Origin of the sequence: Lactobacillus sp. B4015, assembly GCF_026536055.1 — a bacterium.
In the GTDB taxonomy this organism is placed as follows: Bacteria; Bacillota; Bacilli; order Lactobacillales; family Lactobacillaceae; genus Lactobacillus; species Lactobacillus panisapium.
The window spans coordinates 57,672-115,342 of the sequence record NZ_JAFNOY010000003.1; the positions used below are offsets into that span (position 1 = coordinate 57,672).

Here is a 57,671-nt window from a genome sequence, read left to right on the forward strand (position 1 = left end):
ATACTGGACGCCTAACAATGACAATGATTCGGGTGCGCCAACAGCCGATGATATTGCTCAGTTGCAGAGCTTGGCTGAAGCCTATATTAAAGAGTATAGGATAGGCCTACCTGACCCTTCATGTACTCTAACTGAACAGCAAGTTGGCAAGATTGAGCAGGCTAACCTGTACGACTATGTTGGGGTTGATTACGAAAACATAGGCGTCAGGGTTACAGCCAGAGTTACTAACACAACATTTGACTCTTTAGGCCATAAGTATATTTCAAAAACAATTGGTAGCTTGCCGGTTAATTATGAACATGTGTTATTACAGACGGCCAATAGCAATGCCAATGCTAAATTTGGACGGGCAAACAGCAAGTTCCAAGCCCAAAGTGATTTGATCACTGCTATACACAAGGCACTTAAACAAGAGGGTGCTGACCGATTAAGTGCTGAAAAAAATATTGCTAAAGAAATTGGTGTTATTACAGATGACTTTAACGGTTTGAAAGGCCGAGCAGATGAATTCGACAAAGATTTAGTTGACATCAACCATCAGTTTAATGACGTGCAAAGCTGGATAGAATCAGGCGGCTCTGCAATATTGCAATTTGTAGACGCATCTGGCACTCAAACGTACAAAAATCCAGTTGAAATTCGTGCACTCAATAGTGATGGCTCTTATATGCGCTTTAACAGTAACGGGTTGGAATATGTCAATAGTTCTGGCTATGCAGATGCTGCGATTGACAGCCGTGGTAATGTAATAGCCTCACATCTAACAGCTGATACTATTCAAGCTTTAAATGTTAGGGCATTTCAATTGGAGGGTGCGCTTTACTGCAAGACGGCAGACGGAAGTATGGCCGTTTATGTAGGTACAGATAGTCCAGGACAGCTTTACCCACAAAATGGTGGACATGCTATCTGGGTTAAATCTGACAATTACATTTCAATGCTTTCATCTGGACAAGTAGAAATCAGTGACGGCAGTCATGTGACTAGTATTGGTCCTAATTCTGGTGTCATTGGCGATAGCACCATTATTACAGAGTCTAACTTAAGAGCATATGCTGGACCATATTACACGACCGAGTCAGAGGTGCGCTCAATAGTTCGAGACATGGTGCCGTCTAAATATAGAAATTAGGTGAAGAAATGAGTGATGAAGTAGTTAATATTCTAGCCGGTAACATTGCTAATCAAGCGATAACCATAGCAAAACAACAAAGCGAGATCAATCAATTGAAAAGTCTTTTGGTTAAAGCAAATGAAAATTTGGAAAAAAATAAGGAAGTGATAGCTGATGAGCATACCAATTCTAACGCTCGCAACGGACAAAAATAGCACTACTGTTGATGCTGACAGAATTACTATTAGGCAAAGCGAAGCGGGTTTGGTAATTAACGCTAATATCATTGATGCTGATAATAACGCTTATAATCTAACCAATTGCAAAGTCTTTTTTGGCGAAAATAAAGATGGCGGCAAGATGGTAGACGATGAGGATGTTGAAATTGTCGACAGAATCGGTGGGCAGATTAAGTACAAACTTAACACGGCGGTTTATCAGGAGTCTGGAGATGCTTGGTTTGAAATTACTGACAATACTAACAAATTGATTGACACTACAACTAATTTTCATATTGATGTCATCAAACAGGCCAATTTGCCAGTTGAAAATGAAAACTACTGGTCCCGAGCGGAAAACATGCTAATCCACGTTCAGGCTTTCGTGCAAAAAGTTGAAAACGATTTTAATTCAAATATTGCCAATAACGATAGTCAATTAAACGATTTGGTTAAAAAGTTTAACCAGCAGCTAGAAAATTACGAAAAAGAATTAGCTGATTATGATAGTAAATATCAAAAACTGTCTAATGATTGGGCGGATGAGTTAGGCAAAATTAAGGCTAACGCAAATGATCAGCTTAGTTCATTAAAATCAGATTACGATGCGCAAAAGAAAGCCATCCAATCCGCTGCGGATAATCAACTGTCTGCTAATAAAACAGCCAGTGATAAAGCAATTGCTCAAATTGAGACTGACAAACAAGCTGCAATTAAGCAGGCTAATACCGATTTTCAAAACAAATTAGCAAGTATTCAATCTAATTACAACACTTGGAAAGCCAATGCAATTGATGACTTTCAAAGTCAGATTAATAAGCTTGCTAGCGAACTGAAAAACGATGAGGATGCTCAAGCTAAATTACAGCAAGCCATTGATTCTGCAAATAAGGCTATTGCCAATATCAACAATGTTGATTTTACTAAATTTGCACATTTAAGCGATTTAGAAAACTATTATGATAAAGAAACCATGGACCAAAAGCTTGCTCAAGCTGGTAAGTTAAAGCAAATTAGTGTTAACGGTGGTGATCCAATTAACCCGGACGCAGACGGTGTAGCTAAGCTAAATATACCGCAGCCTGATTTATCAGATTTAGAAACTAAGACAGATGCTAAAACTGCACATGATACTCTAACCGCTGATATTGCTAAACGGGTTTTGTCTATCAATGACGTCATGGCTGATAAAGATGGTAAGGTGGTATTGCCTGACTTTAATCATCCAACAAAGATTTTTAAAGATGCTAAAGTTGATCCGAACACACTAACCACTACAGGTATTTATGAGCTGAAAAACTCTGACATGCAGATTAGCTTAGACAGCTTACCGGGCTTCACACAGACTAATGCGACATATGGTTACATTTTGGTTGTTAATAACGCCGCTCTTGATAACACATTTCAGGTAATCATTTGCCGGCAAATGCAGGATTTTGTTTTAGATTATAGATACATTAATAAGACTTATAATGACTATCCTAAATTCAATCGGTTGATTAATACACAAGATTTAAGTAATGTGCAAAATCAGATGATTGAAATGAAACAGTCGATGATGAGATCATGGACTGGCACATTAACGCAGTATCAGGCATTAACGAACTATGACCCAATGACAATCTACTTTATCTTAAGCGACTACGAGGTGGTGGTTAAATGACATTAAGTAATATTTTTTTCGGCAAGAAAGTAGTTCAACAAGCATATCTCAACAATGCGCTAATTTACCAGTCGAAAGGTTGGGAGACATTGCCAAGCACTTGCAGTGAAGTGTGGACGAAAGAATTGGGTATGGTAGATGCAGACACAATTAATCAATGTATGATTGATACAAATAACAATATTTATGTGCTAACACATTACAAAGTTTTTAAATTAAATTCCGAGGGCACTTTAATCTGGTCCAAAAAATTTGCCGATATTCAGCGAATTGCAATTGATACTGATAATGATGTCTATATAACCTTTGCAGATACTAATTATTCATATATAGCTAACTTAGATAATAATGGAAATATTGAAAATAAATTTAAAGCGAGTGGCTATTTATGCAATGTAATAACTAATTTTACCGTAGATGATAATTATTTTTATTTATCAGGTAATTATAATAATGATACTAATCGTTGGTTTTATGAGATTGATAAACAAGGAAAATTAATTAAACAAGCTTCTTTAAATCTAGACAGATCAACTTTAGTTGCAAACGATTCATTTTTATACGCAGGATTGGGAAATCAATTAATAAAAATAGATAAAAGCAATATATCCAACTATTCCCCCTTATGCACAACACCATCTAGTTATACCGTTGGTAACGTTGTCTTAGATGGAATTGGAAATGCTATTTTTACCGATATATATGGATCAGTCTATAAATATGATTTTAAAAATAATGTAGTAACTAAATACAGTCGAAAAATAGTAGATTCTAATCCCACTATTGCCTTAGATTATCAAAAAAATCTCTACTTTATTTCAGACGAATCAAATGGTGCAGGTAATATATTGGGTTTAATAAAATATAGTTCTGATGGTACTTTGATTTTTGATACACAAATTTTAACTAATCAAAATAAGTCAATGTTCCACGGTAAATTAGATGTCGATAATAATGGCAACATTTATTATTTATATAATAAATATAATAGTGACTTAAATTATAGTTTAACGGTCAAAAAACTAATTAATATCGAAAAGAAAGGAAATTAAACAATGGCTGAATGGCAAGACGATTTAAAACAACAAGAAAAATTAGTGGATGAAACAGGCTACTTCAAGCAGATCGTTTACGTTTCAAATGATCAATTTGACTGTTTACCTATTCCGATTCCGGCAAAACTAAATGCTGATTTTGCATATCCTTTTATTGCAAAAGAACCAACCGGTATGAACAATCCAAAATATGATTGGACAAAACACGTGTGGGTTGACCAGGATGCTGCAAATACCAGCGTCCGCTTAACGAATGCTGAAAAAGCAATTCAAACGGCTCAAGAGCAGGCTACATCAGCAACTAATGAAAATAAGGACTTAAAGAATAGTTTAGATGATATTGCTAAAAGCCAAACTGAGCAATCAAAACAGATGGCACAGATGTTGCAATTGTTAGCGCCTGCTGTTGTTAAAAATGGAGGTAACACTAATGCTTAATATCTTTAAAAATTTAGCAACACAATTTTATAATGCAGGTTGGTATGACAAAACAATTATTGCATCTTTTGTTCAAGTAGGAGCACTAACAGCTGATGATTATCAAGAGATTACGGGTGAAAAATATGCTACGCCGAATGCTTAATAATGTTAGCAATAACTTCGAACAAGCGTTAGCCAGTGTGGCTGTTATTGCAATTGGTGCATCCCTCTGGATTGATCGCAATTATTTTTTCTGGCCACCTGAACTGACTAGTACCATGAATGATCAAAGAATAGACATTACAATTTTAATATTGGGTATAGGTCTATTGATTTCAGCTTTGATTGATAATAAAAGTAAATTTTGGCAGCATCTACTATTAATCTTATGTGGCGCTGCTATTTTTATGCTCGCATTAACGCAATTATGGCATGCATTTTTAGGTGGACAAATGCGGATGGCACATCCAGTTATTGGCGATTTCGTTATTTTTTGTTTAATCGTGAGAGCAGCATATAAAAGTTAGGAGGGTGATCACTTGCATGATTTAATCAATTTGCTACAAGTGATCGGCGGCTTTGTTGGTGCATTTGCAACAGCACTAGCCGTTACCCACAAATCTAATAAAGCAGATTACGAAGCAATTATTAAGGAACTGACAGCAGAAAGGGATGAGTTTAAAAAGGATTACTACAAGCAAAAAGAAAAAACAGAAAAGCTAGAAGAAGAATTGAGAAAGCGCCAATAGGCGTTATTTTTTTGGAGGAAATTAAAAAATGAGCGTTAAAGAAATTTTTGATATGATCTATGCATTACTAATTGTTGTTGCAATCATTGCTTACAGCGTAGTTAGACTATATAGTTTAAAACATGAAATCAAAAATAAGTGGATTGCACAGATTCCTGATTTAGCGGCCGGTTTTGTTCATGAAGCTGAAACTACTGGTGGCAATGGTACCGCTAAGATGGATATTGTAGTAACTAGCGTATGCAATATTTTGCGAAACTCTGGTATAAAAATCACTCCTGATATTGAATCGGCAATTAAGGCGTTCGCAGAAAAAGAAGTGGCCAAAATGAATGCTGCTAAACCAGCTTCTAACAATTCAGATGAAGCTCAATCCGTTGATGATTTTGATGAGTCAAAAGTGATCGACAACGTTAAAGGCTCTGATACCAATGCTTAACGTGATTGACGTTTCAAATAACAACGGTGGTCTTAATGTGGCCAATGTTAAAGCGGATGGCGTTATTGCTAAGGCAACGGAAAATAACAACTTCACTGATGGATTAATGCCAGTGTTTATGAGTCAGGCTAAAAACTCTGGAAAACTGACAGGGCTCTACCACTTTGCTCGGCCAGGTAGCTGGCAGGTACAAGCCGATTATTTTCTAAGGTCAGCTAAACCATATCTTAAACATTCAATTATTGTGTTAGATTATGAAAGTACTGTTGTAACCTATGGTGGTGTACAATGGGCACTTGATTGGCTTGATTATGTTTATAAACAGACCGGTATTAAACCAATGATCTATTTAGGATTGGCTGATGAAAACTATTACAATTGGTCGTCGGTGGCTAAAAAATACAGTGTCTGGATAGCACAGTATAACGACATGGCTCCACATTATGGTTTTAAACCACGTGATTTATACGGAATTGTGCGTCATTGGAATAAAATGGCCATGTTTCAATACACGGCAAATGGCCGTCTAAATGGTTACAACGGCCCACTGGATTTAGATATTTACTATGGCAGTAAAAATGACTGGGATAAGCACAAAAACAACGACAAAGGAGTTGACAACAAGTTAATGGATTGGAAAATCAAAGTACCTGTTACTGCGTATGGCGGTTTCTTGGTAACAAAAAAGAAAGGCGCTACATTATGGGCAGGACCTAACAATGATAAGAAATTAGGCATGTTAAATTACAATAAAACTATCGAAATTATGGGTTATGAAAAAGGGTTTTATAAAACCAAAAAAGGTTATATTGACCCTCGAACTGGGGTTGTTAAACGCAATCCTTTATTAGACAACCCTGATATTCATTCCGTAATTGAAGTTACTGGCAATGCTAAAGGCCACGCCGAAGCAGATGGTCCAGTAACTGGACGCAAATTCGCCAAGGGTTCACGTTATAAAGCCTATAAATTACGCAAGGGTTATTTGCTAATTGGAGCAGGCAATGATAAATGGATTAATGGTGACAAAGTAAAAATTATTTTGTAAAACAATATATTATTAACTATCTTTTTTCTATCGAATAAAGCCACTCTAGGAAAAACTAGGGTGGCTATTTTTTTGTGCTATAATAAATGCAAACTAGTGTTTGCAGAGGGATAAAAATGCGCAAAAAATACAATCAAAAAGAGTTTGATCAGATCCTTGATGATTTTTTTAAAACTTATCAAGACCGGGGGATGAAAAAATGGCAGGGTCTAATGCTAAGCGACCACACTGCAGCTATTAATAGAGATAAGCAGCAGAGAGCAGTGGTATATTCTAAAAAGCCGACTATGTCAAAAGAGCAGGCAAGTGAGCTATTAATAACGGCTTACTCTAATCATAAGCAAGTTTCTGTTCAATTAAAAGAATTAGACATTGATAATCGTGTCCAACCGGACATAATTGGACATGTGCAAGGTTATTTTCTCGATAAGATCGTGATTTCAGGATCTAAGATAGAATTAAGCAATATCAATCACGTTGAGCTGATATAATTATCTGTGGGAGTAATTTTCCCAACTTCCTTTTTTTAGCTATGACACAAAAACCTAGATTAATTTCTAGGCTTTTTGTTTATCCTGCTTATACGCGTTAATTTATAAATTTGTAATAGGCCATTAAAATGATAGAATAACTAATGGCAAAGTTTTCCAATGACTTCAAAATATTTAACAATTTTGGGGACACAAAAGGGACAAAAATATCGATTTTTTACGAATTTAAACGAATTTAAGCGAAGCAAAAATACCTGAAAGAGTTGATGTTGAGCAAAAAAATCAGATATACATGGAGATGATTTTATTAAATGATTTATTTTGACAATAGTGCAACGACTAAAATTGATCCGTCTGTTTTAAGTACCTATGATCAAGTCGCGCAAACTATTTGGGGCAATCCGTCAAGTTTGCACAAATTAGGTGACCGGGCGTTTCAATTATTAGAAAGCTCCCGAAAACAAATCGCTAGTTTATTAGGAACACAAACCGAGGAAATCTTTTTTACTTCTGGTGGAACTGAATCTAATAATTTGGCGATTAAAGGGACGGCTTTTCAGAAAAGAAAATTTGGCAAACACTTGATAACTTCTAGTGTTGAACATGCGTCTGTCACAAATGCTTTTAATACTTTGGAGTACCTCGGCTTTCGGGTTACGCACTTGCCAGTTGATAAACAAGGGCGAGTTAATGTCAACGACCTTCGCAATGCAATTGATTCAGATACTACCTTAGTTTCAATAATGGGTGTTAATAATGAAATTGGCACCATTCAGCCAATTGATGAGATTAGCGATCTGTTAAGCAATTATCCGACTATCAATTTTCATGTAGATAATGTTCAGGCATTAGGCAAAAATATTTGGTCACGTGTATTCACCCCGCGGGTCGATTTTTCCAGTCTTTCGGCGCATAAATTCCACGGACCACGCGGCATTGGCGTTTTCTATAAAAGAGAAGGTAAGATGCTTGCACCCCTTCACGATGGTGGAGGGCAAGAAAAAGGCATGCGTTCAGGAACCGAAAATTTACCGGCAATTGCGGCAATGGCGAAAGCGATGCGTTTAGTCTTAACTGATGAAAAAACTAAGGCTGATAAAGAAGCAGCAATTAAAGCTAAAATTGTTGATTATCTGCAAAAAAAGCCAGGAATTAAAATATTTTCACCAGTTAACGATAATTTTGCTCCGCACATTTTATGCTTTTCACTAGAAGGCATTCGGGGCGAAACACTTGTCCATACTTTGGAAGAACATGATATTTATACTTCCACAACCTCTGCTTGTGCTTCAACCAAGGTAGATGAGGCAAGTACTCTTATTGCTATGCATATTGATGATAAAATCGCGACTAGTGCCATTAGGCTGAGCTTTGACGAAACAAATACACTTGAAGAAGCGGATGAATTTATCGCGGTTTTTGACCAGATTTACCGTCACTTTGCTCGAATTAATCATTTAGGAGAATAATTTTTAATGAAATATACTGAAGTTATGGTTCGCTATGGTGAACTTTCAACTAAGGGAAAAAATCGCAAAGATTTTATTGGTCGTTTGGCTGGTAATGTTACCAAAGTATTGCGCGACTATCCGCAAGTTGAGATTCACCCTAAACATGACAGAATGCACATCGTATTGAATGGTGCACCATTTGAAGAAATAGACCAACATTTGAAAAAAGTGTTTGGCATCCAGACATATTCACCGACAATTAAGGTTGATAAAACGCTTGAGGCAATTGAAGAAACTGCTCTTGCCTTGATGAAAGAAATTTACCAAAAAGGCATGACATTTAAAGTCAATACCAAGCGTAGTGATCATCATTTTGCTTATGATACCAATGAATTAAATTTAATGATTGGTGATTATCTTTTTGACCATATGTCTGATTTAAAAGTTGAAATGAAACATCCTGATCTTGTTTTACGTATAGAGGTTCGCCAGGACGCAGTCTATCTTTCAAACCAATTATTGCGCGGTGCAGGCGGAATGCCTGTTGGAACAGGTGGGCGTGCTGTTATGATGCTTTCTGGTGGGATTGATTCTCCTGTCGCATCGTATCTTGCCTTAAAACGTGGCGTTGATATTGAAATGGTCCACTTTTACAGTCCGCCTTATACGACAGAGAAGGCTTTGAATAAGGCCAAGGAGTTAACAGGAATTTTGGCTAATTATGCCGGACGAATTAACTTTATTGCTGTTCCGTTTGCGGAAATTCAAGAAATAATTAAAGAAAAAATTCCTGAAGGTTACTTAATGACGGTTCAGCGCCGCTTTATGTTGCGACTGGCTGACCAAATTCGGGCAAAAAGAAAAGACCTAGCAATTTTCAACGGTGAATCTGTTGGTCAAGTTGCTTCGCAAACGCTTGAATCAATGACGGCCATTAATGATGTAACAACGACTCCCGTATTGCGTCCCGTTGCTACGATGGATAAAACAGAGATTATTAGTTTAGCTGAAAAAATTGGAACATTTGACTTATCAATTCAACCATTTGAAGACTGTTGTACAATTTTTGCTCCACCACGTCCTAAAACTAAGCCTAGACTTGATAAGGCACGGGAATATGAAGCTCGGCTTGATGTTGATGGCTTAATTCAGCGTGCGCTTGCTGGTATTAAAGTAACGCCAATTTATCCTGACGAAAAGTTCTTGGCTGATAAAGCCGAAGAAGATACTGCACTACTTTAAAAAACATGTTATAATGCTAGCAAAGCAAAAATCAAGAGGTATTAACCTTATAAATAGAGAAAGGCCCAATGTTGGTGAAAGGCCGAATGAAGGTTAATTGGTAGCTTGATTAAGCTGGTTAGCTGAACTATTAGTAGGCTAATCCGGTAAGTTCACCGTTATCACTTTCAAGAGAAGCAAGTTTTAACTTGCTTAACCTTAGGTGGTACCGCGGTTAATTTAGATCGTCCTAGACAATTTGTCTAGGATTTTTTTATTGGGAGAAAAATTATGTCAGATTTAGCACCTAAATATGATCCCCATGAGGTTGAAGAAGGCCGGTATCAAGAATGGCTTGATCAAGATCTTTTTAAACCTTCTGGAGATAAAAAAGCTCACCCTTATTCAATTGTTATTCCTCCACCCAATGTTACTGGTAAGCTGCATTTGGGTCATGCTTGGGATACAGCGATTCAAGACACTTTAATAAGATATAAACGAATGCAAGGTTATGACACACTCTATTTGCCCGGAATGGATCATGCCGGAATTGCTACACAGGCTAAAGTTGAGGCAAAACTGCGTAAGCAGGGCAAAGACCGTCATCAGATGGGCAGAGAAGCTTTCGTTAAGCAAGTTTGGGACTGGAAAGATGAATACGCCAATATTATTAAGAGTCAATGGGCAAAGATGGGCTTGTCACTTGACTATTCTCGCGAACGGTTCACTTTAGATGAAGGCTTGTCCAAAGCGGTTCGGCGGGTTTTCGTTCAACTATACAACGAAGGATTAATTTATCGTGGTGAATATATCATTAATTGGGATCCAGAGCTGCAAACGGCACTGAGTGATATTGAAGTTATTCACCAAGACGATAAAGGTGCTTTTTATCACATTAAATATCCATTTGCCGATGGTTCTGGGTTTGTTGAAATTGCAACTACTCGTCCAGAAACCATGTTTGGTGATACTGCTGTTGCGGTAGCTCATGGAGATGAACGATACAAAGATATTGTTGGTAAAGAATTGATTTTGCCACTTGTTGGCCGTCATATTCCGATTATTGAAGATCAACATGTTGATCCGGAATTTGGAACTGGTTTAGTAAAGATTACACCAGCTCACGATCCGAATGACTTTGCCGTAGGCAATCGTCACAATTTGAAGCGAATTAATGTCATGAATGATGACGGTACGATGAACGAAAATGCTGGTAAATACGAAGGCATGGATCGTTTCGAATGTCGTGAAGCAGTTGTCAAAGATTTAAAAGATCAAGGCTATTTAATTAAAGTTAAGCCAATTGTTCACTCTGTTGGTCACTCAGAGCGTTCTGGTGTTCAAGTTGAGCCGCGTCTGTCTACTCAATGGTTCGTTAAAATGAAGCCGTTAGCAGAAAAGGCATTGCAAAATCAGGAAACTGAAAATAAAGTGACATTTATACCTGAAAGATTTGAGCAGGCTTTTAAACAATGGATGGAGAATGTTCATGATTGGGTAATTTCGCGCCAGTTATGGTGGGGGCACCAAATTCCAGCTTGGTATAACAAAAAAACTGGTGAAATATACGTTGGCGAGCATGAACCAAAGGATAGCGAAAATTGGGAGCAAGACCCAGATGTTCTAGATACTTGGTTTTCAAGCGCATTATGGCCATTTTCAACGATGGGCTGGCCTGATGAAAATTCTGCTGATTACCAACGCTATTTCCCGACAAATACTCTAGTCACTGGTTACGATATTTTGCCTTTCTGGGTTTCACGTATGATTTTCCAAAGTCTTCATTTTACCAAGAAACGTCCGTTTAAAGATGTTGTTCTCCACGGCTTAATTCGTGATGAACAAGGCAGAAAGATGAGTAAATCGCTCGGTAACGGTGTTGATCCGATGGATGTTGTTGATCAATACGGCGCAGATGCCCTAAGATGGTTTTTACTTAATGGAACTGCTCCAGGCCAAGATACACGTTATAACCCTAAGAAGCTTGCTTCGGCATGGAATTTTATTAATAAAATTTGGAATGCCGCACGGTTTGTAATTATGAACTTGCCAGCAAATGCCAAGCCAGCTCATATCCCAGATACTGCCAATTTTGACCTGGCAGACAGTTGGATTTTCGACCGCTTAAATCACACTGTTAGTGAAGTTATTCGGTTGTTTGATGAGTATAAATTTGGTGAGGCTGGTCGAGAATTATACAACTTTATCTGGAATGACTTTTGTGACTGGTATATTGAAATCTCAAAAGTTGCTTTAAACAGTGAAAATGAAGAACTGAAGACAAGAAAGCAAGCTAACCTCGTTTGGATTCTTGACCAAACTTTGCGACTTTTGCACCCAATTATGCCGTTTGTTACTGAAAAACTTTGGCTGTCAATGCCGCATGATGGTCAGTCAATCATGACTGCTAAATATCCAGAAGTACACTCAGAATTTGCTAATGAAAAAGCAGATCATGATATGGCTTTCTTAATTGAAGTGATCAAGGCTGTTCGGAACATCCGTACTGAAGTTAATGCCCCATTATCATCACCAATTGACATCATGATTCAACTTGAAGATGCCAAAAACGAACAAATTCTGACTGATAATGAAGAGTACGTTAAGAACTTTTTGCACCCGAAGAAGTTGACTATTGCAACTGAACTTGCTGCACCAAAATTAGCTAAGACAGCAGTTATTTCAGGAGCACAAATCTTTGTTCCATTAGCTGATTTGGTTAACATTGACGATGAAATCAAGCGAATGGAAAAAGAAGAAAAAGATCTGGTTAGTGAAGTTGAGCGTTCAACCAAGAAGCTGAGCAATCAAGGCTTTGTTGCCCATGCTCCTGAAGCTGTTATCGACAAAGAAAAAGCTAAAAAAGCTGATTATGAAAGCCAACTTGACAGTGTTCGCCAGAGAATTGAAGAATTGAAAAAGAGTGAATAATGTGAATTTTACCAATACTCAAGATGTGATTAGTTATTTATATTCGCTACCGAAGTTTCATGAAAAAGCAGATTTATCATACATTAAAAGAACTTTGGCTGCTTTACACAATCCTCAGGATAAAGTAAAAACCGTTCATGTCACGGGCACTAATGGTAAGGGTTCAACTTGTTATTATTTAAGTAATTTGTTGCAAAAGGCTGGTCAAAAGACCGGCCTTTTTGTTTCACCCTATGTTTTCGAATTTAATGAACGAATTCAGTTAAATGGACAAAACATCAGTGATGACCGTCTCATTGATTTGGCTAATCAGATTGAAAAAGTTCTTAGCAAGATTCGTCAAACTGAACCTGACTTTGCATTAGCGACTTTTGAATATGAAGTGGCGATGGCTTTTTTTTATTTTGCTGAGGAAAAATGTGACTTTGCCGTGATGGAAGTGGGCATCGGTGGTGAACATGACAAAACTAATGTGATTACCCCAGAAGTAAGTATCATCACAACAGTAGGGCTTGATCACGAACAAATTATTGGCCCAACACTTGAGGATATTGCCCGCGAAAAAAGTGGCATTATCAAGAAAAATCGGCCGGTAGTTTTAGGCAATATTCCCGAAGAAGTATTACCAATTATTTTAGCTAAGGCCAATGACGAAAATGCCCCTGTGAAGCTCTGGAACAAGAATTTTAGAATGGAAACTGAGAAAAATAAGGACATGATATATCGTGACAGAAACAGCACCTTATCTTTTACCGCCCGTCCTAGAGTAGAAGAAATTGATATTTCCGTGGCTGTTCAGGCTTTTAAGTTATTAAATTTGAAGTTAACTGATCTTCAAATTGAAAGAGCAATTAATGAAACTGTTATTCCAGGTCGCTATCAAATTTTGGCGACCAAGCCGCTAATTATTCTTGATGGTGCTCATAACATTCAAGCGATGAAAAATCTGTTAACTTTTGCTCACGAGCAGCAGCAAAAACGGCATGGAATAATTAGAATTTTGATCATGATGATGAAAGATAAAGATTTAACAGAAGTTTTTGCTCTATTTAAACCTACTGACCGCGTCATGCTTACAACAATTGACTATCCACGGGCGGCTAAAGAAGCCGATTTTCCACCAGAAGTTCGGGAAAAATACGAATACCATTCGGATTGGCAAAAAACCTATACCCAGATGAGACAAGCTAGCCAGGCAAATGATATACTGCTAGTAACAGGTTCGTTTTATTTGGTGGGCAACATCCTGCAAATGGAGGAAAAGAATGAGGATAGAAAACAGCACTGACGAAATTAATGGTGTGCTTTTTGATATGGATGGCTTACTGGTTAATTCAGAAGAATTATACTGGCAGGCGAATATTCAAGCGTCTCATGAAGCCAATTTATCAACTCCAGATGATATGTACTTAAAGTTGGTTGGTTCAACTAATAATGATATGCAAAATTTTTATAATGAGTATTTTGAAAGTAATGCTCAACGTGATCAGTTTATTAAAAGAACTGATGAACTGGTGTGGCAATGGACTGACCAGGGAAAGCTGAAGCTGCGTCCGGGAGTGCAAGAAACTTTAGATTTTTTGTATGAGCGTGACATACCAATGGCTATTGTCACTAGTAATACAGAGAATGTGGTAGAGCATAACTTATGGGTGACGGGAACGCGAAATTATTTTCAGTTTCACTTAAATTATGATGACGTTTTAAAAAATAACGTTAGACCCAAACCAGCACCGGATATTTACTTGTTGGCTGCCAAAAAAATAGGGGTTGCAAAAACTAATTTGTTGGCATTTGAAGATTCTTCACCAGGGCTGCAATCAGCGGTAAATGCTGGAATCAAATGTATGATGGTTCCAGAACTAATACCGGCTAACAAAAAGGATCATGAAATTGCCACGTGCATTTGTAAAGACTTTTTTGCAGTTTTAAAGCAATTTCAGTAATTTTCTACGTATTTAATAGTGAAAGGAATGATTTAATGAAAATTATGAAGTCCAAGCACTATTTAATTAATACGGATATGGAATTGTTGAGCACTTTATTTGGTCAATTAAAGGAAGAGGGAATTACTAAATTTGAACAACTAATCCAAAAAATAAAAGGATTAGGGTTAAATGATTTTAATGATTTATTTAAATATTTATCGGGCGCAAATTGTCCTGAGAACATAGCTATTATAAGTGAAGATTTGCTTGAAAGATTGCGAATGGCGTCATTTGATCGTGATGATGTGTTGACTTCTAGTAATGAGGTAGGCATGTATCTGACTAATAAATTAGCCAATCGCAAACAAGAGGAACTGTGGGCTTTTTATATTGATAACAGCAATCATATTATTGCTGAAAAATGTCTGTTTAGGGGAACTTTGGATAAATCTGTTGCACATCCACGTGAGATTTTCCGCTGGGCAGTAATATATCCTTGTGCAGGTATATTCGTAGTTCACAATCATCCCAGTGGTAACTTGATTCCTTCACAAAGTGATTTGAAATTAACAAAAATGTTGCAAAAAGCATCAGAGATGATGCATGTTGATTTTTTAGATCATTTTATTATAGGAAAAGGGCGTTATTTGAGTATGCGCGAACACCAATTGTTTTAAGTTCGTCTTAAAGTTACACCGCAAATCTTTTTTAAATTGCACTTTATGCTATAATTATTCAAGATTTAGAGACTGCAGGAATAAGGAGAGATTTTCGTGTTTGGATTAGGAGCAAAAAACATTGGCATTGATTTAGGAACAGCCAATACACTTGTCTATATGGAAGGCAAAGGTATAGTTTTAAGAGAGCCTTCCGTTGTTGCCAAAAATACACAAACTAATAAAGTAATTGCTGTCGGCTCAGAAGCAAGAGAAATGATTGGTAGAACACCGTCATCGATTGTTGCAATTCGACCAATGAAAGACGGTGTGATTGCGGATTATGATACAACGGCTTCGATGCTCAAGTACTTTATTGAAAAAACAGTTGGTAACGCGAAGCCTTCAGTAATGATTTGCGTTCCTTCAGGAGTAACTGAAGTAGAAAAGCGTGCTGTCATCGACGCTGCTCGTGTTGCTGGTGCACGTGAAGCCTATGTAATTGAAGAACCCTTTGCCGCAGCTATTGGTGCTGGTCTTCCAGTGATGGACCCAACAGGCTCAATGGTTGTTGATATTGGTGGAGGAACAACTGATGTTGCTACTATTTCGTTAGGTGGGATAGTTTCTTCAACTTCAATCCGTCAGGCAGGTGATAAATTTAATGCTGCTATTGTGAATTACATTCATTCAAACTTTAACCTGCTTATTGGTGAGCGTACAGCAGAAGATATTAAAATCCAGATTGGCTCGGCTTCGGTTGACAAGGCAAAAGATATTGAGACCGTAAATATTCGTGGTCGTGACTTAGTTACAGGCTTGCCAAAATCCGTTGATGTAAAGGCTGTTAATGTTTCTGAGGCAATTCAAGATGTTGTCCAAGATATTATTGTTGCAATTAAAGAGACGCTTGAGCAAACATCACCAGAAATTGCTGCTGATGTAATTGATCACGGTATAGTTTTAACCGGTGGAGGAGCATTGCTTAAGAATTTACCAGATGTAATCTCAGAAGCTACTAAAGTTCCTGTCTTTATTGCTCAAGATCCGCTTGATTGTGTTGCAATCGGTACCGGCAAGTCTCTTAAAAATATTGAAGTAATGCGTAGAAGTCGCAAATAATATTACAAGTCGGCCGTTTATGCCGACTTTTCTTTAGGGATCGATTCCAAATGAAGAAGTTTCTACAAAACAAAAAATTATTATCAGTTTGTATTGCCATTATTGTGATTTTTTCGATTATTGGTGGATCTGTAAGCTTGCGAAACAAAAGAAACACACCATTAGTTGTTCAAAGTTTTGGCAATGATATTGTTGCTGTAGGAGCAAGGATTGTTGACTTACCAATTGGACTTGTCTCTGGCAGTTTTAACACGGTTCATGACTTACTAAATACACAAAATGAAAATAATTATCTGAAAAGCCGGGTAACGGAGTTAGAACAAACGAAGACACGGAATGCTAGTCTAGAGGCTGAAAATCGTCAATTAAAAGAAGCGTTAAAAGTGAAAAAGACTCTAACAGACTTTGATATTGTTAATGCCTCCGTTATTTCTCGTTCACCTGATAGCTGGACCGACCTACTTGTGATTAATAAAGGTGCAACTGCCGGCCTTAAGAAAAATATGGCGGTTATGTCTGGTGGCGGAGTTATCGGTCGAATTATTGAAGTCAGTGCAGCTTCGGCCAAAGTTGAGTTAATTACTGCAACTGACAAGTCTGCTAATCGTTTCGCCGTCGAGGCGGAAGCAACCAATGGCAAAAAGGTTCATGGTATAATCACTGTTATTGGTAATAAGACTTTAGCTTTCACACAAGCAATTGATAGTCAGAAGCTAAAACAGGGAACCAAAATTTATACCAGCGGAATGGGTGGCAATTCCCCGAAGGGGTTATTGGTTGGTAAAGTAGCAACTACAACCCATGATACTTTTGGCTTATCAGATCTAATTAGAATAAATCCAGCTGGAGAATTAAACGATCCGTCGGTTGTTACCGTTATTAAAAGGACGGTGACGGATTAATGCGTTCTTTACAAAAATATACGTTGGCTCTAGGTTTAATTTTGGCTTTAGCTTTAAATGGGAGTCTATCATTATACTTACATCCATTTTTTAACTTAGGCGCGAATCAATTGATGCCTATAGGCATGATGCTGATTGCTCTGTTTGATGATACCAATTCCTACGAACTCTGGTTAGCTGCAGGAGCGGGTATAGTTAGTGATATTTATTTTTATGGTGTTTTAGGACTTTATTCAGTTTGCTTGCCTTGCGTATGCTTGTTGTTGCAAAAAAGTGCTCGGTTCTTTCCAGAAGTTTTTTGGGTAAGGTTAATAGCGGTCTTACTGAGTACAGTTTTAATTAACAGCTATAACTGGTTAGTTTTAAACTTAATGGGTATCAGCAACATTTCCGTTTCTGCATTACTGGGCAGTTTTTTGCCAACTATTGGTTGGTCATTTGTATTCATATTGATTACCTACAGAGTTTGGGGTATGCTAGCTAATAATTTTCCTTTTATGGTAAAACTTGAAAATTATCAAAATTAAAAACGTGAGAAATTATTTCTCACGTTTTTTATTCGAAATATCCTAAGGACATTAAAGCGTTAACTAAAACAGCCGCTAAGGTTATAATTGCCATTAGCCATGCCATAAAGATAGTCAATTTTTCAAATCCTGATTTTTTCTTTTTATGTTTCCGTGTCATCACTAGACCTCCCGTTTGAACAATATTTTATTCTACTTAATGGTTTTTTTCAAACAGCTATTAAGCTAAAATGGAAATTAAGTAATAGTAGAGGACAAAAATATGTTTTTAATTTTTTTATTACCACTTATTGGGATTTTTTTGGCAGTTTTACTAAATAGGCTTTTTCCAAAAGCACAATTTCATGGGTATGATATTCTCCCATTCTTCTTAGTGATTGCCTGCCACTTAATTGTGGTTCAGCAAAAACGATCCGAATTTTTACCATATGGATTTTTGCTGTTTTTTATATTTATAATAATAATTGCAATATCTGAGGCCGTTAAAAATAAAAACATTTCTTTGGGCAAAATTTTTCGTGAAATTTGGGACTTTCTCACTATGAACACGATATTCTGGTACATTGGACTATTATTTATGATGATTTAATGGGCTGACGTGACACTAATAAAATGAACTTAAAGGGTCGAAATCTCGCATGAGATTTCGATCTTTTTTTGCTTTTAAACATGGATAAATAAAAAATGTAAATTTTATACTAAAAAGTGGTAGGAAGTGGTGAAATGTGGTAAATTATTAATTGGAAGGGGGCTAGACCATGTTCATGGGTGAATACCATCACAATCTTGACAATAAAGGGCGGTTAATTATTCCCGCTCGTTTGCGTACTCAGATTGGTGACAAGATGATTTTTACTCGTGGAATGGAAGGCTGCATTTTTGGCTATACTACTGAAGCATGGCAAAAAATTGAGGCTAAGTTAGCACAACTTCCGTTGACTAAGAGAAATGCGCGTAGTTTTACGCGTTTGTTCTACTCTGGTGCAATGGAATGCGAATTCGATAAGCAAGGACGTGTTAATCTGACCACAACACTGAAGAAACACGCATCTTTGATTAAAGAATGTGTCATTGTTGGCGTTTCAGACCGGATTGAAATTTGGTCAAAAGAACGTTGGGAAGAATTTAGCGACCAAGCTAATGAAAACTATGATGACATCGCAGAAGATTTGGACGATATCGAGCTTTAATATGACTATAGAATTCAAACACACCAGTGTACTCTTACATGAAACAATCGAAAATTTAAAACCCCATGATGGTGGTCTTTACGTAGACGCGACTTTCGGTGGTGGCGGACATGCAAAATATTTGCTAAGCAAAATTGAGCGAGGAACACTAATTGGTTTCGATCAAGATGAATATGCAATAAAGTCAGCACAGTTAAACTTTGTAGATTTGTTAAATCCTGATAGTGAACCTAAGTTAAAACTTGTACACGACAATTTTAGTCATTTGAAGAAGAACCTAGTAGATCTTGGTTATCAAAATGACATTGACGGTATATACTATGATTTAGGGGTTTCATCTCCTCAATTTGATCAAGCAGGACGTGGCTTTTCATACCGTTTCGATGCTAGATTAGATATGAGAATGGATCAAAGCCAAGCACTTGATGCATATCAATTAGTTAACAATTCGAGTCAAAAAGAATTAGCTAATATTTTGTATAAGTTTGGGGATGAAAAATATTCCCGCCAAATTTCTCGCAAAATCGTCGAAAGAAGACAAAAGAAACCAATAGAAACAACTTTTGAATTGGTAGAGGTTATTAAAGAAGCAATACCTGCGTTTGCACGCCGGACTGGAGGCCATCCTGCAAAGAAAACATTTCAAGCTTTAAGAGTGGCAGTTAACCACGAACTTGATGTTTTGCAGGAATCACTTGAAGAAGCCATTGAGCTTTTGAAGCCAAACGGTAGAATTAGTGTGATAACTTTTCAGTCTGACGAAGACAAAATCGTAAAAAACATTTTTAAGAAATACTCAGAAGTTGAAGTTCCGAGAGGAATGCCGATGGTACCAGATAGTATGAAGCCAACACTTCGCTTGGTTAATCGTAAACCAATCATTGCTTCAGACGAAGAGTTAAAAAACAATAACCGCTCACACAGTGCAAAGTTGCGGGTTGCGGAAAAATTGTGAAGAGGAAAATAGTAATGGCTGATAGTTTAGCAAGAAAAGTAGAATTTAATCCTAATAAACAACAAAAGCCTGAGCAACGAAAACGGCAGGTCTTAGATCATAGTCGCATTGCTTGGAATGGCCTAGAAAAATCTTTGCTTGTTCTAGGAACCATTATTACACTGGGATTAATGACCCTATTAGTTTCTTCAAGCATTTCTGCCACTTCAGCACAACATGAATTAACCAGTGTGCAACGTGCAGTTGCAAAAGGGCAAAATCAAGTTAGTGACTTACATCAAGAATTAGGTGAGTTAACCTCAAGCGCAAGAATGAATAAAATTGCCAAGAATAAAGGGTTGACTCTAATTGAAAAAAATATTAGGACTATTCGCTAATGAAAAAGCACAATAGTAATTTAATTTTGCAAAAATCCAAAGCTCACAAATACCGTTTTACAGTAGGTAGATTCCTCCAGGTAACCGTAGCTTTGGTTTTTCTTGTATTTATAGGCAGATTTTTGTATATTGGAATCTCCAAGACTGTTAGTGGAGAAGATTTAACTAAAAAGACAGAACAGCTTTATATGCGTAATCAAGTTCTGAAGGCAACTAGGGGAACGATTTATGATCGAAATGGTTTAGCGGTTGCACAGGACTCGCATCTATATACTGTTTATGCCATCTTGGATAAGTCTTCGATCAATTATAAAAATAAGCCTGAATACGTTGTCAATAAAGAAGAAACGGCTGCCAAGTTAGCTAAGGTGCTGCCATTATCAAGTAGTCAAATACTGCATTATTTGAATCCTGCTCATCCTGTTTTTCAAGTTCAGTTTGGGACTGCGGGAATTGGTTTAACCAAAAGGCAAAAGGATCAAATTGAAAAAATGAAGCTTCCGGGAATTAAATTCTTCGAAACGCAATCGCGCCTATATCCTAACGGTAATTTTGCTTCTCATGTGATCGGGGTAGCAAGCCCCGAATATGATAAGAAGAAGCAAACCCAGAATTTAGTTGGTACAATGGGGCTTGAGGCTTGGTATAACGATCAGCTTTCCGGTAAGGATGGTTATCAAATATCATCAGTTGATGCTTCTAATTTTCAAACACCGAATAGCGTTCAAAACTTTCAATCACCTAAAAATGGTAATAATCTTTACCTAACTATTGATTCTCAACTTCAAGAATATCTTGAAAGCCGCTTGTCATATGTTCAAAATAATTTTTCCCCAGTTTCAATGACGGCTGTGGTCGAAGACATAAAAACGGGTAAAATTTTGGCTGCTTCACAAAGACCAACTTTTAATCCACAAACAAAAAAGGGAATTGAAAATTCTTATCGTAACATTTTAGTGCAAGATACTTATGAACCGGGTTCTGTTTTCAAGGTATTAACGCTATCTGCGGCGGTTAATAGTGGCAGTTATCATCCAAATCAATACTATAATTCAGGGTCAGTCACGGTTAGCGGTTCTGTAATTCACGACTGGCAACCGCATGGCTGGGGTAGTATTCCGTTTTCTCAAGCCTTCCCACGGTCCAGTAACACCGGATTTGTCCATATCGAGCAACAAATGGGCGCAAAAACTTGGCGTAAGTATCTGAATAAATTTCATATCGGTCAAAAAACGGATGTAACATTACCAGGGGAACAACCAGGGTTACTTGCGTTTAAATCGCCAATTGACCAAGCGGTTACTAGTTTTGGCCAAGGTGTTAACGTCAATGTGATGCAAATGATGCAGGCATTCAGTAGTTTGGCTAATGACGGTCAAATGGTTAAGCCTCAATTCGTTGACAAAATTACTAATGCCGAAGGTAAGACAATTTCTGGTTATCAAGTAAAAAAAGTTGGTCAACCGGTTTATTCAAAAGAAACGGCTCAAGTCGTCTTAGCAAATATGCGACGGGTGTTAGATAAACAAATTGGTACTGGATCTGTTTATCGTATTAAGGGTGAAAGCATTGCCGTTAAAACTGGTACGGCACAAATTGCTAATCTTAAAGGTGGTGGCTACCTCAAGGGCGATAATAATTATACTTTTTCAGTTGTCGGTGTGACGCCAGCTAAACATCCGCGGTATTGTATCTATATTACTGTAAAGCAGCCACGTAAAATGACTAAACCAGCTGAAGTAATCCTGTCATCAATTTTTAAGCCAGTGATGAACCGGGTCATTTTAATGTCGAAAAATGAGGTCGATGATTCAACGATTGTTAAAATACCTGACTTCACAGGAATGACTTATTCTGAGGCACAAAAAAAGGCTCGTCAACTGGGCTTAAGGCTTGCCAAGATAGGTAGTGGTGATAAAATAACTGAACAGTCAATTAAACATAACCAGAAGCAAGAAGCCGGAAAGCGAATGTTTGTCATGACTTCCGGCAAGATTACTTGTCCAAATATGAAAAACTGGACAATTGACGATTTGCACCAGTTTGCTGACTTGACTGGCGCAAAAATTACAATTCAGGGAACTGGCGTCGTGAAAGAGCAAAGCCGTTCGGTGAATTCAACCATAAAGTCGGGAACAAAAATCAAAGTTAAATTAAAGGAGTAGCACTTTTTATGCTAGTAATCAGCATCATTGCATTAGTTAGTTCATTAGTCTTAACCGGTATTTTTTTACCGTGGATGATTATTTTTATGCGGAGCCATCATGAAGGACAAGAAATTCGAGATGAAGGTCCAAAGTGGCACGAAAAAAAATCAGGAACGCCAACGATGGGTGGTGTTGTTTTTGTTCTTTCGACGGTTATTTCCACCGTATGGGTTGCCTGCTGGCAAAATCAATTAAATAAATTAATCTGGATTTTATTAATCAGTTTATTAGGATACGGTATTATTGGCTTTTTAGACGATGGTATTAAGCTATTTTATAAACGCAATCTTGGATTAAAAGCCTGGCAAAAATTTGCACTACAGATTTTGATTGCAGTCATTATTATTGGTATTGCAGCAACAGATCATTTTAGTTTTGGTCTATATATTCCCTTTATTGGCACTGTCACTAGCGTTGTTCTATTCACAATTTTTGAAATTTTCTGGCTGGTTGGCTTTTCAAACGCAGTTAACTTGTCAGATGGGCTAGATGGGCTAGCAACAGGGTTATCAATCATTGCATATGCGACATATGCCTATTTGGCTCTTAAGCAAGAGAATTTTGCGGTTCTCATTTTCTGTATGAGTGTTATCGGCGGTTTAATTTCATTTTTTATTTTTAACCATAAACCTGCTAAAATTTTTATGGGTGATGCCGGCTCCTTAGCACTTGGTGGCGGATTAGCTGCTGTTAGTTTATTCTTAAATAGACCGTGGTCATTGCTTTTGATTGGAATTGTTTTTGTTTGCGAAACGGCTAGTGTAATTCTTCAAGTTATTTCTTACCAGACTACAGGCAAAAGAATATTCAAAATGACGCCGATTCATCACCATTTTGAGATGCTTGGCTATTCCGAATGGAAAGTTGATATCATTTTTTGGATTATTGGTTTAATTGGTAGTATTTTATATTTAATAATTTGGGGTTAAAAAATAATGAGGCAAATAAAAAAATATGTCGATAAGAATATTTTAGTTTTAGGCCTAGGAAAAAGTGGTTTTGCAGTAAGTATGTTGTTGCTTAAACTTGGTGCAAAGCTGACTTTGAACGACCAGGCTGAACTTGCACAAAACGAGCATGCCCAAAAGCTCAAGGAATTAGGTGTACGCGTAATTGGTGGTCACCATCCAGTTGAACTATTAAGTGACGAGCATTTTGATTATTTAGTCAAAAATCCTGGTATTCCGTATGACAATCCAATGGTAAAAAAAGCTCTTGATTTGTCTATTCCAGTAATTACTGAACCAGAAATTGCCCTAAACGTGAGTGAGGCACCTTATGTTTGTGTTACCGGTTCAAATGGTAAGACTACGACAGTTATGCTGACGCAGCAAATACTTGAGCATCATTTAGCCCCGCAAAATCACCATGCTTATGCTGTTGGTAATATCGGAGTTCCAATTTCTCAGGTGGTCGAAAAAGCTACCAAGGATGACATTTTAGTTGTTGAAATGTCGAGTTTTCAATTATTGGGAGTGGCTGATATTGACCCTAAAGTTGCAGCAATCGTTGATATTTATCATAATGTCCACTTGGATTACCACAAGACATATGCGAATTATGTTAATGCCAAATTAAATGTTACGCGAACACAAACGTCCCAAGATTACTTTTTGGCTAACTTTGACCAAAAGGAAATTTTAGCAAAAGAAAAAGAAGCAACCAAGGCCAAGGTACTAACCTTTTCTGAGAATGATCAAGCAGCAGATTATTTTATCGCTGATGGTTATTTGCAGAGTCATGAAGGTAAGATTATGAAGACACAGGACATGAAACTCCCGGGAATTCATAATCAGCAAAATGCTCTTGTTGCCAGTGCAATTGCGCAGATGATGGGCGCAAATGATGACGATATTCGCAAGGTGCTAGCTACATTTACCGGAGCTAAGCACCGATTGCAATATGTTATGACATTAGACGATCGAAAAATATATAACGATTCAAAGTCAACTAATATCGAGGCTGCAACCGTGGCCATACCTTCCTTTAGTGAACCAGAAGTGCTGATTGCTGGCGGCCTTGATCGCGGATTTAATTTTGATTCATTGGTGCCGTTACTAAAAAAGCACGTCAAAGCAATTGTTCTGTATGGTGAGACGCGCTATTTACTGGCTGATGCAGCTAGAAAGGCCGGTATCAAGGAAATTGTTATTGAAAATTCACTTCAAGAAGCTGTCCCTAAGGCCTATGAGTTAACCAGTCCGGGTGATATTTTGCTATTTTCACCAGCCTGTGCTTCCTGGGATCAGTTTAGAACCTTTGAAGAACGTGGTGATTATTTTGTAAATTTTGTTAAGGAACTTAAAACGAAGTAAAATGAGGATTATTTTTACAGGTGGCGGTACAGGTGGCCACATTTATCCAATAATGGCATTAATTGAAAGATTAAAAGAAAGAAATATTGCAACAAATGATGAAATTCTATTTGTTGGGACTAAAAAGGGACTTGAAGCGAAGATTGTTCCTGCCGCGGGAGTTAACTTTCAGACAATTGAAATTCAAGGATTTAGTCGGAAACATTTATTAAGCAATTTTGCCACTGTTAGCCTATTTATGAAGGCTACTAAAAGGGCTAAGAAAATTATTACTGATTTTAAGCCTGACGTAGTTGTTGGGACCGGGGGCTATGTTAGTGGAGCAATAGTTTTTGCTGCAGCCAAGTTGCACGTTCCCACGATGATTCATGAATCTAATTCGGTTGTCGGTGTGGCAAATAAGTTTTTAGGTCATTATGTTGATAAAATATGTTATACCTTTGACGATGCTGCTAAACAATTTCGGGAAAAGAAAAAACTGGTTAAAACTGGTAATCCACGTTCGCAACAAGTTTTAGGTTTGGCTGCGTCGAAGGTAGATTTGCAGAGTAAGTGGGGCTTAAATCCTAAAACTCCCACCGTTCTAGTCTTTGGTGGCTCCCGTGGGGCGTTAACGATTAATCGAATTATGTTAAAATCGTTAACTAAATTGGAAAAGAAGCCCTATCAAATTATTTGGGTAACTGGAACTTATTATTATGATGAAATCCAGAAGAAACTAGCAGGCATTAATTACGGGAAAACAATTAAAATTCTTCCTTATGTCAAAGATATGCCAGCGTTGCTACCGAAAATGACGTGTGTCGTCTCAAGATCAGGTGCGACGAGTATTGCCGAAATTACAGCACTTGGTGTGCCGGCAATTTTAATTCCAAGCCCTAACGTGACTCATAATCATCAAATGATTAATGCTTTAGACCTTGAGAAAAGGGGTGCAGCAACAGTAATTGCCGAAAATGACCTAAACCCTAATAACTTTATCTCTTCAATCGACCATATTTTGCTTGATAGCAAATATGCTGATGAAATGAGTAATGCTTCTAAAAAGCTTGGCGTTCCTGACGCTTCTGACCAAGTAATAAAGGTAATGCAAGAAATTGCAAAATAATTAAGAGTGGAGGTGAGACAGTTGACAAAAAAGCGGATAACTAAGATTGATCCCAAGGAAAAGCTGTCACGCTATTTGGATTACCAATCTAAGCAAAAGAAAAGAAAAAACCAAACTAAAATCTCTGCCTCACTTTCTAAATTGCATGGTGAGCGTAAAAGCGCTCTTTTCAAACGGTTAGGCTTAATTGTGGGTATCTCTCTTTTGTTTATTATTGCTTTAGGCTATTATATTTCACCGCTTGCCAATATTAAGAGTGTCAAAATCCAAGGTGGAAATGATTTACCGATTAAGCAAGTTGTTAAAACTTCTGAAATTCGATCAAGTGACAAGGTTATTGATTATATACTCCATTTAAACGATGTTAATAATAAGTTAACTAAAAAATATACTGAGATTAAAAATGTTAATATTAGCGTAAATCATTTTAATCAACTGGTTTTACAGATCAATGAATATAAAACGATTGGTTATATTAAAAAAGAAAATGGATATTGTAAAATTTTATCCCACGGAAAGCTAGGCACGCAATTATTACCTTGGAATAAAGTAAGTCAAGATAAGCCAGTTTTTATTGGCTACAATCATGAGGTTTCTTTGAAAAACGATCTCAAACTATTTAATAGTTTGCCCAGCGATTTTCAAAGTCAGATCAAGCTTTTGAGCGGAAATACCCGTCGAAAATCGCAAGTGATTTTTTTGATGAAAGACGGAAATGTAATCATCGGCAACGTCTCGACTCTCAAAAGCAAATTAAAGTATTATAATGAAATAAAGACTAAAGTAGGAAAAAATAGTTTGATTGATTTGGAAGTAGGAGCATTTAGTCGCCCACTTACTCCAAATGAAAAGCGGACTTATGGCTTAACATAAGCTGAATTTATGCTTTTTTTATGTTAAACTTTTTAAAAGAGCATCGACGGGGGGTTAATTTTGGACAATACAAATCTTTTGGTGGGACTGGATATAGGTACTACCAGCGTAAAAGCAGTTGTTGCGGATTCAGGCAAAGTAATAGGTGCAGTGGCGGTTCCAAATAAAGGAATGCGTCATGGCAATATTGTTGATATTGATGAAACAGCGAATGCGATTAGACGTGCATTAAAAGAAATTGCAAATAAGACTAATGCAAAAATTTATCGTGTCGTAACTGGCATTCCAGTAGGAATGTTGCAGCTAGAAACGGCAAGCGATTTAATTAATGTTAGCGACAATGGTCAAGAAGTCGGCAATAACGATGTAAGACGAGTTGTTCAAACAGCAATTAAATCGGCAGTCAAAAGTGAAAGGGAACCAATTGCTTTCTTACCAAGTCGCTTTTTAATCGATGGCAGAACCGAAGTTGACGATCCTCGCAAAATGATTGCACATTCTTTGGCTGTGCAAGGTATTTTGCTAACTGCACCAGCGAGCCCATTGCACAATATCAAAAAAGCAGTCGAGCGTGCAGGCTATCAAAATAACTTCTTTATTCCAACCCCTCTTGCTATTGCTAGTGTTGCCCTTGATGAAAGTGAGCGCACATTTGGTTCAATTATTCTTGATTTAGGCGGTGGAGTTACCACTGCAACAGTTATTCACAATGGTCAGATCAAGTATGCAAATATTGACTTCGAAGGTGGTAGTGATATTACAAATGATATTTCTGCCGTTTTAAGTACATCTAAGAGCGATGCGGAGCAAATTAAGTTAGATTATGGCTACGCTGATCCAAATTTAGCGTCAGCTAAGAATAAATTTGCGGTTAACAGTGTTGGTTCTAACGGCCAACAAATGGTTGATGAAGTCTATCTAAGTGAAATTATTAATGCACGAATTTTGCAAATTGTCAGTCGAATTGAAAAAGGCTTAGTAAAGCATGATGCACTCAAACTTCCGGGTGGGATTGTGATTACTGGCGGCAATAGTTTGCTTCAGGGAATTGATAATATCATTGCTTCGAAACTGAATATTAAAACGCGAATATATCAACCTGATCAAATTGGGATGCGTAATCCAGTTTATTCGGCTGCTTATGGTATAGTAAACTATGCATATAAAATGTCTGATATTGACTTTTTGGTTATCAGTGCCATTTATGGTAAAAACGTATTGGGAGAACCAGAAGAGCACAACGAAAAAATTGCTAAAAATTCAAAAAGAGCAGTTGCTGGTAATGAAACCAAAGTAAAAGAAGAATATAATAGACATGAGTTGTTAAAGCGAGAGAAGAGATCGCAAAGCAAATCAAAAAATAATACGCAAAATAAAGATAAAAGCATTAAGAATTTCTTTAAAAAGTTCTTTGATTAAAGGTGGTTAATTAGATGGATTTCACATTCGATTCGGACGACAATAAAAATGCTGTCATCAAAGTGATTGGTGTCGGCGGTGCTGGTGGTAATGCTGTTAATCGAATGATCGATGACGGCGTACAAGGAGTTTCTTTTGTAGCTGCGAATACTGATGTTCAGGCTCTTAATAGTAATAAGGCAGAAACTAAAATTCAGCTTGGGCCGAAACTAACTCGTGGTTTAGGTGCAGGTTCACATCCTGAAGTAGGTCAAAAAGCAGCAGAAGAAAGCGAACAAACAATTGAAGATGCACTAAAAGGTGCAGATATGATTTTTATTACCGCAGGAATGGGTGGTGGTACTGGTACCGGTGCCGCACCTGTTGTGGCAAAAATTGCGCGTGAAACTGGTGCTTTAACTGTTGGTGTAGTCACACGACCATTCACATTTGAAGGCCCGAAGCGTTCAAAAAATGCGGCTGAGGGTATTTCGCAATTAAAGCAATATGTTGATACACTTGTTATTATTGCAAATAACCGGTTGCTTGAAATGGTTGACAAGAAGACGCCAATGATGGATGCCTTTAAAGAAGCTGATAATGTATTAAAGCAAGGTGTTCAAGGTATTTCTGATTTGATTACTTCAACTGATTACGTTAACCTTGACTTCGCTGACGTTAAGACAGTTATGGCTAATCAAGGTGCTGCTTTAATGGGAATTGGGCGCGCTAGTGGTGAAAATAGAACAGTTGAAGCTACTAAGTTGGCAATTTCTTCACCGCTTCTTGAAGTTTCAATTGATGGTGCTCGGCAAGTTCTATTGAACATTACTGGTGGACCTGATTTGACTCTATTTGAAGCACAAGATGCTTCAGAAATAGTTTCCAAGGCCGCTGGTGATGATGTCAACATTATCTTTGGTACTTCAATTAATCCTAATTTAGGAGACGAAGTTGTTGTGACTGTTATTGCAACAGGAATTAGTTCGCAGGCTGAAGAAGAGGCTTCAAAGCAGCTACCTGGCCGCAGTCATCAAGTTAAGGCTCAACCAAGCAAAGAGTCACGTTCGCAAATACCAGAACAAGGTACTGCAAAACCTGCTGCTGAAGAAGAAACGGCGGTTAACCAGCAAACACAGGTACAACCAGCACCTAAGCATAAGACTATGGTTGACCCTACAAGTGTTTGGGGCTTAAATAGTGATGACACCCAAGAAACTAGACGTTCGACACCAGCCAGTGTTGAATCTAGTGAAAGACAGACTTCTTTTGATGATGACGACCAAAGCAGTATTTCACAAATTGAAACGAGTGCTATTGACGACGATGATACAGATGATATCCCGTTTTTTAGACACCGTGGTGAAAACTAATAGGAGGCAATGTAATGGCTTTTAGTAAAATAGGTAAGTTTTTCGGTGTTTCTGATGACGAAGACGAGTTATTAGACGGCGAAGAATATGTTGATGACCAAGAAATAACCGATGAGGATAATATTCCAAATGGTGCGATTGATCATGATAAAGTGGTTTCCATCAAATCTGGAATCAATTCTGCTAAAAGCAAAATTGTTTTGTATGAACCCCGTGTTTATTCAGACGCAAAAGATGTTGCACAAAACTTGCTGAGTAATAAAGCAGTAATTATTAATTTCAGTCGAATGGAAGATGCCTCAGCGCGTCGAATCGTTGACTTTATTACTGGCACTGTTTATGCGTTAAATGGCGAGATTCAACGTATTGGTGACAAAATTTTCTTGGCAACCCCGCCGAAGTTTGTTACTAATGGTAAAATTAGCGATTTAGTAGATAAGAAAGATAATTTGAGTTAATGCTTACAGCAATTTATTACATCCTAAATACCATTAAGTGGATTATTTGGGTATACAGTATTGTTATGGTTATTGATGCAATTATGAGCTGGGTGCCGATGCTACGCGATTCATTTGTAGGTCGACTAATTGATCGTCTAGTTGACCCTTATGTAAATCTGTTCCGCAAAGGACCAATTCAAACTTTAACTAATTCGACTGGTTTGGATATATCGTTTTTAATTGGATTGTTAGTGCTTTATTTTATTCAAGATTACGTATTGGGCTGGATTGCTAATATTTTATTAAGGATCTTTTTATAATGAAGAAACGGCAAGCTAGCAAATTCTATCCATATTTTGATTCAGAAGAAAAATCGGTTATTGATAAAATGACCGGTTTTTTCAATAGCATTGTTTTTAAGCATCAACCTATTTTGACTGATTTTTTAAATCCTGGTGAACGAGATATTTTAAAAACAATTAGTGGTAACGACCTGTTTATTCAAGAATTTGGTGGATACCCTAATGCTGAGAAAAAACGGGTTTATATGGCTGAGGACTGGGTCAATTTAGCTCCTTGCGTCTATGAAATTACACCTTGCGAAATAGTGTATCCGCAAAAATTCGCGCACTTATCGCATAGTGCGATTTTAGGTAGCATAGCTAATTCTGGAATCGAAACTGATACTTTTGGTGATATCATTACTGACAATGCGGGTCATTGGCAAATCTTTGTAAAAAATGAGTTAGTTACTTTTTTTCAGGAAGAGATTAGCCGAATTGGCCGCTCGCAAGTTAAAATTCGGCCAATTGCTGCCAAAGATATTTTGCATGCTGAAGATGATAGTACTGACGCAACGATTATCGCTGCATCGTTAAGAATTGATGCAGTATTATCGGGCATTAGTAAACAGAGTCGTAAAATAATCAAAGATGCAATTACCGCGAATTTAGTGAAATTAAATTGGCATGGAGTGCGAGATTCTAATATAATAGTAAAAGAAACTGATATCATTAGTTTGCGACATTTTGGAAGATGCCAGGTAATGAATATCTCGTCTACGAGAAAAGGTAAATTTAAGGTGGTGCTGAAGCTGTGGCAGACAAGAAAAAACAGACAAAAAAATTAACCCCCATGGACATTCATGATCAAGAATTTAAAAAACGAGGCCTAAGTGGCTATGATCGGCATGAAGTTGATGCGTTTCTAGATCGGATTGTTGATGATTATGGAGATGCACTTGATGAAAGGGTTGATTTGAAAAATCAAATTACAAAACTAAATCATCAAGTTGAAAAATTACAAGCGGAAGTAACCAGGTTTCATAATAATGAATCAGCAGCCAAGGCTCAACTAGCTGATGCACATGTAAAAGCCCAAGAAATCATTAATACAGCTACGCAACAAGCTCATAATGAAACTGCTCAAGCTAAAGTTGATACTGAATACCAGAAGCAGCAATTAGATACAATCAAAGAAGATTATGATCGGGTTAAAAAAGAAGTTGCGGGTTATAGAAGTTACATTCAGGAACTTTTGCAACAAGCAATCAAAAATCTTGATGATGAGAAATGGCAAAAAGCCCTTGATAAATATTTTTCGACTGAACGTTTTTACCCACCAGATGGTGCTGAGCCTATCATGTTAACAGATGCAGAAGAAGTTGTTGATGAAGATGACGACGATGATCTCACTGTTGAGGTTGACAATGGCGGAGATGATGAAGTAAACTTTGTTGAAGACACCGCAGATGATCCTAAGCCAATGGCTGGAGATAGTCCGAATTCTGAAACGGTGAATTTACGAGAAAATGAAAATGCGCCAATAGTAGAACCTGGTGCGCAAATTATTTTTCCCGATAGTGATAAGAATCATAAATAATAAACAGGCAGTAAAACTTGAAAGCAAGTCAGCGAATTAGCGGTGGTGTAAGGCTAATATAAGAGCTCGATAGTTGATCAGCTGCTAACTAAATTGTTTATTCGGTAATTGCACGTTACGCAATCTATAAGTGGAGTTTAAAAGCTCAATTTAGGTGGTACCACGATGAATAAACCTCGCCCTAATTTTAGGACGAGGTTTTTTGACAGAAAGGAATTTAAATGAGAGTGAAAGATACGCTGAATTTAGGTAAAACTAAGTTCAAAATGCGCGGCAATCTTCCAGTTCGTGAAGCCGAGTGGCAAAAAGAATGGGATGAAAATAAATTATACGAGCAACGACTAAAATTAAATGAGGGTAAACCACGGTTTGATTTACATGATGGTCCTCCGTTTGCTAACGGCAACATCCACATGGGTCATGCTTTAAATAAGATTTCAAAGGATATTATTGTTCGCTTTAAAAATATGAGCGGTCACTATGCTCCTTATGTTCCTGGCTGGGATACGCACGGCTTGCCAATTGAGCAGCAATTAGCGAAACAGGGCGTTAACCGCAAAGAAATGAGTCGAGCAGATTACCGTCAATTATGTGAAGACTACGCTAAAAAAGAAATCAAAAAGCAAATGGCTGATTTTAAGCGCCTTGGTGTAATGGGCGATTGGGATCATCCTTATATAACGTTGCAGCCGGAATACGAAGCTGAAGAAATTCGTGTTTTTGGTAAGATGTATGAAAAGGGCTACATTTATAAGGGTAAAAAGCCAGTTTATTGGTCACCATCAAGTGAATCCACTTTAGCGGAAGCCGAAGTCGAATATCATGATGTTAAATCACCTTCAATTTTTGTTGCATTTCCGGTTAAAGACGGTAAAAATATTTTAGATCCAAAAGACACCTACTTCTTGATCTGGACAACCACGCCATGGACTATTCCTGCAAACCAAGGGATTACCGTTAATCCAAGCTTTGACTATTCCGTTGTAAAAGTAAATGACAAAAAATATGTTGTTGGAACTGACCGCTTAAAAGCAGTTGCCGAAACTCTAGGTTGGGATAATTATGAGGTAGTTCAGCATTTAGCAGGCTCAGATATGGACCATATGCTGGCAACTCATCCATTATATGGCCAGGATGTACTGCTGATGAACGCTATGCACGTTACCGCAGAAGATGGTACAGGCTTAGTTCATACAGCTTCGGGCTTTGGTGAAGATGACTATAATGTGGCCCAAAAGTATGGTTTGCCTGTCTTTAGTCCATTGGATAACAAAGGCTGCTTTACGTCTGAAGTACCAGATCCCGATTTAGTGGGCATGTTTTATGATGATGCAAATAAAGTAGTTGCAGAAAAATTGCGCAAATCCGGCAATTTGCTAAAATTGAGTTTCTTTACCCACTCATATCCACATGATTGGCGTACCAAGAAGCCCGTAATTTATCGTGCCACAACTCAATGGTTTGCTTCAATCGAAAAATGTCGTCAACAAATTCTTGATCAAATTGATAAAGTTAACTTCACACCTTCGTGGGGTAAAGTTCGTCTGCATAATATGATTAAGGACCGGGGAGACTGGGTAATTTCGCGTCAACGTGCTTGGGGTGTTCCGTTACCAATTTTCTACGCCGAAGATGATACGCCGATCGTAACGCCAGAAACAATTGAGCATATTGCGCAAATCTTTGCTAAAGAAGGCTCAAATGCCTGGTATAAGCACACTGCCAAAGAATTATTACCGGAAGGCTTTACCTCTGAGCATTCACCAAATGGTGAATTCAGAAAAGAAACTGACATTCTAGATGTTTGGTTTGATTCAGGGTCATCACACCAAGCTGTAATGGCTAAAAGACCAAACTTGCGTTTTCCTGCCGACTTATACCTTGAAGGTAGTGATCAATACCGGGGATGGTTTAACTCAAGTTTAATTACTTCAGTTGCTACTACAGGACAAGCGCCATACCGCAGTATTTTATCTCAAGGGTTCGTCCTTGATGATAAGGGACATAAAATGTCTAAGTCACTTGGTAACGTTATCGCACCAAATGATGTAATCAAACGGATGGGAGCCGAAATTATTCGACTCTGGGTTGCTTCTGTAGATGCAACTTCCGATGTTGCCGTTTCGCAGGATATTTTGCAGCAGACCTCAGAGAGCTACCGGAAGATTAGAAATACATTCCGTTATATGCTTGCCAATACGTCTGACTTTGATCCAGAAAAAGATCGAATTCCGTATGAAGAGTTGAACTCAGTTGATCAATATCTCGAAGTACTTTTGAACCAATTGGTAAAAACTTGCTTAGATAAATACGAGCAATATGATTTTAATACGGTCTATAAGAAGGTCTTTTCATTTATTTCAAATGATTTATCTGCGTTCTACTTGGATTTTGCTAAAGATGTTTTGTATATTGAAGGTCAAGACAGTCATGCTAGACGCTCAATGCAAACCGTTATTTACGATGCAGCAGTCAAATTAGCCAAAGTATTAACGCCAATCTTGCCTCACACGATGGAAGAAATTTGGTCATTTTTAAAAGAAAAAGAAGACTATGTCCAATTAGCTGACATGCCAGAAGTTTCCGAATATCAAAATGAGGCGGAACTACTAGCAGACTGGAAACAATTTATGAGTATGCGTGACGATGTTTTGAAGGCTTTAGAGCAAGCACGTGATAAGAAGTTGATTGGTAAGTCATTTGAAGCTGCAGTGACAATTTATCCTGATAAGGAAACTGAAGCTGTTTTAGCTAAACTTGATGCCAACTTCAGACAAATTCTAATTGTTTCTAAATTAACCATTGCAACTGACCCAGCACCGGCAAATGCCGAAAAATTGACTAATGGGTCATATATTGTTGAACGTGCTGAAGGCGAGGTTTGTCCACGTTGCCGGATGATCAGAACTGATATTGGTGAGGACAAAGATTTGCCACTAATTTGTGGACGTTGTGCTAAGATAGTCAAAAGTGATTATCCAGATATTGTCCAAGAAGGATTAGAGGAATAATGCGTTTAGGTACAGTAAAACAATTTGATCAAAACAGCAGTTTTGGTTTTATTGAAGATAGTGAGAACCATAAATCGTATTTTGTATTTTATACTGCAATTAAAGAAGAGGGCTATCGTCGTCTTCAAGTTGGGCAAAAAGTTAAATATCAACTTGCTCAAGGAAAAAATGGGCTTCAGTGCGTAAATGTTTACTTGGCCCAATCTACAGGAAAGTGAATAAATGGATTTAACAGAAACTGAAATTTCTTCAAAACAGATTTTCTCAGGTCGAATTGTTGACCTCTCGGTTAGAACAGTTAAATTACCTAATGGTGAAACTACTCTTAGAGAAGTGGTTAAGCATCAACCTGCAGCGGCAGCTATTGCCGTAAATGAAAAGCAAGAAATGCTTTTAGTTGAACAATGGCGGGAACCAATTAAGAAACTAACTTTAGAAATTCCTGCTGGTTTGGTTGACGAAACTGATGCGAGTCCTTTGGACGCGATGAAACGGGAACTGAATGAAGAGGGCGGCTACCATGCCGATTATTGGGAAAAAATCACAGATTTTTATTCGTCACCTGGTTTTACCAATGAGAAATTGTATTTATTTTATTGCGATACATTAACAAAATTGACTGATAAAAGGCCACTTGATTCTGATGAATTTTTAACTGGCCATTGGTTCAGTTTAGAAGAGTTGAAGAGACTTTCTGCACAGGGTAAAATTGTTGATGCAAAGACATTGTATGCAATGAGCGTATGGGAAAATATGCTTTTAACAGGTGCAAACGCAAAGGATTAAGATGACTGAAAAACGATCAGATTACCGTAAGAAAAATAAGCATAAAAAGAATAAGGGCTTTTTCAATACAATTAAATCGGCATTTGATGGCAATGATGAGGAAGTTGACGTTAACCCTGAATTTACTCGGTCTGAAAATGAGGGTGCGTCAAATGTTCAGCTGCCAAATAGGGAAAATACGCGCGAAAAGCGGCGAAAACAAGGCAATTTTAGCCAAAAAACTGCTAATTCGCATATTTCCCCGAATGACCGTGCACTTACTAGTGAACAAAAAGGTCTTAGACTAAAGAAAAAACTGAATCGAGCAATTTTTATTATGCTAGTTTTAATTATTTTGGTATTACTGGCGTTATTTCATCTATAAAATTAACGAGGGTAAAAATGAAGATAGCAATTATTGTCCCAATGGAAATTGAGGCAGAATATTATCATAAGTATTTTCACTCTGGTAGCAAAGAAATGTTCGGATCAACGTTATTCGAGCATTTTTGCGTTAACCATAATGATATTTATATTGGTTTGAGTGGAATAGGTAAAGTTCAGGCTGCGATGAACCTAGCTAGCTTGCTAAGCATAGTGGATATTGACTTAATATTCATGACAGGTTCCGCTGGATCTTTACAGGCGAAAGTGCACAAAGAAGATTTGATACTAGCTAACGCTTTTGCTTATCATGATGCGCATAACACTCTTGCTGGTGATTATGTTGAAGGGCAAATTCCGGGAGAACCCGCAGTTTTTAAACTAGATTCACCTGCTAGAAACCGATTTGCTACTTTTTTAGAGCAACAGAAAGTCAAATTTCAAGAAGGTTTAATAGTTACTGGAGATTCTTTTATCGGCTCTGAAGCGCAAAAAGAGGCGATTAAGGCGAACTTTGCAACTGCTTTAGGAGTTGAAATGGAAGGAGCAGCTTTTGCACAGGTTGCCGCTCATTTCAATAAACCATTAGTAGCTATGCGTGCTATTTCAGATAATGGCGATAATGATGCAAATGAAGATTTCGATCATTTTGCGCAAAAGGTAGGGGCAAAGGCTGCTAAGTTAATTTGTGCCTATTTAGAAGAGATGAATTAAATCATGAAACAAATATATCTTGATAATGCAGCTACAACACCGATGTCTCCCAAAGTGATTGATGTGATTACCAAGGAGATGAAGGATGATTTCGGCAATGCTTCTAGCACCTATGAGTTGGGGAGAAAAGCACGGCATGTAATTGATCAGGCTCGTTCAAAAATTGCGGCAGCGATTAATGCCAAGGATAATGAAATCATCTTCACCTCTGGGGGCTCCGAAAGTAATAATACCGCTATTTTAGGTACTGCTCACAGTCGGCAAAACGAAGGTAAGCGTATTATTACGACTAAGATTGAGCATCCTTCTGTTTTAAATCCAATGAAAAAGTTGGAGCAAGAAGGCTTTGATGTAATTTATCTTGATGTAGATGAACATGGTCATATTGCTCTTAATGACCTAAAAAAAGCCTTAACGCCTGAAACAATTCTGGTATCAATCATGGCTGTCAACAATGAAATTGGGGCAATTAATCCATTAAAGGAAATTGGCGCAATTGTAGCTCAAAGCAACGCTTATTTTCATGTTGATGCGGTTCAGGGGCTGGGTAATATTGATTTGGATGTCAAAGAAATGAAGATAGATTTGTTGTCTACTTCAGCCCATAAAATAAATGGTCCCAAATTTCTTGGCTTTTTATATGAAAATAACCAAATTAAGTTACCGCCACTCGTTTACGGTGGAGAGCAAGAAACTAAGAGGCGGGCTGGAACGGAGAATGTTCCTGGTATTGCTGGTTTTGGTGAAGCTGTTACAGAAATTACTGCTATTGATAAGAATGATTTGCAGAATAAATATCAAAAATTACAAAAAATTATTTTAGACAAATTGACTGCAGAAAAAATTGCTTATCAGATTAATGGTGGCGTGGGTGAAAATGTATCCCATCACGTTCTAAATTTACGCCTAAATGGTGTTTCAACTACAGTGCTGCAGGCTAATCTTGACCTAGCTGGTTTTGCTGTCTCGGGTGGTTCCGCTTGTACAGCTGGTTCACTTGAGCCGTCGCATGTGTTAATTGCTTGTTTTGGTAAGGATTCTCCTAGAATTTCAGAATCAATCCGAATTTCATTTGGCCGGTATAATACTGAAACAGAAGTAGAGGAATTTGCTGAGCAACTAAGCAAGATCGTTAAAAAAGTCCAACAAAGGGAAAATTAGTTGCTTTTTAAGAAAAATTAACTTATTATTTGTAAGCAAGAGGTGTAATCATGGCAAATACAGTTATAATCAATGGTGATAATCGTAAATTTACGCTTAGTCCAGAACTAAAGCTTTATGCATTAATTGATGCAGGCTTTGTTAAAACAGTTAAAGGGAATTTTAATTACGAACATCCTTTGTACAATGATTCACCTTATAATGCGCCAACCAAGCTTAAGATGACGATTAACAAAGATTTAAACCATTTAACGATGGTCATTACGGATCGTAATGGTTTGCAAAAAGTAAATATTTTTAAAAACAAGCAATTAGCGCCCACGGTTGAACTTTTGAACTATATTTTAAAAGATCTTGAAGAGCGTAATATTATTGTTGCTGTAAAGGATTGATTTAATTGGCTAAAAAGACCAGAGTTGTTGTTGGAATGAGTGGCGGAGTTGATTCCTCTGTATCTGCATTATTGCTTAAAGAGCAGGGCTATGATGTTATCGGTGTTTTCATGAAGAACTGGGATGACACGGATGACGCCGGTGTTTGTACCGTAACTGAAGATTACGAAGATGTTAAAAAAGTTGCAGATCAGATTGGTATTCCATATTATTCAATTAACTTTGAAAAAGAATATTGGCACCGCGTTTTTGAATATTTTTTAAACGAATATCAAAAAGGACGGACGCCTAATCCCGATGTAATGTGTAACAGTCAAATTAAGTTTAAATCGTTTTTAGAATTTGCTTTAAATTTAGATGCCGACTATATTGCTATGGGTCATTATGCTAAGACCGTGACTGATAAAAACGGTATTACTCATATGATGCGTCCAAAAGATGGGAATAAGGATCAAACCTATTTTTTAAGTCAATTGACGCAAGACCAAATAAAGCGGGTGATTTTTCCGTTAGCAAATCTAACCAAACCGCAGGTTAGAGAAATCGCCATTAAAAATGGTTTAGTAAATGCTAAAAAGAAGGATTCTACTGGAATTTGCTTCATCGGTGAACGTAATTTCCGAAAGTTTCTGAGTGAATTTTTGCCAGCACAATCGGGTAAAATGGTTACTCCTGACGGTAAGGTCGTAGGCGAGCATGCTGGTTTGATGTATTACACCATCGGTCAACGTTCAGGTCTAGGACTTGGCTCGACCAAGGAGTCTACTGCACCTTGGTTTGTGGTCGGGAAAAACTTAGCTAAGAATGAACTAATTGTGGAGCAAGGCTATGATAGCAAGTTGCTTTATGCGACTGAGCTTAAGGCAAGCGGGATGACGTTTTTTACTGGTCAGCCTGATCATGACTTAACGCTCCATTGTAGCGCAAAGTTTCGTTACCGTCAGCCAGATGTTGAAGTAACAGTGGATTACCACGCAGCAACCAATACCGCCACGGTTTACTTTGCTGAGCCGGCTCGAGCAGTTACACCTGGTCAGGCGCTCGTTTTATATAATGGAGAAGAGTGTCTTGGTGGCGGCAATATTGATTGTGCTTACCAGAATGAGCAAAAATTACAGCTAGTTTAAACAGTAAAAACAAGTAAGAAAAATGTGTATAGCATTTTTCTTTTTTTGTTGGTCTTTTCAAATACAACATAAGATTGTTCGTTTTATTGGATTTTTTGCTTTTTTCAATTGCGTTAATTAAATGATAAACTATGAAGGTAACAATAAGAGGAGATTGATCGATTAGTAATGCAGATTTATTTTATAAGGCATGGAAAAACAGAATGGAACTTAGAACGAAAATTTCAGGGAGCACATGGTGATTCTCCACTCTTACCGCAAAGTTTAATTGATATTCAAAAACTTGGACATTATTTAAGTCAAACAGAGTTTGCTGATTTTTATTCTAGTCCGATAAATCGTGCATATGAAACTGCCAAAAGATTAAAGTCGAGTATGGCTTCTTCTTTAATAATTAACCGAGACAAGCGTTTACGCGAATTTGACTTAGGAAAAATGGAAGGGCTTAATTTTACAGAGGCTGCTAGGAAGTACCCACAGCAAGTCGCGGATATTTGGGATAGCCCTGAAAAGTACGATGGTAAAAGCATCGGTGGAGAAAATTATTCAGACGTGATTCAGCGTGGATGGAGTTTTGCGCAGGAAATTGCTCAAAAATACCCTGATAATAGCGATAAAGTAATTGCTGTAAGTCATGGTGCAGCTTTAAGCGCGATCATGGGCGGACTTTTAGCTTATCCTCTTTATGATATTCGTCATAATGGCGCCCTCAGTAATACTAGTTTAAGTATTTTGGAAACGACCGATCAGGGAAAAAGTTTTCACTTACTCGTTTGGAATGAAACTAAGTTTTTAGGAAGAAAAATATTAGGAACAGATTCACTATGACAAATGACCAAAATAACCAAGCAAAAAATAAGCAGCAATCTGAAAAGCAGATTCATGATCTGATTACTAAAATTGATGCAGACCCGCAAAATACTGAAAATTACCTAAAACTTGCTACTTGTCTAATTGAACAGGGGAGTTTTGACCAAGCAACGCAGCTTTTAGAACAAGCAAAACATCTTGTTAAAAATCCGCAAGATTTAGACTATGATTTGGCAGTTTGTCTATATCTACAAGGCGATTTTGCTAAAGCTTTAGAGTTATTAAACAAAATCCCAAATGATGACTTGGTCTTATACCAAAAGGCTCTGGTTTTTCTCAAATTGGGACAAAGACAGAAAGCTTTAGCCCATGCATTAACAATTAAAAATATCGATAATCGGGTTAAAGAATTGCTGGGAGATATTTGGCTAAGCTTAGGTGATTTAACTAGTGCAAAATCGAGCTATCAGCAAATAAACGAAAATCAAAGAAGTGCTAAGGTCAATTTCATGCTAGGCATAACAACTCTTAATGATAATCGCAAGGAAGCTGAAGAATATTTACACAAGGCTAAACAAGAGGATCCTAAATTTTACCAGCAGGCTCAAGAACAATATGATGCAATTTTAAAAATGATTAACGATTCGGAAAAGAAAAATGACTAAGTTTAACGGTAAATTAAATCGAATAGTTTTTGAAAACGATCAGGATCTTTTTAAAATTCTTGATGTAACTATCATTGGTAAACTAGAAGATTATGATCGAGAAGAAATTAAAGTTACTGGTAGTTTTGGCGATATTCAGGAAGGTGGAACTTACACTTTTGACGGCAAGCTAGTCGTACATAATAAATTTGGCTTGCAATTTCGCTGTGACAGCTATAAGCAATCAGTTCCGCAAGAAAAAGGAAGTTTAACACGCTATTTAAGTTCCAGTAAATTTCCGGGAATTGGGAAAAAGGCTGCGGATACTATCATCTCAGCTTTAGGAACAAATGCTTTAACCGTGTTAAAAGATAATCCGGCTAAAGTGGCTACATTGCCATTAACCAAAAAGCAAAAGGACAGTTTGATTTCGGGTGTTAATTCAATGGACTCATACTCAGAGATTGTTCTTAAATTAGCACAATTTGGCTTAAATAAAAAAGTGGCAGCTAGACTGTATCAAATTTATCACGGTGAAACTCTAGCTAAATTGGAACAAGATCCGTATGCCGCGATTGCAGAAGTTACGGGCTATGCGTTTAAAAGTGCTGATAGAATGGGCAGTAAATTAGGAATTGCTGCCGATGATCCGCGACGTATTAATGGTGCAATTTTCCAAATTTTACTCGATGAACTAAGTAAAGAGGGAAATACCTTTGTAAAGTTGGCGTTACTTCTAACGCAAGCAAGTAAGTTATTACAAATCAAACAATTTGATCCCATTGCTACCTGCGTTAACAATCTCCAGCACCAGGGCAAAATTGTTGTATCTGATGAAGATGCTGCATTGCAGTCTATTTTTGAGACTGAAAACGAAATTGCTCTCACGATGAAGAATTTGATTAAGCGGAAGAATACCACCAAGCCATATAAGGAACGAGCAATTCAAACAGCCATAAAAAATGCTGAGAAGAAATTAAAAATTAGCTATGACGACACCCAAAAGCTGGCCATAAAAAATGCTTTAACTAATCCAATTTCGATTCTGACAGGTGGCCCGGGAACAGGTAAGACAACTATTATCAATGGTATTTTACTTTCATTGCGAGAACTGGCTGAAATTCCTGCTTCGTCTTTGTATAGTAGCGATCCGCCTTTTTTGCTAGCTGCTCCAACTGGTCGAGCTGCTAAAAGAATGGAAGAGATTACCGGTATTACGGCTAAGACCATTCACAGGTTGTTGGGATTAGGAATTGGTGAAAATGACGCTACTGATTTAAACGAATTAAACGGCGAAATTTTAATTATCGATGAAATGTCTATGGTTGACATGTTTTTGTTTAAGCAATTGATTTCTAGCATTAATGATACAAAGCATATTGTTTTTGTTGGGGATAAGGACCAATTGCCATCGGTTGGTGCAGGCAACGTCTTTAGCGATTTGATTAAGGCTAAGGCTTTTCCAACAACTGTTTTAAAGCGAATCCACCGTCAAGGAGACGACTCGAGCATTATTACGTTGGCTCATGATATTAATGAGGGTGAAGATCAGCAATCTTTGTTTACTAAAACCAAAAATTATTCTTTCATTTCTTGTCCGCCGCATGAAGTTGATCATGTAGTAAGCCAAATAGTTGAAAGAGCTATTGCCCATGGTTTTGCTAAAGATGACATTCAAGTATTGGGTGCCATGTATCAAGGACCAGGTGGAGTAACCAATCTGAATAATGTTATACAGGAAATCATGAATCCGGCTAAACCTAACAGTAAAATCCTCGAAGTTCATGATGAAGCTTTTCGGATAGGAGATCGGGTTTTACAATTACAAAATAACCCTGAAAAAGATATATATAATGGTCAAATTGGTAAAATTTTAGCGATTGATGAAAAAAATCCGCAAAAGTGTATGACTGCAGACTTTGATGGACGGGAAATAAACTTTAGCAAAAAAGATTTATTTGATTTGACTAGAGCTTATGCAATAACAATTCATAAGGCTCAAGGTTCGGAATTTCCACTAGTAATTTTGAGTTTAACAATGCAAAATTATGTTATGCTGAAACGGAATCTGCTGTACACTGCGGTTACGCGTGCCGAAAAAAACTTGGTTTTAATTGGCGATCCTCGGGCGTATGTGATGGCGCTTAATACTTCTGGTAATGATCGGCAAACTGGTTTAAGTCAGAAATTGCAAGAGCAATTAGGCGTTGTTAGTCAGACAACCCCTGAGAAAAAGGTGGAAACACCAAAAATAGATGAGCAAGTAGAAGAAAAGCCTAAAGATTATTTACTTACTTCTGAATTAATTTACGCTGGTAAAATCGACCCAATGATTGGAATGGCTGATATTAAGCCAGGAATGAAGCATTAACTCAGAATAGGAGAAACTTTTTAAATGAACCAAAATTTTGCTAATGAAAGTCAACAATTAAAAAAGGCAATCGGCTCGTGGGTCCAGGAACAGACGCAAATTTGTCAGATCGCAGATAATGCTTGGGAAATTGTTACGTTTGTTCAAGATGCAATGGGTGAGTCAATCTATTGTTTTGTAGAACAAAAAGATAATTATTTCCGGGTTGGCGATGATGGTCGAACCCTTTTTAAAATTGATCCCAGTGCCAGTGATCAAAACTTGTTAGATTCGGCAAAAGAACTAATTTTAGCTAATGGCTTTGAATATGATGCGAGTACGGGTGAAATTTGGGCTCAAGCAGATGAAGGAAGCTTAGTAGCGGTCATAATGGAATTAGTCCAACTTGCCGCAGCGATTTCCTACTTAAGTTGACATTATTACATTGCAATGCTATAATTCATTAATTTTTAAAATTTAATGAAAAGAGGACTTGCCCATGACGCTAAAATTTGAGCAATTAACTAAAAAGTATGGCAACAAATTGGTTTTAGATCAAATTGATTTAACAATTAATGTTCAGCCAAAAGTTGTAGGCCTAATCGGCCCAAATGGTGTAGGAAAGTCTACACTTCTGCGCCTTATTGCAGGAGTTCTGGAGCCAACGGAAGGCCGAATAACCAATGATCAAGTAGCCCAAGATTATGCTAAATGGGCGAGTTCGCACACGTCTTTTATTGCTTCTGGTGAAAGAGGACTAATTAACCGGCTGAATACTTGGGAAAATTGTCAATTTTTTGCCTCAATTAAGGGTGTTGATCCCAAAGTTGCCCAAAAAAGCATTGCCAAATTGGCTGCTGAATTGAATTTTTCTCCAAATATGAAGACAATTTTTCAGGAATTATCGACTGGTCAAAAGAAGAAGGCAGCCATTCTAGTTGGCGCCGCCATGCAAACGGATTTTGTTCTCCTTGATGAACCATCAAATGGCTTAGATATTTCTGCGCAAAAGGATTTGGCAGACTTTATTTTGGCACTGAAAAATAATCAGCATAAACTGATTTTTGTTTCGTCGCATGATACTCAGATGTTATCAGGGGTCGTTGATCAATATCTCTTTATTAAAGATAAAGTGATTCCGCGTGTAGTTGATCATCTTCTCGAAGAAGCAGATTTGTTGGCAATTTACCATAATATATATAGCTAAAGTCAAGGGGTGAATTAAATGAATAAGTTAAAACAGCTAGTAACTTTGTTTGTGGTTCAGCTTAAGTTGCAGTTAAAAATCAAACTGCGTTATCTCAGTGCGACGATCACCGAAATGATCATATATGCTGGTGCTCTGCTACTCATTTTATTCGGGGCAAACGGTAATAATATTGGTCAGCAATATGGGATCAAGGGCAATATCTTAATTACCCTAATCGGCTATTTGTTCTGGAGCAATGGTGTTTCTGCCTTAAATTCATGTAGTAATGGTGTCGAAAGCGATGAAATATCAGGAATATTTGAAACTGAGGCGCAATCAGCTCTTCCCTTATGGCTAATCTATTTAGTCCAAACAATTGTTGAAGAACTCTACACCTGGATTTATTTAATCATTATCAGTATTTTAACGAGCTTTTTTGGTCATTTTTCATTGCTTGACTTGTGTATTGCTTTTTTACTAACATTTGTTTTTACCTTGATTTCAAACTTAGGAATGTTTGGTATCGGGATGATTTTTGCCTCCGGTTCAATTCATTATAAGCGAATGGGACAGTGGGCAACAATACTGCAGGCCTTACTGGTGATGTTTTCCAATATCTATCAACCGATGATTACGCCTTATCAGCAGATTATTCCCTATGCCAGTGGTATCGAAATCGTACGGAGCTTATTTATAGGTAAAAGCGTTCCGCTTAATACCTACATAATTTTTGTAGCAGTTAATTCGTTTTGGCTAATTGTCGGCATTGTTATTTTCAATTATTGCTTTAAAAAGGAAAAAAAGAATGGTTCGTTTGATGCATTTTAGAATGATTTTTAGAGAGAAAGAAAGGGTATTATTTTAAAATTTAAACAGGTTAAATGGTTATCTGCTAATTATCGGAAAGTTAAAAAACTATATTTAAGTGCTTTCCCGCAAAATGAGCGATTCCCACTTTGGCAGTTACAGTTATTGTCCTTAAAAAAAGCAGTTCAATTTGAGGGTCTGTATGATCAGGACCAGTTCATTGGTCTCACTTATACTGCGGTTGATGAAAAGGCGGTTTATCTTTTCTATTTAGCAATTGACCCGGCCAAAAGAGGACACGGGTATGGCAGTCAGGTACTGACTTTACTAAAAGAAAGATATCCCGCTAAGCAGATCTTCTTAGATATTGAGCCCGTTACATCTGAGGCCGACAATTATGAACAGCGACAAAAGCGCTTAGCTTTTTACCAGCACAATGGCTTTAATTTGACTAAGCATCGATTAATTGACGATGGTGGAATTTATGATATTTGTACTACTGGTAGCCACGTCAATCTTCAAGAATTAAACAAACTTACACGTAAAATGAGTATTTTTGCTCAATCCAAAATCGTATAGCCTTTATCAAATTTAAAGCAAAAAAAGAATCATGGAGATAATTTCTTCATGATTCTTTTTGCTTTTACCGGTACAGTCTAAACTGATCAACAGCAAACTCAAGTTTAAAGGGCTGTCTTTTTATTTGCTCGCCATCAACTTGGGCGAATTCTTTTTGATTAGTTATAACCGTAATTTTATCTGCCTCAATATAATGAAATTGCGGGTCATTAAGATGAGAACCATCTTTTAATAGATCTAGAAAAAGCTTAACTAATTTTTTTAAGCTATCCTTTTCAACAATGACCGTGTCAATTTTATGACTATCAATTTTAGCGCAAGGTAAAAGTGGAATGCCACCACCAAGATATGAGTGGTTAGTTGTAGTTACTAAAAAGGCATCGTTATAATGCCATCTTTTACCATTAGCTTCCAGATCAACGTGAAAGGTATCCTGCTTGTACAAGGCCGATAAAATATGAAGACCGTAGATTAACTTGCCTTCATTTAGTTTATTCAGCAGTTTTTTTAGGTTAGAAATATTGCTAAGGTGGTTCACATATGCGTCAAAGCCAATCCCAAAACTATTCGCAAAATAATAAGTTTGCTCACTAATCTCGGGAAGTCTAAAGGAGCCACAATCAGTTAGGGTGGGGGTAAAGACGTGCTGTTTTATATTGTCAAGAAGCACTTGCGGATCACTCGGAAGATTAGCAGCACGGCCAAAGTCATTTCCGGTTCCGGCCGGTAAGTAGGCGAACGGTGTTAACGGATTCTGCGATCTTTTGATACCGTTTAATACTTCGTTTAGTGATCCATCACCGCCAATAATAATCAAAACTTCTTTTTTCAAATGCTGCTTGTCAGCATATGTTTGTGCTAACCGAATGGCTTCACCGGCAAATGCACTCTTTTTAACATCAAAAGTTATCTTTTCCTTTATCAGCAATAAAACCATACGATCTAATATCTTTTTTGCACGACCATTACCAGCAGTTTCATTGACGAGTAGGTGTATTTTTAAATTAGAATTCATTTTGTTTTTTACTTTAAATAAAAAAGCCCGGTTGGGCTTCAATTATTTTTTCTCAACTATCATCGGCAAAATCATTGGCCTTCTTTTAGTTTTGGAATATAAGAAATCCGCTAAATTCTCAATAATTGCCTTGCGAACAACGCTATCTTTAGGCGTTTCTACTTTATCCATTTCGCTTTTGATAATGTGATAAATGTGTTTTTGCGCTTGATTGATTAATTCTGTTGACTCCCGCATGTAGACAAAACCACGACTTAAAACATCGGGGCCAGCCAATACTCGTTTATGCTTGTAGTCAACTGTTGCAACTACCACGACTAAGCCGTCTTCTGATAACACTTGGCGATCATGCACAACCACATTACCCACATCTGCAGTTCCAGACGTATCAACATAAACATCGCCGGCAGGAACATGACCTGCAATTCTTGAACCTTCTGGGCTAAAGCAGAGGACTTCACCATTTTCTAAGACAAAGGTGTGATCTTCTGGTACTCCAGCAGCTTGTGCCAATTCCGTATGTACAACTTGCATTCTATATTCACCGTGCACAGGAATCATATATTTTGGCTTAGTCAATCTGACCATCATCTTCAGCTCTTCCTGACCACCATGTCCAGATGTGTGAACGTTATTGATGCGACCATGAATAACATTTGCGCCACCTTCCATTAGCTTATTAATGAGGTGGTTAACACTTAAAGTGTTACCTGGTATTGGATTGGAAGAAAAGATTACTGTATCGCCCGGTTGTAAACTAATTTGCCGATGCGTACCATTGGCTATGCGAGAAAGAGCGGCTAATGGTTCTCCCTGAGAGCCAGTACAAAGAATCATTGCTTGTTCAGCTGGAGTATGGTTGATTTCATTAGCGTCAACGATTAAACCTTCAGGTACATTTAAATAGCCGAGGTCAATTCCGTTTTGGACGCCATTTTCCATACTTCTACCAAAAATGGCAACCTTTCTTCCGGTATCAATTGCCGCTTCGATTGCTGTTGATACCCGGTAGAGGTTGGAGGCAAAGGTGGCAAAAATAATTCTGCCATGAATGCCTGTGATTATATCATGCAGTGAATGGGCAACGAATCTTTCCGATTTAGTAAATTGCGAAACTTCGGCATTAGTCGAATCCGAAAGAAGGGCCAGCACGCCCTCGTTACCAAGTTTAGCCATTCTCTGAAAATCTGGTGCAGGTTGGTTCATTACTGGTGTTAGGTCAAATTTAAAATCACCAGTAAAAACAACCGCACCCAGTGGTGTGTGAACCGCGATTCCGAGTGTATCAGGAATTGAGTGAGTAGTTCTAAAGAAGGTAACAGTTAATTTCTTAAATTTCAGAACTGTATCTTCATGTTCTTCATGAAGTTCAGTTGTCCGCAAAATACCATGTTCTTCAAGCTTTCCCTTAATTAATGCAAGTGCAAAAGGTGTAGCATATACGGGAATTTCAGGTATTTTTTCTAAAAGAAATGGAATCCCGCCAATGTGGTCTTCGTGTCCGTGGCTAACTACCAAGGCTTTGATTTTTTTCCGATTCTTAATTAAATAAGAATAATCGGAAATAACATAATTAATACCAAGAAGATCATCCTCAGGGAATTTAATTCCACAATCCATGATGATAATTTCATCTTGGTATTGAACACAATACATATTTTTGCCGATTTCGTGCAACCCCCCGATTGCAACGACAGCGACTTCATTATTTTTAATACGCACTTAAATTACTTCTTACTCTCGAAAGACGTCAATTTAAAATCAGCGTGCTCTTTTTCATATTCGAGTGAATTTCCAGCTAATTCTTGGATGAGTTCAATGTTGTAGGGGGTATTTTCCTCAACCAAAGTTCTAGCTGTGACTAAATTTTCAGCCTCCAAGTAAAGAGTCTGAGTAGTTTCACGACGAGGGTTAACTACCTTATCTTTTTGATACAAAACTTTGTAGATCATATTTGTATTCTCCTTATTCAGTTAATAAAACGTTCTTGTTTGGGTAGCTTAAAGTACCCAATAGCTAGTAAAATTTTACCATAATTGTTATTTCAAGTATAGAATCGAGTTCTAATAGTTTAATAAAAAAGCCGTCAAACACCAGCTGACGGTTTAATTTCGGGTATACTCAATTAATAAATAACAACAGTATCATCATCTAATTGGAACGGATTTTGTTTGTTAATCCGGTCATAAAAGAGGTGACCACGTAAGTGCTCAATTTCGTGTGAAGCAACAATGGCAGGGTAGTCTTTAAGCCGAATTGTCTTTTCTTCACCATCGACTGTATAATAATGAATTTTTAATTTATCAGGTCGTGGTACATAACCATCAATCACTTTATCAACACTTAAACAGCCTTCGCCTTCGCTGAGACATGCTTGACGAACGGATTCAGATAAAATTTCTGGGTTAACAATTGTTTCTTTAAAAATAATTTCGTTTTTATCGTTGGGTACGAGCAAGGATGCCATTTGGACGCTTTCGCCAACCTGCGGTGCTGCAAGTCCAACACCGGCACGCAATTGGTGCTTCTTAGCGATTTCTGGATCTTGTGAGTTAATTAAGTATTCCATCATTTCATCAGCAAGATGGCGATAATGGTCGCTTAAAGGAAAAGTTAGCGGTTTTGCTACTTGTCGTAACACAGGATCACCGTCGCGGGTAATATCTTTCATTAAAATCAATTACATTCACTCTTTCATAAAAAGTTATATCTATATTTTTACCATAAGTTAGGCTAATTTGTCTGCTTTTTATTCTATACTAAATTTTTAATTTGAAAAAGAGGGATAAACGTTGACCAGTATATAGTTAGGTGTTAAAATCAATGAGCGTAAATATACAGATATGAAACACTTCGATTAGCATGTTTTTGACGTGCCGCCGAAACTGTGACATTGTCACAGTTTTTTTATTGAGGAGTGGAGGAGGAATACTTTTGTCAGAAAAAAGAAGAGACGATATTAGGAATATAGCTATCATAGCTCACGTTGACCATGGTAAGACAACCTTGGTTAACCAATTATTGAAACAATCCGACACTCTGCCCGAACATATGGCTCTGGAAGATCGTGCAATGGATTCTAATGATATTGAACGTGAACGTGGTATTACTATTTTATCTAAGAATACTGCGGTTAAATATGGTGATACTACCATCAATATTTTGGATACGCCTGGACACGCCGACTTCGGTGGTGAAGTTGAACGTATCATGCACATGGTTGATGGGGCTTTGCTATTGGTAGACGCCTATGAAGGTACAATGCCACAGACTCGTTTCGTGTTGAAGAAGGCGTTAGAGGCTGGTGTTAAACCAATCGTTGTGATTAACAAGATTGATCGCCCTGGTGCTCGTCCTAAAGAAGTTCTTGATGAAGTTCTGGAATTATTCATTGAATTAGGAGCAAATGATGAACAACTTGACTTCCCAGTTGTTTATGCTTCAGCATTGAATGGTACTTCCTCATATGATCCGGATCCAGCAACTCAAAAAGAGACAATGGACCCAATTTTCGACACAATCATTAAAGCTATTCCAGCTCCACTTGATAATGCTGATGAGCCACTTCAATTCCAAATTACAATGCTTGACTGGGATGATTATGTTGGCCGTATCGGTATTGGTCGTATTTACCGTGGTAGTGTAAAAGTTGGCGACAACATCACAGTTATGAAACGTGATGGGTCACAACAAAACTTCCGAGTTACTAAATTATTTGGTTTCTTTGGTTTGAAGAGAAATGAGATCACAGAAGCTAAAGCTGGTGACATCATTGCGATCAGTGGTATCAACGATATCTTCGTCGGTGAAACTATTGCTTCTGCTGAAGATCCTGAAGCATTGCCATTTCTTAAGATTGACCCACCAACTTTGCAAATGGACTTTGTTGCTAGTGACTCACCATTTGCAGGTCGTGAAGGAGACAAGGTTACACCAAAGAAATTGGAAGACCGTTTAATTAAGCAAACGCGGACGGATGTTTCTTTGAAGGTAGAACCAACTGATCAAATTAATGCGTGGACAGTATCTGGTCGTGGTGAATTGCACTTATCAATTTTAGTTGAAGAACTTCGGCGTGAAGGTTTTGAATTGCAACTTTCTCGTCCAAAAGTAATTTACCGGGAAATTGATGGTCAAATGTGCGAACCATACGAAGCTGTGCAAGTTGATACGCCAGATGAATATGTTGGTTCGGTCATTGATTCGCTTTCCCAACGTAAAGGTGAAATGAAGAACATGGAATCTACTGGTAATAACCAGACTCGCCTTGACTTCTTAGTACCTTCACGTGGACTAATTGGTTATAACAATGAATTTATGTCTCTAACTGGTGGTTATGGTATTTTGAACCATAGTTTTGACTGCTATAAACCGGTTGTTAAAAACTGGGAACCTGGTCGTCAAAATGGTGCATTGGTTTCAATTAGTCAAGGTAAATCAACTACGTATTCGTTACAAACTGTTGAACAACGTGGAGAACTATTTATTGGTGCCGGTGTTGAAGTTTATGAAGGAATGATCGTTGGTCAATCATCCCGTGACCGTGATATTGCAGTCAATGTTATTAAGGGTAAAAACCTAACTAATACGCGTGCTGCAGGTAAGGATCACGCCGCCGCAATCAGAACTCCAAAAACTTTAACTTTGGAAGAAGCCATTGAGTTCTTAAATGATGACGAATATTGTGAGGTAACACCTAAATCAATTCGGTTACGTAAGAAGATCTTAAACACTTCTGAGCGGCAAAAAGCTGATAAGAAACGTAACAAAAAGTAAATATTATCAACAAGAACGGCACTCACTGATGAAGTGGTGCCATTTTTGTTTTATAATAAAGGATAATAATTTACAAAAAAGGAGGGCTACTTTTGCGACAGAAATTTCAACATCTGGACTATAAAATTTTAGTTCCTTATCTGTTACTAGTTGTATTTGGCATTATCATGGTCTATTCAGCTAGTTCTGATATTTTGCTCGTAAATGGTTTTAAGCCGGCAACATATGGAATCAAACAAGCAATATATGCTGTTTTTGCCGTCTTCCTTTTTGCGGCAGTAACTTTCTTATTAAGGCTCGAAATCTTTAAAAATACTAAGTTTGTGGCTTGGTTTTTAGGTATCAGTATGATGCTACTGCTATATTTGATTATCCTGAAGATTTTTAAAGGTTCTGACGCAGCAGTCAACGGAGCGGTAGGTTGGATTGATCTGAAAGTCATCAAAATACAACCGCTTGAAATTGCTAAGTTAGCACTGGTGCTTTATTTAGCTTATTATCTTGATCGTCACGACGGTTCTTTTAATCAAGGATATATTATTCAAAATCTGTCTAGACCAGCAATTTTAGCTGGCGTAATGATGTTTTTGGTTGTTCTTGAGCCTGATTTAGGCGGAACAGCGATTTTGGCAATGATTGTAATAGTGATGTTTTCTGTTTCTGGAGTTCCAGCCAAGAAAGCAGTCCTTTGCTTGTTGGCAATTGCTATTGGTGTTTTTTTTCTCGTTTTTTTAATCATTAAATGGAACCCCAAGTTTTTACAAGATAGTTACCAATATCGGCGACTCATGTCATTTATGCATCCCTTTGAGCTTGAGCAAAAAGGCGGAGCTCAATTGGTCAACTCCTATTATGCTATTCATAATGGTGGGCTGTTTGGTGTCGGCTTAGGAAATAGCATGCAAAAGCGGGGCTATTTACCTGAACCATATACTGATTTTATTTTAGCTGTGGCGGCTGAAGAAATCGGAGTAATTGGGGCTTTAGCCGTTTTAGCGCTGTTGTTTTACTTGATGTGGAGCATTATGGATGTTGGTATTCATGCCGAATCACAGTTTGATGCGTTAGTTTGTTTTGGTGTTACAACCATTATTTTTACGGAGACTTTATTTAATGTTGGGGCTGTTCTAGGTTTACTACCGATTACTGGTGTTACTCTGCCATTTATTTCCTATGGTGGATCTTCCTTAATCGTGCTTTCGACTTCAATCGGACTAGTCTTGAATATCGCTGCAAATGAACGAATTAGAAAAGAGGAAGAGGCTATTAATGAGCATTAACCATGATTTAGTAGCTAGTAATGTAACTAAGAGGCAAGGCTTAATTGTTTACCTGAACTCTGTCAGCAATCAATATAAATTGAGACGCTTTGGCGATATCGTTTATTTTTCGAAAAAAATGAACTATTGTGTCTTATACGTTGATCAAAAAGATGCTGATAAAACTATTGCTGTTTTGAACTCACTCGATTTTGTTAATGGTGTTGATCGTTCCAATGGTGAAAATATTGATTTATCAAGTACACATATTGAACAGCAGATTAAAGACTTAGCCAGTGAGGCAGAAGAACAGTTGCTTGAAGAACAAGAAAAAAATACGGAACAGTTATCATGAGAATTATTGCAGGTAAATATGCTAAGCGGAATTTATTGACGCTTAAAAGCCAGAAAACTAGGCCAACAAGTGATAAAGTCAAAGAATCGCTTTTTAATAGCTTAGGGCAATTTTTTGCGGGGGGCCAAGTTCTTGATTTATACGGAGGCAGCGGTGCACTAGCAATCGAGGCGGTTTCACGAGGATTAGAGCATGCCACAATTGTTGATATCAATTACCAGGCCGTTGAAATCATCCGTAAGAATGTCGCATTAACTAAAGAAGAGGATCGGTTTACTGTATATAAAATGTCTAGTAATGCTGCTTTAAAAAAATTGGCAAGTGAAAAACAAAAATTTGATTTAGTCTTCTTAGATCCCCCTTATGCTAAGCAAAAAATTGCAGCTGATATGAAGAAAATGCTTGAAAAAGATTTGTTAACTAATGCGGCAATTGTGGTTGCAGAAACAGATGATGAAACCAGTATTGGTGAATTTGAAGGTTTTTCTTTAACGAAAAAGCATCATTTGGGTAAGACAATTGTTCGTTTTTATCGAAAGGAAGATAAATGAGTTTCGCACTTTTTCCGGGTAGCTTTGATCCCATTACTAATGGTCATGTCGATGTAATTAACAAAGCCGTTAAAATTTTTGATAAGGTTTACGTTGTGGTAATGACTAATACTTCAAAAAAATATCTTTTTGATGTTGATAAACGGGTTAGTCTTGTGCAAGATGCCACCGAAGGTCAAGCAAAAGTCGAGGTTTTAAAACGACCTGATAAATTAACTGTTAATGTTGCGCAAGAGTTAGGTGCGTCAGTAATTATCCGGGGCGTACGTAATAGTGAAGATTTTTTGTATGAACAGGAAATCGCAGCCATGAATCATGATTTAAATCCTAAAATCGAAACGGTTTTATTTTTTACCGAACCTAATAATAGTTATGTCGCTTCAAGTGTTATCAAGGAGGTTGCACAGTTTGGTGGAAACATTAGCAGCTTTTTACCAGCAAGCTCGGCAGCGGCTTTAAAAGAGAAGTTGAGGAAGGGCTAATGAGCGATCATCCAAAACCACAAGGTAAAAAGACTAACAAAAAACGTAACTGGCTACTCGCCATTTTGGCAGTTTTATTAGTTGCCATCGGGTTAAGCTGGCCAACTGATTACTATATTGAAATGCCAGGAGAAGCTGTTCCCATTAACCTATTTATGAAGAGTAAAAACAAGAAGCCCAATAATTTTTACTTGGTAACGGTGAGTGAAACTACGCGTCCCGCCTCGGTTTTGCGGTACCTATTAAGTTATACGCAAAAGTTTTATACGCGGGTTCCCAAGGAACAATTACTCGGCGATGCCACTAGCAGCCAATACCAAGAATTACAAAATTGGTATATGGAAACAAGTCAGCAAAATGCGATTTACTATGCAGCCAAAAAGGCTGGATTAAAGCCTAAATTGAATTATGAGGGCGTTTATGTCATGCAGGTTCAAAAAAATTCCAGCTTTAAGAGCAAGCTGCAGATTGGAGATACCGTCCTCGGAGCTAATGGCAAGAGATTTCACTCTACTGAGGAAATGATCGCTTATTTTCAAAAAATGCAAATCGGTTCGAATGTCGTTATTAATGTTCTACGCAACGGTCGCGAACGTAAATTTACTGGTAAGATCGTGAAAGTTGCTGGGACGAATAAGCCAGGAATCGGAATCCAATTAATTGAACACGTTAAAATCACGACTAAGCCCAAACTAAGTATTAATGCTGGAGCAATTGGCGGCCCTTCAGCGGGATTAATGTTTACCCTGGCTAGCTATGAAACTTTTACTCAGCAAAACCTGGCAAAAGGTCATAAAATAGCCGGTACGGGAACAATTTCTGTTAAAGGCCAAGTTGGTGCGATTGGCGGCGTAGACAAAAAAGTTGTGGCCGCAGATAAGGCTGGCGCGGAGGTCTTTTTCGCACCAACTGATACCACGGTTTTAAAAAAGAGCGAAAGTAACTACGCGGTTGCTTGTAAAACTGCTAAAGAAATTAAAACTAAGATGAAAATTGTTCCTGTTGGAACCTTTGAAGATGCTTTAAATTATTTAAATAAACATTACCGCTAAAAAGTTCAGAAAAAATTTCTGGGCTTTTTTTCGTACTTATATTAGAGGTGATAAGTATGAATTGGAAAAAAATCAAAGATTTCCTTCTGGAAAACAAAAAATATGTCTTGATTGCTGGAGTTGCTATTATCGCTTTCTTTTTATATTTACACCAAAGCCAAGGTGAGCAAGAAAGTGGCAACAATATTGTCAAAAGTGAACCCAAAGTGGTTAATTCAACGTCTTCTGTCAAGCAAGATTTAGATGATAAAAAGCAAAAGGAATCAACTTCGGTTAATCAAAAAACAAGTGAGGTAACTTGTGATATTGGGGGAGCAGTTAAAAATAAAGGAGTTTATACTTTAAAAAATGGTGCTCGCTTGAATGAATTGATTATGGCAGCAGGTGGTTTAAGTAGGAATGCCCAATTAAAAAATGTTAACCGGGCATTAATTCTAAAAGATCAAGACAAGATCCACATTCCATATCGTGGAGAAAAAGTGAGAGGTAATCAGATTGTTTTATCAGTTAATGAAAGTTCTAATTCTTCCGCCAATAATGCAAGTAGCGAAGAGACGCCAGATGCAAAAGAACAAGAAAAAAGCAGCAAGGTCAATATTAATACAGCCAATGCTCAAGAATTACAAAAGCTGAACGGGATTGGCGAGAAAAAGGCAGAATTAATTTTGGCTTACCGCCAGAAAAACGGCCAATTTGCTAGTATCGAAGACATAAAGCAGATTTCTGGAATTGGAGACAAGACATTTGCGGCGCTTAAAGATCAACTCGAAGTTTGATGTCATTGAGCCTGGTCTGTTCTTAGTTGCCGCCTTATTACTAATTGATTGCAGTTTTTTGCTTTACCAATGTACGACTATCATAGCTAAAGTAGTTACTGTTTTATTAGCTGTCTATTTATGCGGATTGGTCATAGTAAAATATCGAAAACTTGTGTTTGTCCTTTTATTGCTTTTAACCAGTTTCTTGCTTGCAAACTGGTTTACTGCTCGTCCCAGCTCTTTATCTCTTACTAAAAATTCGGTGATTAAACTTTACCCTGATGAAACTAAACTCAGCGAGGACTGGCTTTCAGGCCAAGGAACATTAAATGGTAAAAAAGTCTTAGTGACGGCTAAATTAAGTCAAAAACAAATTTGGCAAGCAAAACAAGGAAAAACAATCTGGCTAAGTGACTTGCAAGGTGAAATAAATTCAATTGAACCGGCAACAAATTATGGTCAATTCGATGCGCAAAAATACTATGCCACTAAGAAAATTTGGCAAAAAGTTAATTTAAAAGCATGCAGAATATCCTTTAAAAGAACTGGTTTAATTGATTACTTGCATCACTTGCGCTACCAATTACAAAGGTATTTTCAAAGAATGCCGCAAATTTTAGGATTTTTTAGCAGTGAACTAATTTTAGGAGAAAATCCTAATTCTGCTAATCAAATTATCTTAAATAATTATCGAGATCTGGGAATTATTCATATTCTAAGTATTTCTGGACTTCATGTTGGCATTTACACCATAGTAATTACAGCAATTTGTTCCTTTCTTAAGATGACCGAAAAAGAAAGTTTTGTTAGTTGTTTGCTAGTATTAGTTATTGGGATTTTTTTAAGCAAAGGTCAGGCCGGCTTTATTCGAGCTAGTTTAACTTTTGTTTTAAAGCAAATCTTCAAATTTAAGAAAATTCCAATCGCACAATATGACATCTTGGGGCTCGCCTGCATAATTCACTTACTATTTGATCCGCGATTAATGAGTGGAGTGGGTGCTTTATTGAGTTATGTATTGGCACTAGGATTAGAAATGACCAATAAAATGTCCAGTATTAAACAGTCAATAGCTTTAAATGCTTTGCTATTGCCATTATTACTGTTTTACTTTTTTCAGTTTAATTTTTTAACCGTTATTTTTAACATTTTCGCGGTACCATATTTTAACTGGATTGTAATGCCGTTAACTTTTTTAAACTTATTCATTTTTGCCAAACTACCAACAATATCTGGTTTTTTTGAATTCATTTTAGAAACCGGTGAAAAGATGATTGGTCAGATTTCGACTACACAATTGGGCTTATTGTCGTTTGGTAAGATTAATTGGTGGCAATGTGGGGGATTGCTTTTAGTGACGGGTGGAATAATAGTTTGTCTGAATGACGGTGTTTTACTTAAGAAAATTAAATTTATTGGCGGACTTGGTCTCTTA

Annotated in this window: 63 protein-coding genes (2 of these 63 cut by a window edge); 58 read left to right on the top strand and 5 right to left on the bottom strand. The window is 37.4% G+C overall.

Going from position 1 to position 57,671, the window contains the following annotated elements; all coding sequences use genetic code 11:
* From J3U71_RS03540 to mreD, 20 genes are all read left to right on the top strand, one after another.
* Positions 1 to 1,135: the 3' portion of a phage tail spike protein gene (locus tag J3U71_RS03540; protein ID WP_267392738.1), read on the top strand. The gene continues 1,874 nt to the left of window position 1, outside the view; 1,135 of the gene's 3,009 nt are visible here — the last part of the coding sequence; the start codon falls outside the window, past its left edge; the stop codon is at positions 1,133 to 1,135.
* Positions 1,136 to 1,143: 8 nt separating this feature from the next.
* Positions 1,144 to 1,332 carry a hypothetical protein gene (locus tag J3U71_RS03545; RefSeq protein ID WP_267392737.1) on the top strand — a complete coding sequence of 63 codons (189 nt, stop codon included), beginning with the start codon at positions 1,144 to 1,146 and terminating at the stop codon, positions 1,330 to 1,332.
* Positions 1,292 to 2,998, top strand: a complete 1,707-nt coding sequence (locus J3U71_RS03550; protein WP_267392736.1) for a BppU family phage baseplate upper protein — start codon at positions 1,292 to 1,294, stop codon at positions 2,996 to 2,998. Before J3U71_RS03545 ends, J3U71_RS03550 begins: the two co-directional genes overlap by 41 nt.
* Complete coding sequence (locus J3U71_RS03555) at positions 2,995 to 4,050, top strand: hypothetical protein (RefSeq protein ID WP_267392735.1); 1,056 nt, start codon at positions 2,995 to 2,997, stop codon at positions 4,048 to 4,050. Before J3U71_RS03550 ends, J3U71_RS03555 begins: the two co-directional genes overlap by 4 nt.
* Positions 4,051 to 4,053: 3 nt before the next feature.
* Positions 4,054 to 4,491 (top strand): hypothetical protein, encoded by a 438-nt coding sequence (locus tag J3U71_RS03560; protein WP_267392734.1) that lies wholly within the window; start codon positions 4,054 to 4,056, stop codon positions 4,489 to 4,491.
* The gene (locus J3U71_RS03565; protein WP_267392733.1) at positions 4,484 to 4,636 is read left to right on the top strand and encodes an XkdX family protein; all 153 of its coding nucleotides are present in this window, start codon (positions 4,484 to 4,486) and stop codon (positions 4,634 to 4,636) included. The genes J3U71_RS03560 and J3U71_RS03565 overlap by 8 nt, the downstream gene beginning before the upstream one ends.
* Positions 4,608 to 5,000, top strand: a complete 393-nt coding sequence (locus J3U71_RS03570) for a hypothetical protein (protein ID WP_267392732.1) — start codon at positions 4,608 to 4,610, stop codon at positions 4,998 to 5,000. Before J3U71_RS03565 ends, J3U71_RS03570 begins: the two co-directional genes overlap by 29 nt.
* Before the next feature lie 12 nt (positions 5,001 to 5,012).
* Positions 5,013 to 5,222, top strand: coding sequence for a hypothetical protein (locus J3U71_RS03575; protein WP_220219846.1), 210 nt, complete (start codon positions 5,013 to 5,015; stop codon positions 5,220 to 5,222).
* Between the two features lie 28 nt (positions 5,223 to 5,250).
* On the top strand, positions 5,251 to 5,661 hold the full coding sequence (locus J3U71_RS03580) for a phage holin, LLH family (protein WP_267392731.1): 411 nt from the start codon (positions 5,251 to 5,253) through the stop codon (positions 5,659 to 5,661).
* On the top strand, positions 5,654 to 6,709 hold the full coding sequence (locus tag J3U71_RS03585; protein ID WP_267392730.1) for a GH25 family lysozyme: 1,056 nt from the start codon (positions 5,654 to 5,656) through the stop codon (positions 6,707 to 6,709). Before J3U71_RS03580 ends, J3U71_RS03585 begins: the two co-directional genes overlap by 8 nt.
* 116 nt (positions 6,710 to 6,825) lie before the next feature.
* Positions 6,826 to 7,200, top strand: coding sequence for a hypothetical protein (locus J3U71_RS03590; RefSeq protein WP_267392729.1), 375 nt, complete (start codon positions 6,826 to 6,828; stop codon positions 7,198 to 7,200).
* 311 nt (positions 7,201 to 7,511) lie between these two features.
* Positions 7,512 to 8,669, top strand: a complete 1,158-nt coding sequence (locus J3U71_RS03595; protein WP_267392728.1) for a cysteine desulfurase family protein — start codon at positions 7,512 to 7,514, stop codon at positions 8,667 to 8,669.
* 6 nt (positions 8,670 to 8,675) lie between these two features.
* The gene (thiI, locus tag J3U71_RS03600; RefSeq protein WP_267392727.1) at positions 8,676 to 9,893 is read left to right on the top strand and encodes a tRNA uracil 4-sulfurtransferase ThiI; all 1,218 of its coding nucleotides are present in this window, start codon (positions 8,676 to 8,678) and stop codon (positions 9,891 to 9,893) included.
* A gap of 270 nt (positions 9,894 to 10,163) precedes the next feature.
* Complete coding sequence (locus J3U71_RS03605) at positions 10,164 to 12,803, top strand: valine--tRNA ligase (protein ID WP_267392726.1); 2,640 nt, start codon at positions 10,164 to 10,166, stop codon at positions 12,801 to 12,803.
* A 1-nt stretch (position 12,804) separates the two neighbouring features.
* Complete coding sequence (locus J3U71_RS03610) at positions 12,805 to 14,091, top strand: bifunctional folylpolyglutamate synthase/dihydrofolate synthase (protein ID WP_267392725.1); 1,287 nt, start codon at positions 12,805 to 12,807, stop codon at positions 14,089 to 14,091.
* Entirely contained in the window at positions 14,069 to 14,749 is a 681-nt protein-coding gene (locus J3U71_RS03615; RefSeq protein ID WP_267392724.1) for an HAD family hydrolase, read from the top strand. Before J3U71_RS03610 ends, J3U71_RS03615 begins: the two co-directional genes overlap by 23 nt.
* 35 nt (positions 14,750 to 14,784) lie before the next feature.
* Complete coding sequence (locus tag J3U71_RS03620; protein ID WP_267392723.1) at positions 14,785 to 15,408, top strand: JAB domain-containing protein; 624 nt, start codon at positions 14,785 to 14,787, stop codon at positions 15,406 to 15,408.
* A gap of 96 nt (positions 15,409 to 15,504) precedes the next feature.
* A complete protein-coding gene (locus J3U71_RS03625; protein ID WP_220269564.1) occupies positions 15,505 to 16,509 on the top strand; it encodes a rod shape-determining protein in 1,005 nt (334 codons plus the stop codon).
* 50 nt (positions 16,510 to 16,559) lie between these two features.
* Positions 16,560 to 17,411, top strand: a complete 852-nt coding sequence (mreC, locus tag J3U71_RS03630) for a rod shape-determining protein MreC (protein WP_267392722.1) — start codon at positions 16,560 to 16,562, stop codon at positions 17,409 to 17,411.
* Positions 17,411 to 17,938, top strand: coding sequence for a rod shape-determining protein MreD (gene mreD, locus J3U71_RS03635; protein WP_267392721.1), 528 nt, complete (start codon positions 17,411 to 17,413; stop codon positions 17,936 to 17,938). Before mreC ends, mreD begins: the two co-directional genes overlap by 1 nt.
* A gap of 28 nt (positions 17,939 to 17,966) precedes the next feature.
* Here mreD and J3U71_RS03640 read toward each other — a convergent pair whose 3' ends face one another.
* On the bottom strand, positions 17,967 to 18,098 hold the full coding sequence (locus tag J3U71_RS03640; RefSeq protein WP_220269567.1) for a DUF4044 domain-containing protein: 132 nt from the start codon (positions 18,096 to 18,098) through the stop codon (positions 17,967 to 17,969).
* Between the two features lie 102 nt (positions 18,099 to 18,200).
* On the opposite strand from J3U71_RS03640, the gene J3U71_RS03645 reads away from it, so the two are divergent.
* The 30 genes from J3U71_RS03645 to J3U71_RS03790 all read left to right on the top strand — a co-directional run bounded on the left by J3U71_RS03645 (position 18,201) and on the right by J3U71_RS03790 (position 45,988).
* Positions 18,201 to 18,527 carry a DUF3397 family protein gene (locus tag J3U71_RS03645; RefSeq protein ID WP_220269568.1) on the top strand — a complete coding sequence of 109 codons (327 nt, stop codon included), beginning with the start codon at positions 18,201 to 18,203 and terminating at the stop codon, positions 18,525 to 18,527.
* Positions 18,528 to 18,696: 169 nt separating this feature from the next.
* Positions 18,697 to 19,128: a division/cell wall cluster transcriptional repressor MraZ gene (gene mraZ, locus J3U71_RS03650; protein ID WP_220269569.1), complete on the top strand. Its 432-nt coding sequence runs from the start codon at positions 18,697 to 18,699 to the stop codon at positions 19,126 to 19,128.
* A gap of 7 nt (positions 19,129 to 19,135) precedes the next feature.
* Positions 19,136 to 20,083 (top strand): 16S rRNA (cytosine(1402)-N(4))-methyltransferase RsmH, encoded by a 948-nt coding sequence (gene rsmH / locus J3U71_RS03655; protein WP_267392783.1) that lies wholly within the window; start codon positions 19,136 to 19,138, stop codon positions 20,081 to 20,083.
* Positions 20,084 to 20,097: 14 nt separating this feature from the next.
* A complete protein-coding gene (ftsL, locus tag J3U71_RS03660; protein ID WP_220269570.1) occupies positions 20,098 to 20,460 on the top strand; it encodes a cell division protein FtsL in 363 nt (120 codons plus the stop codon).
* On the top strand, positions 20,460 to 22,625 hold the full coding sequence (locus J3U71_RS03665; protein ID WP_267392720.1) for a penicillin-binding protein: 2,166 nt from the start codon (positions 20,460 to 20,462) through the stop codon (positions 22,623 to 22,625). The genes ftsL and J3U71_RS03665 overlap by 1 nt, the downstream gene beginning before the upstream one ends.
* 8 nt (positions 22,626 to 22,633) lie before the next feature.
* Positions 22,634 to 23,596 carry a phospho-N-acetylmuramoyl-pentapeptide-transferase gene (mraY, locus tag J3U71_RS03670; protein ID WP_267392719.1) on the top strand — a complete coding sequence of 321 codons (963 nt, stop codon included), beginning with the start codon at positions 22,634 to 22,636 and terminating at the stop codon, positions 23,594 to 23,596.
* A 6-nt stretch (positions 23,597 to 23,602) separates the two neighbouring features.
* Positions 23,603 to 24,982, top strand: a complete 1,380-nt coding sequence (gene murD, locus J3U71_RS03675; RefSeq protein WP_220269573.1) for a UDP-N-acetylmuramoyl-L-alanine--D-glutamate ligase — start codon at positions 23,603 to 23,605, stop codon at positions 24,980 to 24,982.
* Position 24,983: 1 nt separating this feature from the next.
* Entirely contained in the window at positions 24,984 to 26,090 is a 1,107-nt protein-coding gene (murG, locus tag J3U71_RS03680; protein ID WP_220269574.1) for an undecaprenyldiphospho-muramoylpentapeptide beta-N-acetylglucosaminyltransferase, read from the top strand.
* A gap of 21 nt (positions 26,091 to 26,111) precedes the next feature.
* On the top strand, positions 26,112 to 26,963 hold the full coding sequence (locus tag J3U71_RS03685; RefSeq protein WP_267392718.1) for a cell division protein FtsQ/DivIB: 852 nt from the start codon (positions 26,112 to 26,114) through the stop codon (positions 26,961 to 26,963).
* A gap of 60 nt (positions 26,964 to 27,023) precedes the next feature.
* The gene (gene ftsA, locus J3U71_RS03690) at positions 27,024 to 28,382 is read left to right on the top strand and encodes a cell division protein FtsA (RefSeq protein ID WP_220269576.1); all 1,359 of its coding nucleotides are present in this window, start codon (positions 27,024 to 27,026) and stop codon (positions 28,380 to 28,382) included.
* A gap of 14 nt (positions 28,383 to 28,396) precedes the next feature.
* Positions 28,397 to 29,734: a cell division protein FtsZ gene (gene ftsZ / locus J3U71_RS03695; protein ID WP_220269577.1), complete on the top strand. Its 1,338-nt coding sequence runs from the start codon at positions 28,397 to 28,399 to the stop codon at positions 29,732 to 29,734.
* A 14-nt stretch (positions 29,735 to 29,748) separates the two neighbouring features.
* Positions 29,749 to 30,192: a cell division protein SepF gene (locus tag J3U71_RS03700; protein WP_220221081.1), complete on the top strand. Its 444-nt coding sequence runs from the start codon at positions 29,749 to 29,751 to the stop codon at positions 30,190 to 30,192.
* A complete protein-coding gene (locus J3U71_RS03705) occupies positions 30,192 to 30,494 on the top strand; it encodes a YggT family protein (protein ID WP_103751531.1) in 303 nt (100 codons plus the stop codon). The genes J3U71_RS03700 and J3U71_RS03705 overlap by 1 nt, the downstream gene beginning before the upstream one ends.
* On the top strand, positions 30,494 to 31,303 hold the full coding sequence (locus tag J3U71_RS03710; protein WP_267392717.1) for an RNA-binding protein: 810 nt from the start codon (positions 30,494 to 30,496) through the stop codon (positions 31,301 to 31,303). Before J3U71_RS03705 ends, J3U71_RS03710 begins: the two co-directional genes overlap by 1 nt.
* Complete coding sequence (locus tag J3U71_RS03715) at positions 31,270 to 32,055, top strand: DivIVA domain-containing protein (RefSeq protein WP_267392716.1); 786 nt, start codon at positions 31,270 to 31,272, stop codon at positions 32,053 to 32,055. Before J3U71_RS03710 ends, J3U71_RS03715 begins: the two co-directional genes overlap by 34 nt.
* Positions 32,056 to 32,276: 221 nt before the next feature.
* Positions 32,277 to 35,066 carry an isoleucine--tRNA ligase gene (gene ileS, locus J3U71_RS03720; RefSeq protein WP_267392715.1) on the top strand — a complete coding sequence of 930 codons (2,790 nt, stop codon included), beginning with the start codon at positions 32,277 to 32,279 and terminating at the stop codon, positions 35,064 to 35,066.
* Entirely contained in the window at positions 35,066 to 35,284 is a 219-nt protein-coding gene (locus J3U71_RS03725; protein WP_103751535.1) for a cold-shock protein, read from the top strand. Before ileS ends, J3U71_RS03725 begins: the two co-directional genes overlap by 1 nt.
* 4 nt (positions 35,285 to 35,288) lie before the next feature.
* Positions 35,289 to 35,852, top strand: coding sequence for an NUDIX hydrolase (locus J3U71_RS03730; RefSeq protein WP_267392714.1), 564 nt, complete (start codon positions 35,289 to 35,291; stop codon positions 35,850 to 35,852).
* Position 35,853: 1 nt separating this feature from the next.
* The gene (locus J3U71_RS03735) at positions 35,854 to 36,216 is read left to right on the top strand and encodes a hypothetical protein (protein ID WP_220269582.1); all 363 of its coding nucleotides are present in this window, start codon (positions 35,854 to 35,856) and stop codon (positions 36,214 to 36,216) included.
* A gap of 17 nt (positions 36,217 to 36,233) precedes the next feature.
* Positions 36,234 to 36,929, top strand: a complete 696-nt coding sequence (locus tag J3U71_RS03740; RefSeq protein ID WP_220269583.1) for a 5'-methylthioadenosine/adenosylhomocysteine nucleosidase — start codon at positions 36,234 to 36,236, stop codon at positions 36,927 to 36,929.
* A 3-nt stretch (positions 36,930 to 36,932) separates the two neighbouring features.
* Entirely contained in the window at positions 36,933 to 38,090 is a 1,158-nt protein-coding gene (locus J3U71_RS03745) for a cysteine desulfurase family protein (protein ID WP_267385264.1), read from the top strand.
* Between the two features lie 50 nt (positions 38,091 to 38,140).
* On the top strand, positions 38,141 to 38,482 hold the full coding sequence (locus tag J3U71_RS03750; RefSeq protein WP_103751540.1) for a DUF1831 domain-containing protein: 342 nt from the start codon (positions 38,141 to 38,143) through the stop codon (positions 38,480 to 38,482).
* A gap of 5 nt (positions 38,483 to 38,487) precedes the next feature.
* Complete coding sequence (mnmA, locus tag J3U71_RS03755) at positions 38,488 to 39,609, top strand: tRNA 2-thiouridine(34) synthase MnmA (protein ID WP_228706319.1); 1,122 nt, start codon at positions 38,488 to 38,490, stop codon at positions 39,607 to 39,609.
* Between the two features lie 168 nt (positions 39,610 to 39,777).
* Positions 39,778 to 40,437 carry a histidine phosphatase family protein gene (locus J3U71_RS03760; RefSeq protein WP_267392713.1) on the top strand — a complete coding sequence of 220 codons (660 nt, stop codon included), beginning with the start codon at positions 39,778 to 39,780 and terminating at the stop codon, positions 40,435 to 40,437.
* Positions 40,434 to 41,084 (top strand): tetratricopeptide repeat protein, encoded by a 651-nt coding sequence (locus tag J3U71_RS03765; protein ID WP_267392712.1) that lies wholly within the window; start codon positions 40,434 to 40,436, stop codon positions 41,082 to 41,084. Before J3U71_RS03760 ends, J3U71_RS03765 begins: the two co-directional genes overlap by 4 nt.
* The gene (locus J3U71_RS03770) at positions 41,077 to 43,434 is read left to right on the top strand and encodes an ATP-dependent RecD-like DNA helicase (protein WP_267392711.1); all 2,358 of its coding nucleotides are present in this window, start codon (positions 41,077 to 41,079) and stop codon (positions 43,432 to 43,434) included. Before J3U71_RS03765 ends, J3U71_RS03770 begins: the two co-directional genes overlap by 8 nt.
* A 24-nt stretch (positions 43,435 to 43,458) precedes the next feature.
* Positions 43,459 to 43,848: a DUF1828 domain-containing protein gene (locus J3U71_RS03775; RefSeq protein ID WP_267392710.1), complete on the top strand. Its 390-nt coding sequence runs from the start codon at positions 43,459 to 43,461 to the stop codon at positions 43,846 to 43,848.
* A gap of 64 nt (positions 43,849 to 43,912) precedes the next feature.
* The gene (locus J3U71_RS03780) at positions 43,913 to 44,620 is read left to right on the top strand and encodes an ABC transporter ATP-binding protein (RefSeq protein ID WP_267392709.1); all 708 of its coding nucleotides are present in this window, start codon (positions 43,913 to 43,915) and stop codon (positions 44,618 to 44,620) included.
* Positions 44,621 to 44,638: 18 nt separating this feature from the next.
* Complete coding sequence (locus J3U71_RS03785; RefSeq protein WP_267392708.1) at positions 44,639 to 45,430, top strand: ABC transporter permease; 792 nt, start codon at positions 44,639 to 44,641, stop codon at positions 45,428 to 45,430.
* Between the two features lie 144 nt (positions 45,431 to 45,574).
* Complete coding sequence (locus tag J3U71_RS03790) at positions 45,575 to 45,988, top strand: GNAT family N-acetyltransferase (protein WP_323848333.1); 414 nt, start codon at positions 45,575 to 45,577, stop codon at positions 45,986 to 45,988.
* A gap of 64 nt (positions 45,989 to 46,052) precedes the next feature.
* Here J3U71_RS03790 and J3U71_RS03795 read toward each other — a convergent pair whose 3' ends face one another.
* The 4 genes from J3U71_RS03795 to def all read right to left on the bottom strand — a co-directional run bounded on the left by J3U71_RS03795 (position 46,053) and on the right by def (position 49,683).
* Positions 46,053 to 47,003: a diacylglycerol/lipid kinase family protein gene (locus J3U71_RS03795; RefSeq protein WP_267392707.1), complete on the bottom strand. Its 951-nt coding sequence runs from the start codon at positions 47,001 to 47,003 to the stop codon at positions 46,053 to 46,055.
* Positions 47,004 to 47,045: 42 nt separating this feature from the next.
* Complete coding sequence (gene rnjA, locus J3U71_RS03800) at positions 47,046 to 48,725, bottom strand: ribonuclease J1 (RefSeq protein ID WP_220221095.1); 1,680 nt, start codon at positions 48,723 to 48,725, stop codon at positions 47,046 to 47,048.
* Positions 48,726 to 48,730: 5 nt separating this feature from the next.
* Positions 48,731 to 48,955 (bottom strand): DNA-dependent RNA polymerase subunit epsilon, encoded by a 225-nt coding sequence (locus J3U71_RS03805; RefSeq protein WP_103751550.1) that lies wholly within the window; start codon positions 48,953 to 48,955, stop codon positions 48,731 to 48,733.
* A gap of 173 nt (positions 48,956 to 49,128) precedes the next feature.
* Complete coding sequence (def, locus tag J3U71_RS03810; protein ID WP_103751551.1) at positions 49,129 to 49,683, bottom strand: peptide deformylase; 555 nt, start codon at positions 49,681 to 49,683, stop codon at positions 49,129 to 49,131.
* 254 nt (positions 49,684 to 49,937) lie between these two features.
* On the opposite strand from def, the gene typA reads away from it, so the two are divergent.
* The 8 genes from typA to J3U71_RS03850 form a co-directional block, all read left to right on the top strand.
* Positions 49,938 to 51,779, top strand: a complete 1,842-nt coding sequence (gene typA / locus J3U71_RS03815) for a translational GTPase TypA (RefSeq protein ID WP_267392706.1) — start codon at positions 49,938 to 49,940, stop codon at positions 51,777 to 51,779.
* 92 nt (positions 51,780 to 51,871) lie between these two features.
* Entirely contained in the window at positions 51,872 to 53,059 is a 1,188-nt protein-coding gene (locus J3U71_RS03820) for an FtsW/RodA/SpoVE family cell cycle protein (protein WP_220221097.1), read from the top strand.
* Positions 53,049 to 53,393: a YlbG family protein gene (locus tag J3U71_RS03825; protein WP_103751554.1), complete on the top strand. Its 345-nt coding sequence runs from the start codon at positions 53,049 to 53,051 to the stop codon at positions 53,391 to 53,393. The genes J3U71_RS03820 and J3U71_RS03825 overlap by 11 nt, the downstream gene beginning before the upstream one ends.
* Positions 53,390 to 53,944 (top strand): 16S rRNA (guanine(966)-N(2))-methyltransferase RsmD, encoded by a 555-nt coding sequence (gene rsmD, locus J3U71_RS03830; protein WP_267392705.1) that lies wholly within the window; start codon positions 53,390 to 53,392, stop codon positions 53,942 to 53,944. Before J3U71_RS03825 ends, rsmD begins: the two co-directional genes overlap by 4 nt.
* On the top strand, positions 53,941 to 54,426 hold the full coding sequence (gene coaD / locus J3U71_RS03835; RefSeq protein ID WP_103751556.1) for a pantetheine-phosphate adenylyltransferase: 486 nt from the start codon (positions 53,941 to 53,943) through the stop codon (positions 54,424 to 54,426). Before rsmD ends, coaD begins: the two co-directional genes overlap by 4 nt.
* A complete protein-coding gene (locus tag J3U71_RS03840; RefSeq protein ID WP_103751557.1) occupies positions 54,426 to 55,478 on the top strand; it encodes a SepM family pheromone-processing serine protease in 1,053 nt (350 codons plus the stop codon). Before coaD ends, J3U71_RS03840 begins: the two co-directional genes overlap by 1 nt.
* Before the next feature lie 56 nt (positions 55,479 to 55,534).
* Positions 55,535 to 56,254 carry a helix-hairpin-helix domain-containing protein gene (locus J3U71_RS03845; RefSeq protein ID WP_220269598.1) on the top strand — a complete coding sequence of 240 codons (720 nt, stop codon included), beginning with the start codon at positions 55,535 to 55,537 and terminating at the stop codon, positions 56,252 to 56,254.
* Positions 56,223 to 57,671, top strand: the 5' portion of a protein-coding gene (locus J3U71_RS03850; RefSeq protein WP_267392704.1) for a DNA internalization-related competence protein ComEC/Rec2. 834 nt of this gene lie beyond the right edge of the window; the window shows 1,449 of its 2,283 coding nt (coding positions 1-1,449); its start codon is at positions 56,223 to 56,225; the stop codon falls past the right edge of the window. The genes J3U71_RS03845 and J3U71_RS03850 overlap by 32 nt, the downstream gene beginning before the upstream one ends.

What these genes read in the sequence shown, in the direction of transcription:
- J3U71_RS03545 (WP_267392737.1), top strand. Translation starts at nt 1,144, where the DNA reads ATGAGTGATGAAGTAGTTAATATTCTAGCCGGTAACATTGCTAATCAA.
- J3U71_RS03550 (WP_267392736.1), top strand. Translation starts at nt 1,292, where the DNA reads ATGAGCATACCAATTCTAACGCTCGCAACGGACAAAAATAGCACTACT.
- J3U71_RS03555 (WP_267392735.1), top strand. Translation starts at nt 2,995, where the DNA reads ATGACATTAAGTAATATTTTTTTCGGCAAGAAAGTAGTTCAACAAGCA.
- J3U71_RS03560 (WP_267392734.1), top strand. Translation starts at nt 4,054, where the DNA reads ATGGCTGAATGGCAAGACGATTTAAAACAACAAGAAAAATTAGTGGAT.
- J3U71_RS03565 (WP_267392733.1), top strand. Translation starts at nt 4,484, where the DNA reads ATGCTTAATATCTTTAAAAATTTAGCAACACAATTTTATAATGCAGGT.
- J3U71_RS03580 (WP_267392731.1), top strand. Translation starts at nt 5,251, where the DNA reads ATGAGCGTTAAAGAAATTTTTGATATGATCTATGCATTACTAATTGTT.
- J3U71_RS03585 (WP_267392730.1), top strand. Translation starts at nt 5,654, where the DNA reads ATGCTTAACGTGATTGACGTTTCAAATAACAACGGTGGTCTTAATGTG.
- J3U71_RS03590 (WP_267392729.1), top strand. Translation starts at nt 6,826, where the DNA reads ATGCGCAAAAAATACAATCAAAAAGAGTTTGATCAGATCCTTGATGAT.
- J3U71_RS03595 (WP_267392728.1), top strand. Translation starts at nt 7,512, where the DNA reads ATGATTTATTTTGACAATAGTGCAACGACTAAAATTGATCCGTCTGTT.
- thiI (WP_267392727.1), top strand. Translation starts at nt 8,676, where the DNA reads ATGAAATATACTGAAGTTATGGTTCGCTATGGTGAACTTTCAACTAAG.
- J3U71_RS03605 (WP_267392726.1), top strand. Translation starts at nt 10,164, where the DNA reads ATGTCAGATTTAGCACCTAAATATGATCCCCATGAGGTTGAAGAAGGC.
- J3U71_RS03615 (WP_267392724.1), top strand. Translation starts at nt 14,069, where the DNA reads ATGAGGATAGAAAACAGCACTGACGAAATTAATGGTGTGCTTTTTGAT.
- J3U71_RS03620 (WP_267392723.1), top strand. Translation starts at nt 14,785, where the DNA reads ATGAAAATTATGAAGTCCAAGCACTATTTAATTAATACGGATATGGAA.
- mreC (WP_267392722.1), top strand. Translation starts at nt 16,560, where the DNA reads ATGAAGAAGTTTCTACAAAACAAAAAATTATTATCAGTTTGTATTGCC.
- mreD (WP_267392721.1), top strand. Translation starts at nt 17,411, where the DNA reads ATGCGTTCTTTACAAAAATATACGTTGGCTCTAGGTTTAATTTTGGCT.
- J3U71_RS03640 (WP_220269567.1), bottom strand. Translation starts at nt 18,098, where the DNA reads ATGACACGGAAACATAAAAAGAAAAAATCAGGATTTGAAAAATTGACT.
- J3U71_RS03645 (WP_220269568.1), top strand. Translation starts at nt 18,201, where the DNA reads ATGTTTTTAATTTTTTTATTACCACTTATTGGGATTTTTTTGGCAGTT.
- mraZ (WP_220269569.1), top strand. Translation starts at nt 18,697, where the DNA reads ATGTTCATGGGTGAATACCATCACAATCTTGACAATAAAGGGCGGTTA.
- ftsL (WP_220269570.1), top strand. Translation starts at nt 20,098, where the DNA reads ATGGCTGATAGTTTAGCAAGAAAAGTAGAATTTAATCCTAATAAACAA.
- J3U71_RS03665 (WP_267392720.1), top strand. Translation starts at nt 20,460, where the DNA reads ATGAAAAAGCACAATAGTAATTTAATTTTGCAAAAATCCAAAGCTCAC.
- mraY (WP_267392719.1), top strand. Translation starts at nt 22,634, where the DNA reads ATGCTAGTAATCAGCATCATTGCATTAGTTAGTTCATTAGTCTTAACC.
- murD (WP_220269573.1), top strand. Translation starts at nt 23,603, where the DNA reads ATGAGGCAAATAAAAAAATATGTCGATAAGAATATTTTAGTTTTAGGC.
- murG (WP_220269574.1), top strand. Translation starts at nt 24,984, where the DNA reads ATGAGGATTATTTTTACAGGTGGCGGTACAGGTGGCCACATTTATCCA.
- ftsZ (WP_220269577.1), top strand. Translation starts at nt 28,397, where the DNA reads ATGGATTTCACATTCGATTCGGACGACAATAAAAATGCTGTCATCAAA.
- J3U71_RS03700 (WP_220221081.1), top strand. Translation starts at nt 29,749, where the DNA reads ATGGCTTTTAGTAAAATAGGTAAGTTTTTCGGTGTTTCTGATGACGAA.
- J3U71_RS03705 (WP_103751531.1), top strand. Translation starts at nt 30,192, where the DNA reads ATGCTTACAGCAATTTATTACATCCTAAATACCATTAAGTGGATTATT.
- J3U71_RS03710 (WP_267392717.1), top strand. Translation starts at nt 30,494, where the DNA reads ATGAAGAAACGGCAAGCTAGCAAATTCTATCCATATTTTGATTCAGAA.
- ileS (WP_267392715.1), top strand. Translation starts at nt 32,277, where the DNA reads ATGAGAGTGAAAGATACGCTGAATTTAGGTAAAACTAAGTTCAAAATG.
- J3U71_RS03725 (WP_103751535.1), top strand. Translation starts at nt 35,066, where the DNA reads ATGCGTTTAGGTACAGTAAAACAATTTGATCAAAACAGCAGTTTTGGT.
- J3U71_RS03730 (WP_267392714.1), top strand. Translation starts at nt 35,289, where the DNA reads ATGGATTTAACAGAAACTGAAATTTCTTCAAAACAGATTTTCTCAGGT.
- J3U71_RS03735 (WP_220269582.1), top strand. Translation starts at nt 35,854, where the DNA reads ATGACTGAAAAACGATCAGATTACCGTAAGAAAAATAAGCATAAAAAG.
- J3U71_RS03740 (WP_220269583.1), top strand. Translation starts at nt 36,234, where the DNA reads ATGAAGATAGCAATTATTGTCCCAATGGAAATTGAGGCAGAATATTAT.
- J3U71_RS03745 (WP_267385264.1), top strand. Translation starts at nt 36,933, where the DNA reads ATGAAACAAATATATCTTGATAATGCAGCTACAACACCGATGTCTCCC.
- J3U71_RS03750 (WP_103751540.1), top strand. Translation starts at nt 38,141, where the DNA reads ATGGCAAATACAGTTATAATCAATGGTGATAATCGTAAATTTACGCTT.
- J3U71_RS03760 (WP_267392713.1), top strand. Translation starts at nt 39,778, where the DNA reads ATGCAGATTTATTTTATAAGGCATGGAAAAACAGAATGGAACTTAGAA.
- J3U71_RS03765 (WP_267392712.1), top strand. Translation starts at nt 40,434, where the DNA reads ATGACAAATGACCAAAATAACCAAGCAAAAAATAAGCAGCAATCTGAA.
- J3U71_RS03770 (WP_267392711.1), top strand. Translation starts at nt 41,077, where the DNA reads ATGACTAAGTTTAACGGTAAATTAAATCGAATAGTTTTTGAAAACGAT.
- J3U71_RS03775 (WP_267392710.1), top strand. Translation starts at nt 43,459, where the DNA reads ATGAACCAAAATTTTGCTAATGAAAGTCAACAATTAAAAAAGGCAATC.
- J3U71_RS03780 (WP_267392709.1), top strand. Translation starts at nt 43,913, where the DNA reads ATGACGCTAAAATTTGAGCAATTAACTAAAAAGTATGGCAACAAATTG.
- J3U71_RS03785 (WP_267392708.1), top strand. Translation starts at nt 44,639, where the DNA reads ATGAATAAGTTAAAACAGCTAGTAACTTTGTTTGTGGTTCAGCTTAAG.
- J3U71_RS03795 (WP_267392707.1), bottom strand. Translation starts at nt 47,003, where the DNA reads ATGAATTCTAATTTAAAAATACACCTACTCGTCAATGAAACTGCTGGT.
- J3U71_RS03805 (WP_103751550.1), bottom strand. Translation starts at nt 48,955, where the DNA reads ATGATCTACAAAGTTTTGTATCAAAAAGATAAGGTAGTTAACCCTCGT.
- J3U71_RS03825 (WP_103751554.1), top strand. Translation starts at nt 53,049, where the DNA reads ATGAGCATTAACCATGATTTAGTAGCTAGTAATGTAACTAAGAGGCAA.
- rsmD (WP_267392705.1), top strand. Translation starts at nt 53,390, where the DNA reads ATGAGAATTATTGCAGGTAAATATGCTAAGCGGAATTTATTGACGCTT.
- coaD (WP_103751556.1), top strand. Translation starts at nt 53,941, where the DNA reads ATGAGTTTCGCACTTTTTCCGGGTAGCTTTGATCCCATTACTAATGGT.
- J3U71_RS03840 (WP_103751557.1), top strand. Translation starts at nt 54,426, where the DNA reads ATGAGCGATCATCCAAAACCACAAGGTAAAAAGACTAACAAAAAACGT.
- J3U71_RS03845 (WP_220269598.1), top strand. Translation starts at nt 55,535, where the DNA reads ATGAATTGGAAAAAAATCAAAGATTTCCTTCTGGAAAACAAAAAATAT.